This is a genomic window from Pleomorphomonas koreensis DSM 23070 (assembly GCF_000425185.1).
GTDB lineage: Bacteria > Pseudomonadota > Alphaproteobacteria > Rhizobiales > Pleomorphomonadaceae > Pleomorphomonas > Pleomorphomonas koreensis.
This window is the reverse complement of the sequence record NZ_AULH01000005.1, coordinates 281,844-337,502: the sequence shown is the minus strand read 5'-3', so window position 1 is coordinate 337,502 and position 55,659 is coordinate 281,844. Positions and strand designations below refer to the sequence as shown.

Genomic DNA, 55,659 nt, shown 5'->3' with positions numbered 1-55,659 from the left:
GGTCAAAAAAGCCGGGATCAAACGACTGAAATACCTTCTGAACGGCCGGATAGGTCGCCAGAAACACACGCTCGCTGGCGTTTGACCGGACGCTTGAGGTGAGAATACGCGTTGGTTCAGAGAGGAAGTCGTTGAAAGCGTTCTTTGCCTGCTTTCTCAGCTCTTTTCTGTCACACAGAAAGAGAACGCGCTTTACCCACCCAGCCCGAATAAGCAGATCCGTGAGAGCTATTGCGACGCGCGTCTTACCTGTGCCTGTAGCCTGAACAATCAGCGCTCTTCGATGCTTTTGCGAGAAACGTTCGGCGACGCGCTTTATGGCCTCAAGCTGATAAAGCCGGTTTACGATGTCCTCGTTGACCTGGATGCTGTCTAGCGGCTTCTTCTGCAGGCGTTGAAAATTTGCGAGATGCTGCAGGCTGTCTCTGGAATAGAAGCCGAATAACCGGCGTGGCGGGTAACCCTGCGCATCATCCCAGATCCAGATATCAAATCCATTCGTGTAAAAGATCACCGGACGGTGACCAAATTTCTTTTCCAGACTGTCTGCATAGAGCTTGGCTTGATGACGGCCGCGATCGGCATCCACGGCTGTCTTTTTGGCCTCAATCACGGCCAACGGATTACCATTCTCATCCCAGAGGACGTAGTCCGCGTACCCGATACCGCTCGTTGTCGGTTGATTGTCGAGCTCAATCTCTTTTCCGACCTGGGCAGAGCTTTTCAATCCTGCGCTGACATCCCAACCAGCGCTCGCCAACAGGCTATCAATAAGACGGGTTCGCGTCTCCGATTCACTGAAATTCAGCTCATCAGCAGATTTCTGTCCGGACTGCGCAATAGCTTTGAGGTCAGCAGCCTCCTTCTCCGCCGCGATTGCCTTTGAACGTGTCTCCTCAAGCTCCGAAAGTAGCGCATCCATCTGCGCTTCCTGGGCAGCGAGCTTCTCAAGAATCCTCCGACGGTCCCTCTCGTCGGTTTGATCGGGCGTCTGGGGCTGGGAAAAGGTACCTAGCTCTTCCGCACTCGCTCGCCCGTATTGCACGCAGAGCCAGCGTGCGAGGTCGTGGGCTTCCCTCAGGAGCCAGAGAGCGCCTTGAGAATGAACAGGTTCCCCATGAGCAGCCTTGTTCCCGTGGATTCGCAAAGCATGAAGTTTGTCGAGAACGACCTTCGGCGTAATCGCGATGAATGCATCGTTCTTGAGCAGATCGACGAAAGTCGGCTGTTCGGGTTTCGGCAGACGCAAATCCCGATAAATGTCCTTGGTCAGATTCTCTGCGAATAGACGCAGCTTCACAAGCGCGCTAGCAGGGTCAGCGTGAGCGTAGGATTCAGCAAATCCGCCGAGCCCAGCAAGCTCAGGCCAGTTAGGGCGGAGAATCTCAAAGTTGAGCGACTTCATGCAGTCGCCTCCGCTAATGCCGAGGCGAATTCGGACGCATTGCTGACCACCACGGGGATTTCCTGTGGCCGATCTACCTTGTCGGCAATATCCAATCGCAACCGCTTCTGAAAATAGTAGAGCAATGCCTTCCGAACGGGGACGGTCACGGTGCCCCCCACCATTTCGTAGTCCTGCTCAATAACCGCACGCTGGCTATCACTAAGGGCAGGATTTGCAGTCAGTACGACATCGAAAAACTCGTGCCACAAGCGGTCGGAACTAGCTGTCGCGAGGGCTTCTTCGACGTCGCCTGAATCAAGGCAGCGGGAAAGAATGAAGTCCTTGAACTTCCGGTCGATATGGCAGAACGCACGGACATGCCACCGCAGTCCGTCATGCCCAAAGGCATGCGGAGAAATCGACCTCCACTCGGGGTCAGGGCGCCTTGTGTTCATCGACTGGTATTTGATCTTGAGAGCCCGGCGGCTACGGATCGCGCCCACAAGCTTGCGAAGGACATCGACACGCACGCTTCGGTGGGGCACCGGCATCATGTCAAACGCCGGAACGGCAGCAAGCCAGCTGTCTTCAATAATTCCGGTTAACGGCTCTGTTTGCAGCTGCGCGAGATACATATCGGCGTGCGGTTCGAGAAAAACCGGCTTGAAATGCGGCGACGCCATGTACCTCTTTGCGCTCTTGTCATAGAGCAGGTTTCCGGGTGCCTTTTCTTCGTAAAGCGTGAGATCCTTTGAGGCTTGGGGAACGGACACGCCGAAGTGGTCGATAATATCAGCGCGATTAATCCCGCCTTCCCAGAAAAGGCGGAACTCGATGAACTCTAAGCGCTTTTCCACACCCCAACGCACGACTGTCTCCGATTTCCATATATAAACCTTATGGGTATAGTTTATATACACATAGTTCGGATGTCAAGCGCCTAATCGCGGCCGCGGCCAAAGCCCTTGCCGGTACGGCGTCGGCGGCCTTGCTTGGTGGCGAGGGAATTATCGTCATCGGATCGGGGCTTCACCCGCTCCGTTCTGTCGTCATCGCCTTCACCGCCCCCCACGGCTGCGCGCCGTGATGCCTCGTTGAATTCGCCTCGCATGAGCGTGCGGGCGTAATACTGAACTATGATAACGCCCATTCTTAGAACTTAGGGCTCCGCCCTCGGCGCAATTCGAAAGGCTTCCGCCCAGCTTCCTCCGCGCGTGGCGCGCTCCGTGCAGCCGGTTCCCCGCGAAGCCTCTCTCCGTTTGCACACCCAGTCTCGGCGACGGCCAGAAGGTCAGGCGCGGCGTTCCGCTTCGCTGACCTTCAGACGCGAGAATCAGAGACATGACAAACATATCCGACAGCAATCCCCGCATCTATGTCGCCTGCCTTGCCGCCTACAATAATGGCTATTTGCATGGGGCTTGGATCGACGCGGATCAGGATGCCGACGAGATCAGGGACGAGATTGCGGCTATGCTCGCACGGTCTCCCATCGAGCACGCAGAGGAATACGCCATCCACGACTATGAAGGTTTCGAGGGCGTTAGCGTCTCCGAATATGCCGGCATCGACAGTGTGGCACGTATGGGCGCTTTCATCGCAGAGCATGGCACACTTGGTGCGGGCTTGCTGGAGCAGTTCGTCGGCGGCATGGACCAAGCCGAAACCGCCTTGCAGGACTGTTATCATGGTCAGTTCGAGAGCCTCGCCGACTACTTGGAGGAATTGACCACCGAGAGCGTCACGATTCCCGAGGCGCTGCGCTACTATGTCGATTGGCAGGCGATGGCTCGCGACGCAGCTATGAGCGGTGACTTGTTCACCATAGAGACGGCACACGGCGAGGTGCATGTATTTTCCAGCAGATGAGAACATGACTGGCCAGTCCGTGCTCATACGGGCAGGCATCGCGAAATCACAGGCCATCGCCAAGCAGAGAACACCAAAAATGATCGGGTTAGCCGCTCAAGGTATCTGCTTTGAGCGGCTTCTATATTTCCTGTGATCCTTGAACCTCTCTTTGCCGGGCGCTGCCCAGCGTCCCGGCTTGGGGAGGTGACGCCATGCTCAGCATCGATTGGCGATCTCCGGCGGCATACGGGCACACAAAGCACATCCCTGCCGCTGGTTTCGCTTGGGAATACCTGCGCCGCAACGACGAATATCGCCGGGAGTTTCGTACCATGGCGTTGGCTGAAGGACCGAACGGCCGCGACCTGGAAACGTTCGCGGCTCGCTGGGGTTTGCGATTTCCCGTGCGATCCCGACGCGCCGCATGATCGGCAATCGCCGATCTGGAGTCCGCGCCTTCAACCGCAAGCCGTGATGTTGTCTCCGGTCGATCACAAGGACGACGACACCGAACCGATATTGACGTTGGCGCACCTCGACGGCCTCGACCTGCACCGCGCTGCCGATGGCTGGCACGGTATCTGGCAGGTGGATGGCGTCAAACATCAATTCTGGCTGCCCGAGGCGGTGCCGGACGCCGCCGCGTTTTACGCCGTCACGCTGCCGATGGATGCTTTTCTGGAGCTACGCGCTCACGCTGTCCGCCGTTTCTGGCGATCCCTCAATGGTCGCGCGCCCGGTCCCGATTTCCGGGCCGTTCCCGCCCAACTCCGGCAATGGCATATCCTGTCGCTGCGCGCGCTCGACGCCCGGCTGCGCGCCGAGAGCTATCGCACCATCGCGGAAGTCCTGCTCGGCTTTCGCGGCACGAAGGAGGATTTCGAGAGCGATCCGCGCAAGAACAAAGCCCGCCGCCTGGTCGCGCACGGCATCAAGATGATGCGCGGGGGCTATCGCCTTCTGCTCCACTATCCGATCAAGCCCGACAAGCGTTGATGGGCACGGCCATTGACCTCACGCCCTATTGGCTGCCGCCTGCTCCAGAATCTTCCGATAGCCTTCACGCGATAGCCATTGCGCGCGTTCGAGATGGCTTTGCCAGCAACGGCGGGTCAGCAGTTCCTCAGCGACCGGATCACGGTGCAGCACGATCCGCGCGACTTCCTTCCAGTCCGCGCCCTCGGCCTTCGCATCCAGCAAACGCAGATAGGTGACGTAATGCCGTTCGTCATAGACGGTTATGGTGTCGCCGGTCGGCGCTTCATCGTCCACATCTGGATCGAGTTGGACGGGAACCCGCATAGTCATTCCCCGTATCCGAGAGAGCTTTGTCTGCGGTGCGCCCCCGCAAACGATTCTCTCTGACTCTTGGTGATCGGGGAGTTAGTAACCGTCACGAAACGGCCCCATGGCCTTTAGCTCGGAAAGCCTGTTGTATACGCCACAGGCTCCCCGACCATAGGTCAAGGAGTTGGTGCCGTTCTGGCTGGCACCGGCCATTCGTGAGGGGTTACTACGCCCCAGAGCAGCGCGTCTGCTCCACTGCGATTCTTAACTGAACCGCGTGGGAATGTCTCTGGCTTTTCGGCGCAGCAGGCAATGAGCCGCTGAAATCCCTCATCTATTGGCCGCGCACCGCCCCCGAAGGGGGTGCCGCCAGCGCATAGGCGCAAATGCGGCACGCTACGCGCCGCCGATCCCTCGCCATGGTTCGCCACAGTCCGCTGCCGCCCCCGGCAGCCCAATCCAGACTGGAGGTGATCCATGCCCAACCCACTTGCGGGCCTGCCGCCGCGCCTGTTGCGCACCAAGGAAGCCGCGCGCTTCCTCGGCATATCCATCCGCACCCTTGAGAAGCATCGCACCTATGGCACCGGGCCGACCTATCGCAAAGTCGGCGGTCGCGTCCTCTACACCGTCCGCGATCTGGAAGACTGGAGCGCGGCGGGCGAGCGCAAATCCACCCGCGATAAAACCGCCGGCACCGTCTTTCCCGCGCGTCCGCTCACGCCCAAAGAACGAGGCGACTGCTAGATGCTGCGCGAGGACGATCACGACCCCGAGCAGCCGGCCGAGGACAGCGAGCGCAGCCGCCTAGACCCCTTCGTGGTCGCAACGGGCGACGCGCCGCCGCGCGACCAGCGCGATTTGATGGAACGGCCGTTTTTCTCGCTGGCGAAGACCCCGCGCACCAAGCCGATTCTCTACAAGGCCGCCGACATAGAGGTGCAGGTGTTCGGGATGCCCGAACACGGCATGGCGACCATTTGGGATGCCGATGTGCTGATATGGGCGGCCTCGCAGATCGTCGCGGCCGAGAACAACGGCCTCACCACGTCGCGCTTTGTCCGGTTTACGCCTTACCATCTGTTGCGCGCCATCGGGCGGCCGACCGGCAATCATCAATACCGGCTTCTGAAAGCCGCGCTGGCGCGGCTGCAATCGACCGTCATCGCCACCACCATCCGCAACGGCCCGCATTGGCGTCGCCGGCAATTCTCATGGATCAACGAGTGGGAGGAAATGACGACGCGCGCCGGCCGCGTCGAGGGCATGGAGTTCGTCCTGCCCGAATGGTTCTACAACAGCGTCATCGACCGTTCGCTGGTCCTGACCATCGACCCGGCCTATTTCCGGCTGACTGACGGCATCGAGCGATGGCTTTACCGCGTCGCCAGAAAGCACGCCGGGCACCAGCGCCACGGCTGGATTTTCGAGGTCGCGCATCTTCACCAGAAATCCGGCAGCCTCGCGCGGCCGTCCGACTTCGCGCTCGACCTGCGCCGGATCGCAGCCCGCCAGCAGCTCCCCGGCTACCTGCTCCAGACCGAGCGGGAAGACGGCCGCGAGCTGCTGCGCATCCGCCCCGAAAACCTGTCAACAGGCACTGTTGATAACCCTGTTAATGCCATCGGCAGATCAGGCGCACGGGGTATCGGCACATCAGGCGCACCACTATCGGCAGATCAGGCGCATGAACCGCAGCTAACGCTTTGGCCTAAAAAGCGGAATCCGACCGTTAACTTATCTAACAGAGAATCTAACTCTTTTTCTTTGACGCGCGCGCGGGCGAAGCGTGGTGCCGGTTCAGCCCGAAGGGGCGAGCCATGACGGCCGCGCCCAACGCGCTGCGTCCGCGCAGCCCCCAGCACATCACCGGAGACGAACAATGACCCGTCGCGCTCACCGCAGCGCGCACGGCCGTCCGCTGCCGGACGGGCCTGCGCCCTTCACCACATTGGTTGAGCTGACCTTCGAGAAACGCAAGGTCGAGCACTGGATACGCTTCGGCCGCAAGAGCTACGAGCAGATCATCGATCGTCGCCGGAGTGTCGTCGGCTTCGCGCCGGGCAGCGTCTTTGCCTTCGTGCGATGGGCGAAGGGCGAGCACGGCACTGTCGTTTCGCGCATCGACATTGTGCGCGCCATCGGCCGGGGCGAGCCGTTCCAGACATTGCCCTTCGTGCGCCCCGGCGGCGAAATCCTGTTGCGCCTCGATAGCTGGCCCAAGGTGCAGCGCGCGCTTGCCGCCATCGACGCCGTGGAATCGCTCGGCCTCGATCCGGCCGATGCCTCACCGGAGCATTGGCGACACGTCCACAACCGTTTGACCGCCAATCTGGAGGCGCACGCCTACACGCCCGAGCGACATGCCGTGTGGCTTCATCGCCGAAGGATCGACCCATGACGCGCCGCCGCACCCTTACGATCACGGCGCTGGTGGTGCTCGGCATCGCCGCCGCAAGCGCGGTCGAGACGCCGACGAAACTCATATGGAACGCCACCGCCAGCGCGCCAGTCGGCTTCTACACCGTCGAGCCGGCAGACCGGATCGACGTGCCCGAACTGGTCGCCGTGATGCCGCCCGAACCGCTCGCCGCCTTCATGGTCGAGCGCGGCTATATAGCGCGCGGCGTCCCGCTCTTGAAGCGCGTCTTGGGCCTGCCCCGACAGCGGGTTTGCCGCGCCGGCCGCACGATCACGGTTGACGGGATCGAGATGGGCGAGGCGCTGGAGCGCGACAGCCTCGGCCGCGATCTGCCCGTCTGGCAGGGCTGCCGCGTCATCGACGACGGCCAGCTTTTCCTCATGAATTGGGAAGTCCGCGACAGCCTCGACGGCCGGTATTTCGGACCCATCCCCGCAGCTTCCGTCATCGGCCGGGCGGTCCCGCTCTGGACCGATGAGGAAGGCGTCGGCCGCTACGAGTGGCGCGCGCCGACGCACTGAAATCACCCCCGAAAACCAACCGCAGGAGATTTCCCATGGCAGAGATAGGCACCTTCACCCGCACCGAAACCGGCTATGCGGGAGAGCTTCATTCGTTCGGCCTCCACGAAAAGCTGTTCATCGTCCCGGCCAAGCCGAGCCACGCGAAAAACGCGCCCGATTATTGCGTGCGCCTCGATAGCGAGGACGGCCCGGACGCCGGCCCGGCATGGAAAGACTCCAGCGAGAACGCTGGCGAGTTCGTGTCGATGCGCTTGGAGGGGCCAATCTTCCCGTTCCCGATCCGCGCCAAACTGTTCCAGTCCAACGACGATCCTTCGGTCTGGACCCTGCGTTGGAAGCACGCCCGGAAGATCGAGGATGAGGAATGAAGGCCGCACGCGTCCGGCCCGCCATCCGGTCAAAGATCGGCATCCCTTTGTTCGCGGAAAAGCCGTCTCATCCCTTCGTCCCGCTCGGCGACCAGACGACCGGCGCGCGCAGCGAAGGTCAGGGGCGGCCATCGGCCGGCGCTTGCGCCTTGCCCTTGACCGCAGCGAGCACGCTGGCAGGCTGGCGGCGAAGCGGAGACAGGCCGGCATGGCATTACGCCGTCCTGCTGCTGGCCGGGGCGCTTTCCGTCTGTATCGGATCGGGCGTCGCTGTCGCGCAATCCGTCCCGGTCGAGCGCCCGGCCGCCGCCCATCCCTATGCGGCGCACATCGCCGAGGCGTCGCAGCGTTTCGGCATCCCCGAGCACTGGATTCGCGCCGTGCTGCGCGCCGAAAGCGCGGGCGACGTGCGGGCGGTTTCGTCGGCCGGAGCGATGGGATTGATGCAGGTAATGCCCGACACATGGGCGGGCCTGCGCGTCCGCCATGGCCTCGGCCGCGATCCCTACGACCCGCGCGACAACATCCTCGCAGGCACGGCCTATCTGCGCGAGATGTTCGACCGCTACGGCAATGTCGGCGCGATGCTTGCGGCCTATAACGCCGGCCCCGGCCGCTACGACGAGCACCGCGCGACGGGCCGCCCCCTTCCCGCCGAGACACGCGCCTATGTCGCCGCGCTCGCCCCAATCCTTGGCGGCGCGGCTCCATCGGATGCGCCGTTGCAACCACCGGCACCGCCGCCCGACTGGCGCGAGGCACCACTATTCGTCATGCGCCTGGCCGACACGCAAGCTGCCGCCGCGCCGCCGTCCGAGGTGCAATCCGGCGACGGGCGCGCTGCCGTTCCAGCGCGCGACCCAGCCCGTGCGGAGCCGCAGGACGGCAGCATTATTTTCGTGGCGAGCGCCAGCGACGGGGGAACGCCATGAGGGCGGCGTTCCCGGGCTCGGCGGCGCTGGTTTCGACATCCGGTCGGGCAGGTTTGCGCCCGGCTGGATTCCCGGCAGGAGGGGCAGAAAAGACAGAAAGGGCGGAGGGCAAGATTAAAGAAGACGGCACCATATCGGGCCGCTTCTGGAAATTGTTGTTGTCTGCACACTGGTTAGGTCGCCGGTTCCGGCACCATGGTTTTGAGGGGCCGCGTGCCGCGATTTTGCGCAAAGCCTTGGCTTTGCTGGGTTTCGAGCGGCACCATAGGCGCAGATCGGCCGTTTTCCGGCGATTTGGGCCGGAGCCGCGCCCTTGAGCGCCGACGACGAAAACCGCTTCCGTCCGAAGCCCGGCCGCATCCGATCCGACACGCCGAAGGCTGGCAAGACCAAGAGCTTTTTCACGCAGGTCAGAAAGATCACCCGGCAGCATCAGGCGGCAGCCTCACGCGATCCTTCCATGCCATCATCCGCCCGCCCGTCATCGCCGGGCCGGTCCCGTGCCGTGGTCGCCAGCGGCAAGGGCGTGAAGCGCGGCCGGGGCGCGAGCTTCGTGCGTGCCCGCAATATCTCGGGCAACTGGCATCATCGCCAGCCGGGCAGTCGCCGCGTCATCGTCAAGCAGCGCAGCGTCCGGGCCGCGTGGAAGGGCGGTCGCGCCCGCGCGCATCTACGCTATGTCCAACGCGACGGCACGTCACGCGACGGCGAGCGCGGCCGGCTCTATTCGGCGACCGAGGACCGCGCCGATGGCGACGCCTTCCTTGATCGCGGCAAGGACGACCGCCACCAATTCAGATTCATCGTCTCGCCCGAGGACGGCGTGGAGCTGTCGGACCTCACGGCCTACACCCGCGATTTCATGAAGCAGGTGGAAGCCGACCTCGGCACCAAACTCGATTGGGTCGCCGTCAATCACTACAACACCGGCCATCCCCATGTGCATATCATCGTCAACGGCCGCGACGACACGGGCGGGGATCTAGTCATCAACGGCGACTATCTTTCCGCTGGCCTGCGCGAGCGGGCCAGCGAGCTTGCCAGTCTCGAACTCGGCCCCGTGACCGAGATCGAGCAGACCCGCAAGCTGTCGGCCGAGATCGACCAAGACCGTTTCACCCGGATCGACCGCGCCATGGCCGACGAAGCCGATGCCCGTTTCCTCGACCTTCGCCATGAACCGGCAGCGCCGAGGCGGCAGTTCGAGCGGACCCTGCGCCTTCGCCGTCTCGCCAAGCTGGAGAAGATGGGGCTGGCGACCGCGCACGCGCCCGGCGTTTGGGAATTGAGCAAGGACATGGAGCCGGCCCTGCGCGAGTTGGGCGAGCGTGGCGACATTATCCGCATCATGCAGAAGGCGCTCGGCGCGCACGGTGGCGAACGCGATCTCATGAGCTTTCAAATCCATGACGGAGCGCCCGAGACGCCCATCGTCGGCCGCGTCGTGGACAAGCACCTGTCCGACGAGCTAGGGGAGAACCTGACAATCGTGGTGGACGGGATCGACGGGCGGACGCACCACCTCGCCGGCATCGCGCCCGAGCGGCTGGAGGACGCCCGCATCGGTAGCGTCGTCCAGATCGGCCCGGCCGAGGTGACGGCCCGGCCGTCCGACCGCACCATCACGGCCATCGCGGAGGACGGCATCTATCGGCCGAGTCGTCATCTGGAGCAGGCCAAGTTTGAGGGGCGCGTTCCCGGCGGCGACTATGAGGGTTATGTCGATGCTCATGTCCGCCGGCTGGAGGCATTGCGCCGCGCCGGGATCGTCGAGCGGATCGACGCCGACCAATGGCGCATCCCCGACGATTTCGAGAGCCGGGCTGCCGCCTATGACGCCGGCCGCGACCGGCAGGCCAGCGTGCGCGTTCTTTCCCCGGTCGATCTGAACAAGCAGATCGGATCGGACGGCGCGACCTGGCTCGACCGGCGGCTGATCCATGGCGAGACCGCCGATCTTGTCCCGGCCGGCTTCGGCCAGCAGGTGCGCGAGGCGATGGAGCAGCGCCGCGAGCATCATATCGAACAGGGCGATGCCAGCCGAGCGCGGGACGGCCGCATCTTCTACCGGCGCAGCCTTCTCGCCACGCTGCGCGAGCGGGAGGTTGCCCGCGTCGGCCGGGAGATGGCCGAGGGCAAAGGGCTGCCGTTCCGTGCCGCTACGGATAGCGAGAACGTCAGCGGCAAGTTCACCGGCACCGTGCAGCTATCCAGTGGCAAGTTCGCCGTTGTTGAGAAATCCCACGAGTTTACGCTTGTCCCGTGGCGGCCGGTTATCGACCGCCAGCTCGGCCGCGAGGTCATGGGCGTCGTGCAGGGCGGATCGGTGTCATGGCAGATCGGCAAAACCAGAGGTCTTGGTTTGTGAATCAAACCCGCCTCGGTTGTATCGCAATCAAATTCTCCAGCGTTGACGACGAGGCACGCCGATGTCTATCCTTTCTCCACCTACGATGGAGAGGCTTGTGTTGGAGATTGTGGCACGTCGCTAGCCGTTCGCGCTGACAGTGAGCGGCTTCGTGCTTGTCGGTTTGAGTCCGTGATCGGATAAGCGATTGCGGATGCGGCAAGTTATTGCGACGCTTGCAAGGCTTCTCCAATGCAAAATCCAGAAAATACGCAGCGTATGCTGCACGCCTCGTTGCGGGGCGGACGCATCTATTCAGGCCAGTTCACCGCCTACCTAAACCGCCATTTTGCCATTCGATCCGCGCGATTGGCTTGGGCGCTAGTCGCCAACGTCATTTCAGCCAGTTCGACTTTTTCTTATCTGTCGGAGCACCATCATGCGGCGCTCTAGGACAGATGCCCGCCAAGAGTGGAAAACTCCCCTCGGGTTGCGAATCCCAATGGTGTCATTGATTCAGACTTTAGCTGTTGCTGAATTCTTGAACTTCCGTCACGCGGCTAAAGTGCTAGGCGTCGCACAATCCAGTGTCAGCGCACGAGTGAAAGCGCTAGAGGAAGACCTTGGCATCCTTCTTTTCGAGCGCCATGCTCGGGGCGTCCGACTAACGGAGGCCGGACGTCACTTCGTAGAGCGGATAGCGGCGGGAGTCGATCAACTCGACCATGCGGTGAAGACGGCTGGCATGGCGGCAGCCGGAGAAAGCGGCCGGATTCGCATCGGTATCCATGCCCTGATCTACGGCAGCTTCCTTGCCGATCTGATCGCGCAGTATCGGGAGGCTCATCCCGGCATCGAAGTGGAAATCACGGAGAGCACGGCTCGCGAAGCGGTCATGCAGCTTCGCGCCGACCGGCTGGACGTGGCGTTCGTCGCGGGCACGCCCGAACTCCCCGACTGCCATTCCCGTTGCATATGGACCGAACCGCTTGTGGTGGTGCTACCGGAGCGGCATCCGCTCGCCGGGCAATCGGTCGTCACATGGGCCGAACTTGCGGGCGAGACGTTTCTTGTTCGACATGGTGGCACTGGCCCGCAGGTTCATAATCATATCGTGCTACGTCATGCCGGGCGCTGGCCTACGCCGTCGATCCTGCGCTTCGACGTCGAGCGTGGCACTCTGCTGTCCATGGTCGGACAGGGGTTTGGCATCACCATCGTCGGCGAGGCTACGGCACGTCTGCCGACGACCGGCATCGTTTTCTTGCCCTTCGCCGATGAGCCGGAGCCTGTTGCCTTCTCGGCTGTCTGGTCGCCGTTCAATCGCAGCGCGACGTTGCGCAATCTGCTGACGCTTGCAAATGACATGGGGCGGCTGGTCCGAGCGAATTGACTTCCCCGCGATTCGACTTGATCCGCCAGAATAGCCGTTGGTGCAGGCGATGAAGATGCCGCAACCGTCCTATTTGCTGCCGATAGTATCCGGCAGCCCTCCGGCAGCCTCTTTCCGGTTGCCCGCCCCGATTTTGCCTACTCTCTTGATCGGCTCCATCTCTTTTGCCGACTGGAGCCTGCATTGCGCGGAGGCCGAATCCTTTGGGGTCAAATCGCCGTAGTCTTCACCATCGTTCTGGTGATGACGTGGGCGGCGACGCAATGGGTAGCGTTCCGCCTCGGCTTCCAGCCCCAGCTTGGCAATCCATGGTTCGAGCTGGCGAGCCTGCCGATCTACTACCCGCCGGCCTTCTTCTGGTGGTGGTTTTCATTCGACGCCTATGCGCCCGCGATCTTCGTCGAGGGCGGCATCATCGCCGTATCGGGCGGCTTTCTTGCCATCGCCGCCGCCATCCTCATGTCGATCATCCGGGCACGGGAGGCGCGCAACGTCGCCACCTACGGTTCAGCGCGATGGGCAGAGGACCGAGAAATCCGCGCGGCCGGATTGCTCGGCCCCGATGGCGTCCTGCTCGGCCGATACGGCCGGGACTATCTGCGCCATGACGGTCCCGAGCATGTCCTATGCTTCGCCCCGACGCGCAGCGGCAAAGGCGTCGGGCTGGTGGTGCCGACGCTGCTGACATGGCCGGCATCCGCTATCGTCCACGACATAAAAGGGGAAAACTGGACGCTGACAGCGGGCTTTCGCGCGAGGCATGGCCGGGTCTTGCTGTTCGATCCGACCAATGCCAGATCGTCCGCCTACAACCCGCTGCTGGAGGTCCGGCAAGGGGAATGGGAGGTCAGGGATGTGCAGAATATCGCGGATATTCTGGTCGATCCCGAAGGCAGTCTCGACAAGCGCAACCATTGGGAAAAGACCTCTCATTCGCTTCTGGTCGGCGCGATCCTGCATGTTCTCTATGCGGAGAAGGACAAGACGCTGGCGGGCGTCGCCAACTTCCTGTCCGATCCGCGCCGCCCGGTCGAGGCGACCTTGCGCGCCATGATGGATACGCCGCATCTCGGCGAGGCCGGTGTTCATCCCGTCATCGCATCGTCGGCCCGCGAGCTGTTGAACAAATCCGAGAATGAACGGTCGGGCGTATTGAGCACCGCCATGTCGTTTCTCGGCCTTTACCGCGATCCCGTGGTGGCGCGCGTCACCGCACGTTGCGACTGGCGCATTGCCGATCTGGTCGACAGCCGCCAGCCCGTCACGCTCTACCTTGTCGTGCCGCCATCCGACATAAACCGCACCAAGCCGCTTATCCGCCTGATCCTCAACCAGATCGGGAGGCGGTTGACCGAGGAATTGCACACCTCCGGCAAGCGCCATCGCCTCCTACTCATGTTGGACGAGTTTCCCGCCCTCGGCCGGCTCGACTTCTTCGAGAGCGCCCTGGCGTTCATGGCGGGCTACGGCCTCAAGGGCTTCCTGATCGCGCAGAGCCTCAATCAGATCGAGCGCGCCTATGGGCCGAACAACGCTATCCTCGACAACTGCCACGTCCGCGTCAGCTTCGCCACGAATGACGAGCGGACGGCCAAGCGGGTGAGCGACGCGCTCGGCACCGCGACCGAGCTGCGCGATTCCACAAACTACGCCGGCCATCGCCTTGCGCCATGGCTAGGGCATTTGATGGTGTCGCGGCAGGAGACGGCCCGGCCGCTACTCACGCCGGGCGAAATCATGCAGCTTCCGCCCACCGATGAAATCGTCATGGTCGCCGGCACGCCGCCGATCCGCGCCACCAAGGCCCGCTATTTCGAGGATGCGCGGTTTCAGGAACGCATCCTGACTCCGCCCGATCTGGTCGCCGCTCCGCTGGCGCCCAGCCCATCCGCCGATGACTGGTCCGGCCGCGTGGTCGCGGCGGAAAGCCGTTCCGCGCCGGCCGCCGCAGACGGGGCCGAGGGCGATCCGGCCAATGCCGGCATCCGCCGCGAGCCGGAATTGCCAAGCCAAGAGGAAATCGTCGCCCCGCCGCCATCGCCCGAACAGGAGTTCGAGTTTCTGGACGACGAGCCGGACGTTGACGCGGCCAAAGCCCGCGCCATGCGCCAGCGCATGAGGATGGTCGCGCGGCAGGTGGCATTGAACCCCGATGACGGAATCGAACTTTGAGGATACGCTCATGGCAACCAGAACCCGCCTGAATCTCTATTTCGACCCCGCGCTCATTCCGCAGATCGAGGCGATGGCGCTGCGCCGCAATGTCTCGAAATCCGCCATCGTGGAGGCGGCGGTCATGTCCTACCTGTCCGGCGATACCGACGACCAGCTTGAAGCTGCCATGTCGCGCCGCTTGGATAAACTCGGCCGCCAGATCGACACGCTCGACCTAGATCTCGCCGTCCTCGGCGAGACGGTCGCGCAGTTCATCCATTTCTGGATGACCCTCACGCCGCCGCTTACGGGAGCCGCACAATCCGCCGCCCGTGCGAAAGGGGCGGAGCGCTTCGAGGGATTTATGCAGACCCTCGGCCGGCGGTTGGCGACCGGTGACAGGTTCCTCAAAGAACTATCACGCGACGCAGAGTTGTTTCGCAGTGACCAACCACAACCTGAAATTGCCGATGCTAGCAAAAATCAGCTTTAGTCCGCGACCATGACAATTCGGCCGGGCCGCACTTCTTTGGAGGCAGCCCGGCCTTCTTTCATTACTGCTGATCCAGACCGAATGCGGGATGATGGATCAGTTCTCCTTGAGGCTCAATGCCATCGAACGGCAAAGCTTGGACTACTTCGGGAGGGCAGCCAGCTACACCCAGACCGGGGAAAGCCCGGAAGCCGAACCGGCTGTAATAGGCGGGGTCGCCTACCAGCGCCGTGCCCCTGCTTGACGCCCGCAGTCGGCGAACGGCTTCTCCCATCAGGGCCGACCCGATACCTTGACGATGCCTTGAAGGCAGAACGGCGAGCGGACCGATCAGACCCCATCCGTCTTGCGTCCCGACCCGTGCCGCTGAAGCGGCCAGATAGCCGATGACCTCGCCTTCATCCTCAGCGACCAGCGAGAGGATGAGCGCGTCATCGTCCCTCAGCTTGTCGACGATCTTGGCTTCAGTTCCTGTGGATTGAGCAAGCATCTTGAGAGCGTCGGTGACGACGCGGCGAATAGCCGGAATGTCACCGACCGTTTCGTTGCGGATCAGCATGTCGTTATTTCCTTAGCGATTGTCGAGTTGAGCGCGAACGGAGCGGCGGCCCCTATCGGAAATCCGGTAGGGGCTGGACGCTCTGGATTCGATCAGGCGCTTGCGTCGGAGTTTGGCAAAGACCTCTGGCGTGCAATCGGCCAAGACGTGACCGTCGCGCGTGAAGCAGAGCACGTCGATGATGCGGCCGTTGTCGGCCCGTTGATGGCGGATATAACCGCCTTGCGCCAGCACGTGTAAGACGCGCTGCTCGCTGCGTGAGATGTTCATGGATAAGCCTGTGTAGAGAAATCACCCGCGCAACATTCAACACCGGCAAAACTTGCCGTTGCGAACGATGCGGCTAGATGTCTCGATCAATCGAGACGATCAGCGGGTGGTCACAAGCTCCAACATCTACAATCCCTTGTCTGTATGGATTGGGCAGGTGCGATGTAACGTGTTGGCTGGAGCTTCGTCAACAGCGAGTCATCCGAGAGTGTCGGTTTTCGACCCATCCTATTTACCGCCGTTCGCAGCCGATCCCCGCACAGAGCTAGATACTTGTTGAACCGGCCGCATTTCGGCTTCTCTTAATCGACCCCGATCCGGGGATCGCCTGTCGCGCCCCATGAAGAAACGGGGCCGACATGATCACCAACCACCAAAAACCGGAAGCGATTGCGCGCGGCGCGCGCATGTTGCGCACCGCGCTCGGCCCCGCAATCGCCCGGTTGCTCGAAGACCCGGCCGTGGTCGAGGTGATGCTAAACCCGGACGGCCGCCTTTGGGTGGACCGGCTATCCGAAGGACTGTCCGACACGGGCGAGCGGCTGTCCGCCGCCGATGGCGAACGCATCGTTCGGCTAGTCGCGCATCATGTCGGCGCAGAGGTTCATGCCCGCAGCCCCCGCGTCTCGGCCGAGCTGCCCGAGAGCGGGGAGCGGTTCGAGGGCCTGTTGCCGCCCGTGGTCGCCGCGCCGGCCTTCGCCATCCGCAAGCCCGCCGTCGCGGTGTTCACGCTCGACGACTACGTGGCGGCGGGCACCATGTCTGCCGATCAGGCAGATACGCTGCGCGCCGCTGTCCAGTCCCGCGCCAATATCTTGGTGGCAGGCGGCACCTCGACCGGCAAGACCACGCTGACCAATGCGCTGCTCGCCGAGGTGGCGAAGACGGCGGATCGCGTCGTCATCATCGAGGATACGCGCGAGCCGCAATGCGCCGCGCCCAACCTTGTCGCTTTGCGGACGAAAGACGGCGTGGCGACGCTTTCCGATCTGGTCCGTTCCTCGCTGCGCCTGCGCCCCGACCGAATCCCCATCGGCGAGGTGCGCGGTTCCGAAGCCCTCGACCTTCTCAAAGCGTGGGGCACCGGCCATCCCGGCGGGATCGGAACCATCCATGCAGGCACCGGCATCGGCGCGCTTCGTCGTCTTGAACAGCTCATCCAGGAGGCTGTCGTCACGGTTCCGCGCGCCCTGATCGCGGAGACTATCGACCTTGTTGCCGTCCTTTCCGGGCGCGGTTCCGCGCGCCGGCTGGCCGAACTCGCCCGCGTCGAAGGTCTCGGCCCGGACGGCGACTACCGCATCACCACCGCAATCCAAACCAGCACAGGAGAATCTTCATGATCCGCATGATTTCGCGCGGCTATCGCGTCGCCGCGACCGCCGCATCCACCCTTGCCATCAGCTTCATGCTCGCCCCGGCCGCCCATGCATCCGGTTCGTCGATGCCGTGGGAAGCACCGCTCCAAAGCATCCTCCAGTCCATCGAGGGGCCGGTCGCCAAGATCATCGCCGTCATCATCATCATCGTGACCGGCCTGACTTTGGCCTTCGGCGATACAGGCGGCGGTTTTCGCAAGCTGATCCAGATCGTGTTCGGCCTGTCCATCGCCTTCGCGGCGTCGAGCTTCTTCCTGTCGTTCTTCTCGTTCGGCGGTGGGGCGCTCATCTGATGGCAGGCGGCCTTGAACAACTCGACGCGGTGCCGGGATTTTCAATCCCGGTCCACCGGGCGCTGACCGAACATATCCTGCTCGGCGGCGCACCGCGCTCCATCGCCATCATGAACGGAACGCTTGCCGGTGCTGTGGGCCTCGGCCTGCGCCTCTGGCTGGTCGGCATCGCCATATGGGCCATCGGCCATTTCGCGGCCGTATGGGCGGCGAAACGCGATCCCCAGTTCGTCGAGGTCGGGCGGAGGCATCTGCGCATCCCGGCTTTCCTGGCGGTGTGAGGGTGCGGCCATGATGAACCTTGCCGAATACCGCCGCACCGCCACCCGGCTCGCCGACTATCTGCCATGGGCGGCACTGGTCAGCTCCGGCGTCGTGTTGAACAAGGACGGGAGTTTTCAGAGGACGGCGAAGTTTCGCGGTCCCGATCTGGATTCCGCCGTCGCCGCCGAGCTGGTCGCTGTCGCCGGCCGCATCAACAACGCCGTGCGCCGTCTCGGCTCCGGCTGGAGCATCTTCGTCGAGGCGCAGCGCAGCGAAGCCGCGACCTATCCCGACAGCACCTTTCCCGATCCCGCATCGGCGCTGGTCGATGCGGAGCGCAAAGCCGGTTTCGAGGAAGCGGGCACGCATTTTGCATCCGGCTATTTCCTGACCTTCTTCTGGTTGCCACCTGCCGAGGAAGCGGCGCGGGCGGAAAGCTGGCTCTATGAGGGCCGCGAGCAATCCGGGGTAAACCCGTGGGAGCTGCTGCGCGGCTTTATCGACCGCACAGACCGCGTGCTGGCCTTGCTCGATGGCTTCATGCCGGAGTGCCGTTGGTTGGATGACGGCGCGACGCTCACCTATCTCCATTCCACCATCTCGACCAACCGGCATCGCGTGCGCGTGCCCGAAGTGCCCATGCACCTCGACACGCTGCTCGCCGACCAGCCGCTGACTGGCGGGCTGGAGCCGCGCCTAGGCGACGCGCATCTGCGCGTCCTGACCATCGTGGGATTCCCCACCGCGACGACACCGGGCCTGCTCGACGAAATGAACCGGCTGCCGTTCCCCTACAGGTGGAGCACGCGCGCGATCCTGCTCGACAAGACCGATGCGACCCGGCTGCTGACCCGCATCCGTCGCCAATGGTTCGCCAAGCGCAAGAGCGTCGCTGCGATTCTCAAAGAGGTGATGACCAACGAGGCGTCCGCGCTTGTGGACACCGACGCCGCCAACAAGGCGCTGGACGCCGACATGGCCTTGCAGGAGCTTGGGGCGGACGTGGCGGGCATGGCTTACGTGACGGCCACCGTCACCGTTTGGGATGCCGACCCGCGCATTGCCGACGAGAAGCTGCGCCTGGTCGAGAAGATCGTTCAGGGCCGCGACTTCACCGCCATGGCCGAGAGCGTCAACGCGGTTGACGCATGGCTCGGCAGCCTGCCCGGACACGCCTACGCGAATGTCCGCCAGCCGCCCATCAGCACTTTGAATCTCGCCCACATGATCCCGCTTTCGGCGGTGTGGGCGGGGCCAGAACGGGACGAGCATTTCGGTGCACCCCCTTTGCTCTTTGGAAAGACCGAAGGCTCAACCCCGTTCCGGCTAAGCCTCCATGTCGGCGACGTAGGCCACACCCTTGTCGTCGGACCCACGGGCGCGGGCAAGAGCGTGTTGCTCGCCCTCATGGCGCTCCAGTTCCGGCGCTATGCGGGCAGCCAAGTCTTCGCCTTCGACTTCGGCGGCAGCATCCGCGCCGCCGCGCTCGCCATGGGCGGGGATTGGCACGATTTGGGCGGTGGCCTGACGGAAGGGGACGAGGCGTCCGTCTCGCTCCAGCCGCTTGCCCGCATCCACGACACCTATGAACGCGCATGGGCAGCGGACTGGATCGCCGCCATCCTCATGCGCGAGGGGCTGGCGATCACTCCCGAGGTGAAGGAACACCTTTGGACGGCGCTGACTTCGCTCGCCTCCGCGCCGGTCGAGGAACGCACCATCACCGGCCTTGCGGTCCTGCTGCAATCCAACGATCTGAAACAGGCGCTCCGGCCGTTCTGCGTCGGCGGGGCCTATGGACGGCTGCTCGACGCCGAAGCCGAACATCTCGGATCGGCCGATGTGCAGGCGTTCGAGATCGAGGGCCTTGTCGGGACCGGCGCGGCCCCGGCCGTGCTCGCCTACCTGTTCCATCGTATCGGCGACCGGCTCGACGGGCGACCGACGCTGCTCATCATAGATGAAGGCTGGCTTGCGCTGGACGACGAGGGATTCGCCGGCCAGCTCCGCGAATGGCTGAAAACGCTGCGCAAGAAAAACGCATCGGTCATCTTCGCCACGCAAAGCCTGTCCGACATCGACGGCAGCAACATCGCGCCCGCGATTATCGAGAGCTGCCCGACGCGGCTCCTGCTGCCGAACGAGCGGGCCATCGAGCCGCAGATCACGGCCATCTATCGCCGCTTCGGCCTCAATGACAGGCAGATCGAAATCCTCGCACGGGCCACGCCCAAGCGGGATTATTACTGCCAAAGACGCAGGGGCAATCGCCTGTTCGAGCTTGGCCTGTCCGAAGTCGGCCTCGCGCTCTGCGCCGCATCCTCCAAATCCGACCAGACCGAAATCGCGCGCATCCATGCCGAGCACGGCCGCGACGGTTTCCTCGCCGGCTGGCTGCGCCATCGCGGCGTCGATTGGGCGGCCGACCTGATCCCGAACCTCACCAATCTTGCCGACCGGCCGGAATCCGCCGCGTCGGCCCGGCTCGATACCCACCCTACACAGGAGATTCTTCCATGACCTATCCCAAGATCGTCGGGGCCTCGGCCCTCGCGCTGGCGCTCGCCGTGCCTGTCGCGCTTTCGCCCATGCTGGCAAGCCCGGCCCATGCGCAATTCGGTTTCGGCCGGATCGTCTATGACCCGACCAACTATGCGCAAAACCTGCTTACCGCTGCGCGCACGCTGGAGCAGATCAACAACCAGATTCAGAGCCTCCAGAACGAGGCGCAGATGCTCATCAATCAGGCCCGCAACCTTGCGAGCCTGCCGTATTCGTCGCTCCAGCAGCTCCAGCAGAGCGTCCAGCGCACGCAGCAGCTTCTCGGGCAGGCACAGAACATCGCCTTCGAGGTCGGCCAGATCGACCAAGCGTTCCAGAAGCAATATGGCAATGTTTCGCTTTCGGCGACTGACGCCCAACTGGTCGCCGATGCGCGCAGCCGGTGGGAAAAAACGGTCGGCGGGTTGCAGGACGCGATGCGCGTGCAGGCGGGAGCGGTCGGCAATATCGACACCAACCGCGCCGAGATGGCCGCGCTTGTCGGCCAGAGTCAGGGCGCGACCGGGGCATTGCAGGCGACGCAGGCCGGCAACCAGCTTCTCGCCCTCCAGTCGCAACAGCTTTCCGACCTGATCGCGGTCATCTCGGCGAACGGCCGCGCCGACGCGCTGACCGAGGCCGAGCGCGCGACTGCCGCCGAACAGGGCCGCATCCAGCGTGAGCGGTTCCTGACACCCGGCACCGGCTACCAGCCGGGCAACGCGCAGATGTTCAACAACGGCAACAACTGACCGGGAGGCTCGCCATGGACGGCAAGATGCTGGCGCGGCTTGCGGCCGTTGTGTTCATCGCTATCGCCGTCACGGCGACAGCAATCGACATGGCGCGGAAGGATGAACCTTCCGCGCCGCTCCCGGCCTCGGCCCTCCAGCCGCCGCCCGATCCCCTGCGCGACAGCCTGCGCCGTTGCCAGCAGCTCGGCGAGGCAGCGGCAAGTGACGCCGGCTGCCTCGCCGCATGGGCGCAATCCCGCGACCGCTTCCTCGGCCGTGACCGCAGCGAGGCGCGCTGACCATGGGCAACACGGGCGTCATCGACAATTTCCTTGGAGTCTTCACCTCCTACATCGACAGCGGTTTTGGTCTGCTCGGCGGCGAGGTCGCCTTCATCGCCACCACCCTGATCGTCATAGACGTGACGCTCGCCGCGCTCTTTTGGGCATGGGGCGCGGATGACGACATTATCGCGCGGCTGGTCAAAAAGACGCTGTTCATCGGCGTCTTCGCCTACATCATTTCCAACTGGAACAACCTCGCACGGATCGTCTTCGAGAGCTTCGCCGGCCTCGGCCTCATGGCGTCGGGCACCGGCTTTTCCGTCACCAATCTGATGCGGCCCGGCCGCGTGGCGCAGACCGGCCTCGACGCCGGCCGCCCGCTGCTCGATTCCATTTCCGACCTGATGGGCTGGATCGCCTTCTTCGAGAACTTCATCCAGATCGCGTGCCTGCTGTTCGCATGGGCGCTGGTGGTGCTGGCCTTCTTCATCCTCGCCATCCAGCTTTTCGTGACCCTTATCGAGTTCAAGCTAACCACGCTTGCCGGCTTCGTGCTGATCCCCTTCGGCCTGTTCGGCAAGACCGCCTTCATGGCCGAGAAGGTGCTCGGCAACGTGGTGTCGTCCGGCATCAAGGTTCTGGTGCTCGCCGTCATCATCGGCATCGGCAGCACCTTGTTTTCGCAATTCACGGCCGGTTTCGGCGGGGCAACCCCGACCATCGACGACGCCATGGCGATTGTGCTGGCAGCCCTGTCGCTGCTCGGCCTCGGGATATTCGGTCCCGGCATCGCCAACGGCATCGTCTCGGGCGGCCCGCAGCTCGGCGCGGGCGCAGCCGTGGGAACCGGCCTCGCTGCCGGCGGCATGGTGCTTGCCGGCGGCGCGGCGGCCGGTGGCGGGGCCATGCTTGCTGCGAAGGGCGGCGCTGCTGCCCTGTCCGGTGGAGCCGCGGCCGTTCGCGGTGGCGCGACCGCCGCGGGCGCGGCGACCGCTGCCTATAGCCTTGGCTCGCTCGGCCAGACCGTGGCGGCAGGCGTTGCTTCCGGCCTTGGCGGTGTTGCACGCGCCGCAGGCTCGGCCGCTATCTCGCCGCTCAAACGTGCAGCCACCAGCGCAACATCCCAAGCGAGCGAAAGCGTCAAGTCCAGCTTCTCCGCTGGCGCAAAGGCCGGCTTCGGCGTGACGGGCGGCAGCTCCACTATGGGCACGGTCGGCGGCGCAAGCGCCGATCCCGTAGCCGCGCCATCCGGCGCGGCCGGGAACCCTCCCGCGTGGGCGCAGCGGATGCAGCGCCGGCAAGCCATGAACCACGGCACCACCATGACAGCCCATGCCGTCCGCTCCGGCGACAGCCACGGCTCCGGTTCCTCCATCAACCTTTCCGAAAGTGACCGCTCATGAGCATCTTCAAACGACCAGCCACCCACTACGGCAAATCACCCGAACCCGAGACGCCTTATCAGAAGGCCGCGCAGGCTTGGGACGAGCGCATCGGCTCGGCCCGCGTGCAGGCGATGAACTGGAGGCTCATGGCCTTCGGCTCCCTGATCCTTTCGGCGGGCTTCGCCTCGGCGCTGGTGTGGCAGTCCGCACGCGGGACCGTGGTGCCGTGGGTGGTGCAGGTCGATAATCTCGGGCAGGCGCAGACCGTCGCGCCTGCCAACGCCGATTATCGCCCGACCGACCCGCAGATTGCTTTCCATCTCGGCCGGTTCATCGAGCAGGTGCGCGCGATCCCGGCCGACGCGATCATTGTCCGCCAGAACTGGCTTCGCGCCTATGAATGGACCACGGATCGCGGCGCGGCGGCGCTCAACGACTACGCCCGCGCCAATGATCCTTTTGCCAAGGTCGGCCGCCAGCAAGTCGCCGTCGAGGTGTCTAGCGTCATCCGGGCGTCCCCCAACAGCTTCCGCGTCGCGTGGACCGAACGCCATTTCGAGAACGGCCAGCTTTCCAGCACGGAGCGATGGACGGCCATCCTCACCATCGTCATCCAGCCGCCGCGCGACGCCGAGCGTCTGCGCGCCAACCCGTTAGGAATCTACGTCAATGCAATTTCGTGGTCGCGGGAGATGAGCCAATGAGGACGATCACCCGCACTCCGACAATCGCGGCCGTGCTGCTTTCGGCCACCATGCTCGCAGGCTGCGCCACCAACCGGACGCCGCAATTCAGCTATGACGATAGCGTGCCGCCGCTGCCGACCTTGCAGGCGGCAGCAGCCGACAACACTCCCCGGCAGTTGCATGTGCCCCCGGCATGGACCGTCGCACGCGGCGGCACGGCTGCCGGCACGCCGACCGGCCGCGTCGAGAACGCCAATGCAGCCGCTCGCGTCGAACCGCGCCGCGAAGGTTACTACAACGCCATCCAGATATATCCATGGTCGGAAGGTGCGCTCTATCAGGTCTATGCCGCAGTTGGGCAGATCACGACGATCGCGCTGGAGCCGGGCGAAAGCCTGACAGGCGCGGGGCCGATTGCGGCGGGCGACACCGCCCGCTGGATCATCGGCGACACCGAGAGCGGTAGCGGTGCAAATCGCCGTGTCCATATCCTTGTGAAGCCGACACGACCGGACATTTCCACCAACCTTGTCGTCACCACCGACCGGCGCACCTACATGATCGAGCTGCGCGCGCGGGAATCGCTCTACATGCCGGCCGTGGCATGGGCTTATCCCGCCCCGCCGGCAGGCCAGCGCCAGACCGTTCCGACAGCACCGATCATTCCGGCCGAAGCCGCGAGGAACTACCGCTACGCATTGCAGGTGCAGGGCGATAGCCCGCCATGGCGGCCGGTTTCCGTCTTCGATGACGGCCGGCGCGTCTATGTCGTCTTCCCGGCCGGGATCGTGCAGGGCGAAATGCCGCCGATTTTCGTGCTCGGCACGAATGGCGAACCGCAGATCGTCAACAGCCGGGTCCACCAGAACGTCCTGATCGTGGACCGCCTGTTCGGCGCGGCCGAGCTGCGCCTTGGCAGCGGCAACCGCCAGCAGGTCGTCAGGATCGTTCGCATCAACCCGACGCAGGCCGCCGCCGCACAGCCCGCCAGCGCGACCGGAGATTCCCCGTCATGACAGACAACACCATCACCGACACCGCCGCGCCCACGCGGCTGCGTGCCGAACCGCCGCGCGTCACCCGCCTGTCGCGCAAGATGCTGGCAGGCGTCGGCGCGGTCGCGCTTCTCGGCATATGCGGCGCACTGATCTACGCGCTCCAGACCCGCGATGCAGGGCCGGGAGGCGAAGAACTCTATTCGACCGAGAACCGGCCCACGGCGGACGGCCTTGCCAGTTTGCCGCGCGACTATACCGGGCCAGTGCTCGGCCCCGCGCTGCCGGGCGACCTCGGCCGCCCCATCCTTGATGCGCAGAACCGGGGCCAGCCCGTCGCCACGCCGGCCATGGCGACGCCTGCCGTCGATCCTGCCGAGGAACGCCGTAGGGCCGAGGAAGAAGCCGCGCGCTTGAGCAACGTGTTCTTCCAGTCCGGCCCGCGCACGGGAGCGCCGGCAGGGACGGCCATGCCCGGCCTTGCCGGTCTTGGCCTCGGCGGACAGCCCGCGACGCAGGATCGGCACGCGGCGTTCCTCAATGGACCCGTGGACCGGCAGACGGTTTCGCCGGATCGTGTCGCGCCGCCGGCATCGCCCTATATCCTTCAAGCCGGGGCCGTGATCCCGGCCGCGCTCATCACCGGCATCCGTTCCGACCTTCCGGGCCAGATCACAGCCCAAGTGACCGAGAACGTCTATGACAGCCCGACCGGCTCGCTGCTCCTGATCCCGCAGGGAACGCGCATCATCGGCCAATATGATGACGGCGTGACCTTCGGCCAGCGCCGCGTGTTGTTGGTGTGGAACCGACTGATCCTGCCGGGCGGCCGATCCATTGTCCTTGAACGCCTGCCGGGCGCGGATGCCAGCGGCTATGGCGGGCTTGAGGATGGCGTTGATTATCATTGGTGGGATCTGATGAAGGCCGCAGGCCTGTCCACGCTGCTCGGCATTGGCGCGGAACTGGCGACCGATGACGAAGACCGCTTGATCCGCGCCATCCGCGACGGGGCGCAGGATACCGTCAATCAGGCAGGCCAGCAGATCGTCCAGCGCCAGTTGCAGGTAGCACCCACGCTCACCATTCGGCCCGGCTTCCCGGTCAGGATCATCGTCACCCGCGACCTTGTGTTCGAGCTGGCAGGAGGTTGACCATGGCAAAGTTGAAACTCGGCCCGCTCCCCGACGACAAGCCCGTGAAAGTCACGGTGGAGTTGCCCGCGCCGCTTCACCGCGATCTGGCCGCCTATGCCGAAGTGCTGGCCCGCGAGAGCGGCCAGCCCGCCGCCGATCCCGTCAAGCTCATCGTGCCGATGGTTCAACGCTTCATCGCCACGGATCGCGGTTTCGCCAAGGCACGGCGAGCCGCACGCTAGGATCGCTTGGCGGCAGGGGTGCCGCCAGCGCATCACCGCAAATGCGGCACGCTACAGGCCGCCGACTGCCCTCCATGGTTCGCTTAATTCCGGGGCCTTGAGCGCCCCGGAATCCACCGGAACCAAGGAGGACTCCATGTGCCCAGAGCGCCGTCGCGCCCGCAAAGGGCGACCGCGACAGTCGATCCCCGAGCCACTTCCCGACGATCTGTTCGACTATGCGGACGGTCCAGCGCCGGACGACCGGGCGCGAGCCGGCGACGCGCCGCTTCTCGGTCCGGATGGGCAGATCATGCGCGTCACCGACGACTGGCTAGAGGATATTCCCGTCACCGAGGCCGAGATCGACGTGTTCGAGCGTTGGTTTGGCGATGTGTTCGATGACCTTCTGAACCCGAGAAAGCCGGATGATGGCTTGCAATTCCTATCACAAACTGATAGGAAAAAGACTTGAGTGGGCATCGTGATCCGGGCCTCGACACGCTTCTGGACCTCGACGGACAGATGCTCTTTGTCGATCCCGAGGGCGGCTATTGGGTGAAGTTCGTCGCCACCCGCGTTCCGGTCTCGCCGGAAAAGCCGCACGGTCTCGATTACTCGCTAACGCTTCACGGGCCTTCGGGCGAACGGCTGATCGGCTTCGACAACGCCCATCCGGTCGGCCGGGGCAGACGCGGCGAGCCGATGGACCATCGGCATCGCCTCCAGACCGTGAAGCCCTACGCCTACGAGGATGCGGCCACGTTGCTGGCCGACTTTTGGCAGGCGGTGGACGCGGTGTTGAAGGAGCGAGGTGCCCTATGACCACATTGAAAGTCGGGATTGCCGACTATGAAGAGATGAAGGCCCGCACTATGCGGATCGCCAAGGGCGAGGAAAAACCCGCACCCGACGATCCGAAGGTGTGGTTCACTTCGACTGAATCCTTCGCAAAGGTGCTGTCGGCCGGGAACCGTAAGCTGCTGCGCATCATCGCCGAGAAAGCCCCGGCGTCGCTGGAGGAACTGGCGGAAATCACCGGCCGGGCCGGCTCCAATCTCTCACGCACCCTCAAAACGATGGAGAGCTACGGCCTTGTGCGGTTTGAGCCGGGCCACGGTCGCAAGCTCGCGCCCAAGGTGGTGCATGACCGCGTGGAACTGGCGTTGCCCCTGATCGACCGTCCGAAGCCGAGGAAGGCCATAGGAGATCGGCCATGAACATGCACAGCCCAACCATAACCGCCCGCGCCGCCCTCTATCTGCGCGTTTCGACCGCCCGGCAGGCCGAGCATGACATTTCCATCCCTGACCAGAAGCGGCAGGGCGAAGCTTATTGCGAGCAACGCGGCTACCAGCTCGTTGAGACTTATGTCGAGCCGGGTGCAACCGCCACCAACGACAAGCGCCCCGAGTTCCAGCGCATGATCGAGGCCGGCACTTCGAAGCCCGCGCCTTTCGATATTGTCGTGGTGCACAGCTTCTCGCGCTTCTTCCGCGATCACTTCGAGATGGAGTTCTACGTCAGGAAACTGGCGAAGAACGGCGTCAAGCTGGTGTCCATCACGCAGGAGATGGGCGACGATCCCATGCACCAGATGATGCGGCAGATCATGGCGCTGTTCGACGAATACCAGTCGAAGGAGAACGCCAAGCACGTCCTGCGCGCCATGAACGAGAACGCCCGGCAAGGCTTCTGGAATGGCGCACGGCCGCCTATCGGCTATCGCATCGTTGCGGCCGAACAGCGGGGATCGAAGATCAAGAAGAAGCTGGAGATCGATCCGTTGCACGCCGATACCGTGCGGCTGATCTATCGCCTGTTTCTTGAAGGCGACGGCACGTCCGGCGCGATGGGCGTCAAAGCCATCGCCACCTATCTCAACGAGCGCCGTTTCTTCACCCGCGACGGCGGGCGCTGGGGGCTGGCGCAAATCCACGCCATCCTGACCCGCACCACCTATATCGGCGAGCACAGGTTCAACACGCGCTCGCACAAGGACCGGGAGAAGAAGCCGGAAAGCGAGGTCGCCATCATGGCGGTGCCGCCCCTGATCGAGCGCGAGATTTACGATGCGGTGCAAGCCCGCCTCAAATCCCGCAATCCCATGGTGACGCCTGCGCGCATCTCCAGCGGCCCCACACTGCTGACCGGCATTTGCTTCTGCGCCAAGTGCGGAGGTGCGATGACGTTGCGCACCGGCCAAGGCAGCACGGGCGCGACATACCGCTATTACACCTGCTCGACCAAGGCGCGGCAGGGCAAGACTGGCTGCAAGGGCCGCACGATCCCGATGGACAAGCTGGACCATCTTGTCGCCGATCATATCGGGGATCGGCTGCTCCAGCCCAAGCGACTGGAAACTGTCCTCGCCAGCGTCATTGACCGGCGGCAGGAGCGCGCCGAGCGCCGCCGCGAACATCTTGCCGAACTGCATCGGCGAATCACGGAGGCCGACCAGCGGCTCGGCCGTCTCTTTGACGCCATCGAAGCGGGCATGGTGGACAAGGACGACGCCATGGCGAAAGAGCGCATGGTGAGCCTAAAGGCATTGCGGGATCAGGCCGCCGCCGACGCCGAGCGCACCCAGCTCGCGCTCGACAGTTCAGGCAATCAGGGCGTCAGCCCCGATATGCTCAAGGGCTTCGCCCGCAAAGCCCGCGAACGGATACGACTCGATGATGGCGGCTACCGACGCGACCATCTGCGCGCTCTGGCGCAGCGCGTCGAGGTCGCCGACGACGAGGTTCGCATCATGGGATCGAAGTCGGAATTGCTGCGAACGCTGGTCGCCGCTTCCAGCGTAGAACCGGCGGCGTTCGGCGTTCATAGTTCTGTTCTGAAATGGCGCACCCGACAGGATTCGAACCTGTGACCTCTGCCTTCGGAGCAATTTGTCCTGGCTATCCGAAATGCACGCTAGGACACGCCATGATACTACAACGCTTTGAAACGTATGGACAATCCGGTTTTTCCCGCCGAAATCCATATCCGACACTTCGCTCCGACTTTCATCCGGCTGCTTCCGTGGTGCTTCCGCGGAAACAGCCCGCTCTCCAGGGGGAAATCGCGTAATGGCCAAGCTCACGAAACGAGTCGTGGATGCTGCCGTAGCCCGCGAGAAGGACTACTTCATCTGGGACGACGAACTTCCCGGCTTCGGCCTTCGCATCTTCGCGTCCGGTAAACGCAGCTACCTTATCCAATACCGCGCCGCAGGTCGAACCCGCCGCTTCACAATCGGCCTTCATGGCGTGTGGACGGCGGAGACAGCCCGGCAGGAAGCTAAGGTGCAACTCGGTCGCGTCGCACAGGGTGATAACCCCTCCGAGGAACGCCTGCTGGATCATCAGGCGATCACCGTCAAAGAACTGTGCGCGATGTATCTCAAGGACCTCGAAGCCGGTCTCATTCTCGGAAAGGGAGGCCGACCGAAAAAGGCAACGACCATCGTCAGCGATACCGGTCGCATTCATCGACACATCATTCCGCTGATCGGCACGCGCCGGGTAAAGGATCTCGTCAAAGCCGACATGACCAAGGTGTTGAAGGACATCATGGCGGGCAAGACGGCAGTGTCGGTGAAGACCAAGAAGCTGCGCGGCAAGTCCGTCGTGACAGGCGGCGCCGGTACGGCCACGCGGACGCTCGGACTCGTCGGCGGCATTTTCACCTACGCCATGGAGGCAGGGATCATCACGGCCAATCCCGTGCACGGCATCCGCAAGCCCAAGGACAATGTCCGCGACCGTCGTCTCACCGAGGCGGAGTACCGCACGCTCGGCGAGATTCTGCGCGAAGCGGCCGAAACCCCGAAATATGGGATAACGGTCGAGATCATCCGACAGATCGCGCTCACCGGCTGCCGCCGAAGCGAGATGATCGGTCTCAAGTGGACCGAGGCGGACACTGACGCGAGCTGCATGCGTCTGGAGGATAGTAAGGAAGGCGCCTCCATCCGTCCTATCGGCCTCGCCGTGGTCGAGTATCTAGAGGAACGCCGCAAGACCGCGACGGGCAGCTATGTCTTCCCCGGCCAGGGCGAGGACAACGCCTTTGGCGGATTCCCCAATCACTGGCGGCAGATTTTCCGGGACTCGCCGCTGGCAGATGTAACGCCGCACGTCCTGCGTCACAGCTTCGCCAGCATCGCAAACGATCTCGGCTTCACCGAGGTCACCATCGCCGCGCTGGTCGGTCACTCAAAGGGGACCGTCACGAGCAAATACATCCATTCGCTCGACACCGCCCTCATCATGGCCGCCGACACTATCTCCGGCTACGTTCAGGGGCTGCTCGATGGGGTCAAGTTCAAGCAGACCGCCTACGCTCTAGATCGGAATTCCCGAAAGGCCGCACTTTCTCACTTCCTCAAGAAGGCGGTGGAAGACCCCAGCGGGGACAGACAAGATTTGCCCTTGGCCGCTTAGGCGATTTGACGAGTTGATGGGATAGCGAGCTGGACTCTCCGTCGGGCTCGCTTCCCGCTTTCTGTCGCGGCTAGGCATAGGCCCGGCATAACCTGCCATTCTCCATAAGGACAACTCGTGCCTCTGGACTCACCACCATATGTCGATTAGTCTCGACATATGGAATCAGATGCCGCCATCCTTGCGTTCGCCGCGCTCGCGCAACCGACCCGCCTCGACGTGTTCCGCCTGCTGGCGGAGCACGAACCGGACGGATTAGCTGCAGGCGACATCGCCCGCCGGTTGGACGTCCCGCACAACACCATGTCGACGCATCTTGCGACGCTGACGCGCGCCGGCCTGATCGAGGCCGAGCGGCACAGCCGCTCGATCATCTATCGGGCAAGGCTCGAGGCTGTGCATGCGCTCACCAGCTTCCTCGTCAAGGACTGCTGCGGCGGCCGCCCCCAGATCTGCGCGCCGCTGATCGCCGATCTGTCCCCCTGCTGCCCACCGCAAATCCTCGCCGACAAGGAGGCCGCCCATGACTGACCGCATCTACAATGTCCTGTTCCTCTGCACGGGGAATTCGGCCCGCTCGATCCTGGCCGAGAGCATTCTGGCCAAGGACGGCGCTGGTCGCTTCCATGCCTTCTCGGCCGGGAGCATGCCCAAGGGCGCGGTCAACCCGTTCGCCCTGAAGGTGCTCGGAAGCTTCGACTATCCGACCGAAGGCTTCCGCTCGAAGAGCTGGGAGGAGTTCGCCCAACCCGGCGCACCTGTCATGGATTTCGTCTTCACCGTCTGCGACAACGCCGCCGGCGAAGCCTGCCCGGTCTGGCCCGGCCAGCCGATGACCGCGCATTGGGGCATCGAAGATCCCGCTGCCGTCGTCGGACGGGACATCGAAAAGGAAAAGGCGTTCGTCGCCGCCTTCCGCTACATGCGAAACCGGATTTCCGTCTTGACGGCTCTGCCGGTGGCCAGCCTCGACAAGGCTGCGCTTGGCACCAAGCTGCGCGAGATCGGCCGCAGCGAAGGCGCAACCTCGCCGCGCCCTGACGTTGCGTGAGGCCGATCATGGACGTCATCATCTACCACAACCCCGAGTGCGGCACGTCGCGCAATACGCTGGGTCTGATCCGCAATTCCGGCGTCGAGCCGCATGTCATCGAATATCTCAAGACGCCGCCGAGCCGCACGATGCTTGAGCAGCTCATCGCGCGCATGGAAATCTCCGTTCGCGCGCTGCTGCGCGAGAAGGGCACGCCTTATGCCGAGCTTGGCCTGGACGACCCGGCGCTGAGCGACGCGCAAGTTCTCGACGCCATGATGGCGCATCCCATTCTCATCAATCGTCCGATCGTAGTCACGCCGGAAGGGGTGAGGCTGTGCCGGCCGTCCGAGGACGTGCTGGACCTGCTGCCGCCGCAGCGCGGGGCATTCGTCAAGGAAGACGGCGAGCGGGTGATCGACGAACACGGCCGCCGCGTCGCGACGGCCTGAGGAAAGTCCATGTCCACCTTTGAACGCTATCTCACCCTCTGGGTCGCCCTGTGCATCGTCGTGGGCATTGGCCTCGGCCATCTGATGCCGAGCGTCTTCCATGCCATCGGCGCGGCCGAGATCGCCAAGGTCAATCTGCCGGTCGCGGCGCTGATCTGGCTTATGATCGTGCCGATGCTGGTCAAGATCGACTTCGCCGCTCTCGGCCAGGTCAAGGAACACTGGCGCGGCATTGGCGTCACGCTGTTCGTCAACTGGGCGGTCAAGCCCTTCTCGATGGCGGCGCTCGGGTGGCTATTCATCGGCTATCTGTTCCGGCCCTACCTGCCGGCGGACCAGATCGACTCCTATATCGCCGGCCTCATCATCCTCGCCGCCGCGCCTTGCACGGCCATGGTCTTCGTCTGGTCGAACCTCACCAAAGGCGAGCCGCATTTCACGCTGTCGCAAGTCGCGCTCAACGACACCATCATGGTGTTCGCCTTCGCGCCCGTCGTCGGCTTGCTGCTCGGCCTGTCGGCCATCACCGTGCCATGGGACACGCTGGTCCTGTCCGTCGCGCTGTATATCGTCGTGCCGGTGATCGCCGCGCAGATACTGCGACGCCGGCTACTCGCCACTGGCGGCGAGCCGGCGCTGAAGCGCTTTCTTGACCGCCTTCAGCCACTGTCGCTGGTGGCGCTGCTCGCCACGCTCGTCCTGCTCTTCGGCTTCCAGGGCGAACAGATCCTCGCCCAGCCGCTGGTGATCGCGCTGCTCGCCGTGCCGATCCTGATCCAGGTCTATTTCAACTCCGGCCTTGCCTATCTCCTCAACCGGCTGACTGGCGAGCAGCATTGCGTCGCCGGGCCGTCGGCGCTGATCGGGGCATCTAACTTCTTCGAGCTCGCCGTCGCCGCCGCCATCAGTCTATTCGGCTTTCAGTCCGGTGCGGCGCTCGCCACCGTGGTCGGCGTGCTGATCGAGGTGCCCGTGATGCTCTCCGTCGTCTGGATCGTGAACCGCTCGAAAGGCTGGTACGAGCGCGGCGAAAAGCCCCGGGGCGTGGCTGAGGCGAAGCGCTGATGCTGCGCGATCTTTCCAACGTCGATGGTGCATGCCTGGACGTGCCGACAATCGACCGTCTTCGGGCAGCGCCCTCGACCCATCCGCCGCGCATCCTCCTGCTCTACGGCTCGCTGCGCGAGCGCTCCTACAGCCGGTTTCTCACCCTGGAGGCAGAGCGCCTGCTGAAACACTTCGGCGCGGAAACGCGCATCTTCGACCCGCATGGCCTGCCGTTGCCGGACGGCGCCGACGTCAACCATCCGAAGGTCAAGGAATTGCGGGAACTCTCGCTCTGGTCAGAAGGTCAGGTCTGGACGAGTCCGGAACGGCACGGCGCGATGAGCGGGGTGATGAAGGCGCAGATCGATTGGATTCCGCTCTCGGTCGGTGCAGTGCGGCCGACCCAAGGGCGCACGCTCGCCGTCATGCAGGTGTCCGGAGGCTCGCAAAGCTTTAATGCCGTCAATCAGATGCGGGTGCTGGGCCGCTGGATGCGCATGGTGACGATCCCCAACCAGTCCTCCGTCGCCAAAGCCTTTCAGGAGTTCGACGAAGCAGGTCGGATGAAACCGTCATCCTATTATGATCGGGTGGTCGACGTGATGGAGGAACTGGTGAAGTTCACGCTGCTGACACGCGATGTCTCTTCCTACCTGACCGACCGCTATTCCGAGCGCAAGGAGAGCGGTGAGGCTCTGATGCGGCGGGTCAATCTGACGGCAGCGACCTGAGTATTCGGAACAACGCCAATCGTATCTCATCGTTGGCGAGAGTGACCAATCAACGAGACCGCCTGAATGGATCAAAGCCCCCAGCAGCCAAAGGCCAGCGCCGCCGAAGTTTTCCGCGTCTTCCTGAAGCTGGGGCTCACCTCCTTCGGCGGTCCGATCGCGCATCTGGGTTATTTCCGGGACGAGCTGGTGACGCGTCGAAAATGGCTGAGCGAAAGCGCTTATGCCGATCTGGTCGCGCTATGTCAGTTCCTGCCCGGCCCGGCCTCCAGCCAGGTCGGCTTTGCGCTTGGTTTGACGCGCGCGGGATGGCTCGGGGCATTTGCGGCCTTCCTCGCCTTCACCTTACCATCGGCTCTGATCCTTCTCGCGCTCGCCATGACGGCAACGCGGCTGGAAAGCCCGCTTGCCCTTGGCGTCCTGCATGGTCTCAAGATCGTCGCCGTCGCCATCGTGGCGCAGGCGGTGTGGGGCATGGCAAGAAATCTCTGCCCCGACAAGGAGCGCGCCACGATCGCGGTCGCGGCTGTGCTTCTGCTCGCGTGGGCACCGGGTGCCATCGGAATGATGGGCGCCATTCTCCTCGGCGCAATCGCCGGGTTGGTCCTCAGCAAGGGACAGGTCACGACCGGCGCGCATCTGCCGGTCCCGGTTTCGCGGAAAGCCGGACTGACGGCCTTTGCGCTGTTTGCCGTCTTACTGATTGGCCTGCCGCTCTTGGCCGCACAGGCGCAAGGATGGGCGCTGGCCGACAGCTTCTATCGTGCTGGCTCTCTGGTCTTCGGTGGTGGGCATGTCGTGCTGCCGCTCTTGCAGGCCGAAACCGTCACGCCGGGATGGGTGTCCGACGACGCCTTCCTTGCGGGCTATGGCGCGGCGCAGGCCGTGCCGGGACCGCTCTTCACCTTCGCCGCCTGGCTCGGGGCGGTCATGGGACCGGCGCCGAACGGCGTTGCCGGTGCGGCGATCGCTCTTGTCTCACTCTTCCTGCCGGGCTTCCTCATCCTGATCGGGGCGCTCCCCTTCTGGGATCGGTTGCGCCGCACGACATGGGCGCAGTCGGCCATGCAAGGCGCCAATGCCGCTGTCGTCGGCATCCTCGGCGCGGCGTTGTATTCGCCTGTCTTCACCAGCGCGATCGGCGGCATGCCGGACTTCGCGCTGGCTCTGGTTTGCTTTGTGGCACTGATGGCCTGGAAAGCCCCACCATGGGTTGTCGTATTGCTCGCAGCAGGGGGCGGAGCTGCGCTTGACTCCGTGATGTGAGGGGGTTTCGGTCACGCGCGCCATGTTCGGGCTCCGATGCGCGCGAGCTGGCGCCCAAGGGGTTACGCGCGCGAGACTTCTTTTATCCCTACGGTCACATCGATGATCTCGGGGTCAAGTCGCGTGACCTTCACTGAGGCGTCGCGCTGTCCTCCCACCGAACGGCCCGCAGAAACTCGTCACGCGACAATGCACAGAGAGCAAACTCACCACGCCGGAAAGGGCCGCCCAACCGAGAGGCGACGCCCTGACCGGCGAGGTAAAAGATGTAGGGACCTGCATTGAAGAAGACGTGGGCGCTTGCGCGCTTCCACTTCTCGATGAACTGTTTGCTCGGTCCCATCCAGCGCATGACCGCGAATTCCTTGCCGTCGAGGTTTACGACGCGCGAGCCGAAATCGAGCGACATGCTGAAGTAGGTTCCGAGAAAGGAGCTTTCGCTGTGGATGTGGACCAGCCAAAACATCCGATGCCCTTGCCGATAGAAGGCCTCGCGCGCGTTGCGTTCGTCCTCACTGATCGAGGAATGCTGCAACTCGAGCACGGTCGCGCGAGAGGTGCCGCTGCCGACCAGCACATCGGCGCGATGCAGTTCGCCGGTCATCGGATCGCGCAGGGCGATCTCGCGGCACGACATATCGAAAAGTTCTTTCCAGCCGAGGTGCCAAGGCCCTTCAGGCTCGCTCCACGGATCGCAGTCTCCGGCCTTGTGCCGCCAGTGGGGCGTGTTTTCGACGGGCATCACCGCGGTCAGCAGACCGCCGCAGTCACGGCAGGTGGTGCGCTCGCCCTTGGCGAGCGGCGCACGCTTCTGATCACCGACGCAAGCATAGAGCATGTCTAATTTTCCCCTCTAGCGTCAGCGGGCGGCCACCGCAGTTTTCCGCGACCAACGCGCAAGGCTTCGACCAGCCTGGTGTTGCCCGGCAGCCTTCCTGAGAAGAGGCTGGGCTTTGGGTCCACCGCCGGCTTCTTGAAGGGCGCGACCCGCCGGTAGTCAGGCGTTTCGAGCCAAGTTCGTCCGTCCCCCTCGTCCGTGACGATTCGATAAAGGCCCGCGGGCGGGGCCGCCGCGATGTCGAGCAGACGCTTATAGCGTTCGACCGACCATTTCTGGATTCCGCCGCTGAGAGCTTCGGTGCGAAAGCGCGCCCAAAGCGCTGCAGTGTCGGGCGTGGGCCAGTCGCCGGCATCAGTGTAGGCCGTAATCTCGTCGGATTCGAGCCAGGCCCGCATCTCCGCGGGCGTCACGAAGATCGGCTCGGCGTCCTGAATGGCCGCGATGGCCGCGCGCCGGGACGGAAGCCCCGCCCGGATCAACATCGCCATCATGAACTGCGGGACGCCGGTTTCGACCGCCGCCGCTGCGCCGCCCGCCACCGTCTCCGGTGACCAGCCGAGCGACATGCGGCGGGTGCGGACGGCTTCCAGCGCCCAGACCAAGCGATAGGTGAAAGCCTCTTCGACCGCCCGCATGTTCTGCGGTCCGATCTTCTCGACCGCGTCGCCTGAGATCCAGGCGCGCAGGATGACTTTCCAATTGGCCGGCAGCGCGTTCTTCTTGTCGGGGATGAAGGGCCGCATGAACAGCAACCGTTCTCCCAGGCCACCAAGGGCGTCGGCGAGCTCGTCGACGTCGCCGCTCAGCGCCGCATCGTCGGCGCGATCGAGCAGCTGGGCCAGTTCATCAGCCATGGTGTCGATAGAAAGGCCGGCTTCAAGTCCAACCCCCATTGCGAAATGTCCGCGCCGCGCCTGCGGCGTGGTCGACTTCCAGATCAGCGCGGCGCGGGCCTCGAACACCTTCTTGTGCAGGGGCGCGACCTCCTCTTCTTCGTGGGCGATTTGCCGGGCCCAGAGCGACCCCTTGAGAGCTTCGTCCAGCAACTTTGGAAGGTCGGCACGATCGGCGTCCAGCGCTTCGATCAGGCCGAACACGGTCGCATCGAGGCGCTCGACGAGCTGCGACAACGGCTCTTCGTCGATGGTCTCCTCTTCGTCGCCCTCGTCGGTTTCGTCATCCTCATCCGCGTCGGGAACGGAGTCGTACTCGCCAGCGGCGGCCAGACGTTCGGCTACCTCGGCCTCTTCGGTCGGCGATCTCCAGGCCTCCCGGGCATTTGCTAGATATTCCCACGCATCGTCACGGTCGAGCACGCCCTCGCGCGACAGGCGCTCAAGGATCTCGGCGACGATCTGGATAAGGCCGCTCTTTAGGGTTCGGGCCTTGGCGGAGGCGACCAGCTTCCTCCATTCCTTCTTTCGCCAGTCGGTCTTGTCGAACATGACATGGACGATCAGGCCTTCGACGTCGACGAAAGCGCGCCCGGCGCGCCCCGCGACATTGGCGAATTCCTCACCCTTGATCTTCTCACCAGCGCGGTAGAGCGCGGGTACGAGCAGGACCGCAGCGTTGAGATTAAGCCCTTGGGAAAGCGTCGGCGAAGCGACGATGACTTTCAGCACGCCCTCGGACAGAAGGACTTCCAGCTCGCGCAGGAACGGACTCGGCAGGCGGCCATGATGGATGGCGACGCCGGCCTTCAGGCTGGCGACGGCCGGATGGTCTTCACCCAGCCATTCCTTGCCGACCTCCAACGCGCGCGCGATCGGCGCCTCATCCTCCAGCAAAGAATCGAGATAGCCGCGCCTGCAGAGGTCAACGACCTGCTTGCCGTAGCTTTCGACCCAGTTGGCCTGGGTCGAGAAGATCAGGGTGCGCTTGCCCTGGCCGGCGAATTCCCAGGCCGCGAAGAGGGCGAGATGCGAATTCTTGCGCGGATAGGGGTTCTTCTCCCGGCCGCGCGCGGGCTTCTCCTCGACAAACTTGTCGAGGAATGGACCGTCGTCATCGAGGTCGAGCCGAAGCAGCGCATCCTTGCCGCGCCAGGTCAGTGCGCCGAAACGCTGGCGCGTGGGGCGCCAGTCGGAGCGCACGGGCTCGCCGGGTTCATCAGAGCGAATCCACGCGGTAAGATCGTTGAGTTCGTCGCCGCTCGGCAGGATAGCCGAAAGACAGACGATCCGGCGTTCGGCCGCGTCCGCGCGTCGCAGCAGGCGTTGCACGAGTGTCTCGTAACGAATCTCGCGCTCGCTTGGCCCGATCATGTGACCTTCATCGAGAACGATCAGGCCGACGTCATCGATCAGCGACGGATCACTTCGCAGCGCGAAGTCGAGCTTTTCCGGCGTGGCAATAATGATCTCGCGGGTGCGCAGCGCGTCCTCGTCGCCCACCGATAGCCCGCTGGCGCCATACAGCGAGGAAACGCTGAATCCGAGCGGGGCGAAGGTCTTGCGGAAGGACCGTTCGGTCTGAGCCGACAAGGCGCGAAGCGGGGTGACGATCAGCACCCGGCGAGCCGAAGACAGGGTCATCAATGCGGCGATTTCCGCAACGCGCGTCTTCCCTGCGCTCGTGGGGAGCGCCACGACCAGGTCGTCGGTGACATCGGTCGACCGCTGCGCGGCCTCGCGCTGAGAAGGCCATAGCTCCACTTCGGAGGTTTTGCGCGCGTACAGCGAACCGATGAACAGCCGCCGGAGGTCGGGGTATCGCTCCTCCGTTCCCGCAGGCGGCTCGGTCGGTAGGTTCTGGTGCAGCGCGTGCTGCCAGAGATCGTCGATCAGGTGGCGGCAGAGATTCGAGATCCACCACAGCGGGACGTTCTCGGCATTGTCGGCCAGGCTGACGGCGGTGGCAAGCAGATCCCGCGCAGTGTCAATCGGCTCATCCTCGCCCGTCTCCAGGGCGAAATCGAAAAAGGCCAAGGCTCGGCAGATCGTCGTATTCAGGATGGTCGACAGCACATCGTCGATATCGGGCTCGTCGCCGCCCAGCGTTTCGGCCATCTGCTCATCGCTGTGGGCCTCATTGCCAAGCCAGTCGCGAACAAAGCCGCGCAACTGATCGAGATCGCGCAGGATGAGGTGACGGATCGCCGTTTCGCCAGGCGCGGCGTTGAGATCTTCGGCCAGCTCGTTGAACAGCGAATAGGCGACAGCCGAATAACCCGCGAGGTGATAGGCTGCGGCAGCTATGGTGCGGCGAAAGCCGCGCTCCGGCGCCTCGGGATCGCCGTTGCGCACCAAGGCTTCAAAGGCGTTGGCGGCCCGCTCGAACGCCTTGTCCGTCAGGTCCGATGCACCGGTCTGGGCGCGCAGCGCCATGGCGCCCCGAAGCAGCGCGAAACCATGTTCGGCAAGGTCGGTTTCAATAGTCGCGCCCAACGGCGGCGCGTTCTGCGGCAACACGCCGGCTTCCCGCATCAGCGACCAGGCCGCGCCACGATAGAGCAGCCGGCCGAGAATGCCGTCGACGGTCGCGGTTGCGAGAAAAGCCGTTAGCTCGTCAGGCGTCTCCAAGGTCTTCCGCCCCCTGGTACATGGCCGCGATGAAGTCCTGGTGGTCTTCGACGTGGATGTTCACGACGTAGTGGTCCCGATTGGTCCCGGCAGCGTCGAGGTCTTCCCTCAGCGAGGCATGGGGGCCGTTGCCCGACACGGTGAAAAGCATGTGGTCGATGCGATCGGCGCGCAGCGACTTCACGCCCACCTCGTCGCGAAGATCACGGCCCAACGCGTTTTCGGCGGGATCATTGCTCTCGAGCAGGCGGTTGGCGACGAACAGCAGCGAGTCCGGCGTGCAGCGGCCACTGTCGCGGTCGAGCACCTTGCGGGCGCTGTTCACCGTGGATTTCCCGAGCTTCTTGTTGCTCTTGGCTTCCCCCTTCAGAAGCCACAATTTCTCGTCCTTGCCGCCATAGCCGGCGCCGATGAAATCATCGCCGCGCATGGCCATGTTGCGGCCGTCCTTGTAGCGAAGCCGGCGCACGGGGACGCGCAGGCCGATATCTTCCTCCACCAGCTCGGTCGCGAGAATCTCCCCCAGGTCTCCGGAGCGGCCCTTGGCCGTCTGAGGCATCGCCTCGCTCAGAATCTTGGCGGCAACCGTGTAGCCGAGGCGCTCGACATCCTCGGCGATACGCTCGAGACGATCATAGTGGGAACGAATGGTCTCGGCGAGGTCGCCGCTGATCTCGTCGCGGCCGCCATCCTTCTCGACATAGGTCCAGTAGTGTTTGCGCTTGTCTTTTTCCTTGGTGGATTCGCACCACCGCTCATACAGCCCCATGCTTCCCCCCACTTCTTTATTTTGCTGCGCGATTTACCCGGTCGGCGATGTCTGCGCATCGCTCGATCAGCCTCTCAAAGGGCTCGGCGTCCTTAAGTAGCAGCCCGTCTTCCACCATATGTTCGTAATCCGAGGCCAGCGCCGTGCGCGCCTCGCCGCTCGGCACGAGCCGCAACAATCCGTTGACGGCGGCCTCATAGTCGACGGGCGCGCCGTCCGCCGCCTTCTCCGCGAAGAACATGCTTTTGTGCCGTGCTACCGCCAGGGCGAGATCTCGATCAGCCGCGGCCGCGTCGGCAATCCCGGCGTCATCCAGGCGGACCACGTCATGCCAATGGCGAGCGAACCGCTCCCCGCGAAGCCGTTCCTGCAAGCAGAAGACGTGGATCGCGGTTGCCTTTTCCCAAAAGGTCCGCTCGGCGTGCATCACGCGCGGCGACGCCGCGGGGAACGTCACGCCCTCGACCAGGCCCGTCGCATCGCAGACCACATCACGCACGCTGGCCGGTTCGCCGGTCGAGCGGGCGCCGAATTCCAGCATGACGCTTGGCGCGACATAACCGGAGCCGGTAGAGGTCGCTTCATAGTCGATGAAGAGTTTCTCGCCGTCGACCCGGGTCGCGGCCGACACGCCCTGCGCTCCAATGGCGTCGATGAGCAGGGGCTGCACCGTGCCCGAAATCCACTCCGGCAGGCGGTGGCGCACCGCTTTCGACCAGCGCTTCTCTTCGCTGCGCGTTGCCGGCAGGGCCTCGCCATTGTCGCCCACCAGATCGGGCGCGATCGCTCGGATGTCGTAGGTCAGATCGACATCTTCCGAGAAGCGCTGAATGACGCCGTAGGCTTTTGAAAGCGATGTCCCGCCCTTGAAAACGAGATGGTCGCCGAGCGCGGAGCCGAAAACGGTTTGAAGGGCCCAGACGACCCAAACGTCCTTCTCGAGCAGATGGGCGGGCCGCCCTGAACGATCGGCGGCCACGCCCAGCGCGTCACGACGGTCCGCCGCCGACAGGGACAGAAAGGGATCAGCCATGGGCCGCCTTGCCGACGCTTCGGGCAAGCCAGGTCGGAAACTGCGGCGCGGCGGCCACCAGTTCGCCGAACGCCGACGGTGGGAGCTTTCGTTTCAGAGCCTTCAGCGCCGATTCCGCTTTCTCCGGCCCAAGCCAGGCTAGAGCGCGAACCGCTTGGCCTGAGGGGCGATCGGCGAGCGCAAGCTGCCAGCGTGGCGCATGGCGCAATTCCACGAGCTGCTTGCCCAAGGTCATAGTGCGGCTCCGGCCCGACGTCAGATAAACAGAGCGAACCGGCACCTGCGTCGTCAGCCCCAGCGCATTTGCGGCAGCCGCGCCGTTCGGCACGATGACTTCCCCGCGCTGCACCGCCAGCGCCTCGATGGCCTGTTCCACCGAAGGCGCGCGTGCTCCAAACCGGCTCTTGATCGGACGCAGATACACGCCGCGCCCGGCACGGATCAGATGCCCTCGTTCTGCAAGACGCGACAAAGCCTGGTCCACCCCAGCGCGGCTGCCGAGGTGGAGAAGGCTCTTTGCCGCCAGCGGCGTTCCTTCCGGCAGCGTCTCGGCGAGCGCCAGGATCTGTTCGGTCAGACGTTGCACCATCATTCTCCTGTCAGAAATATATGCGAGTTTCTGACATTTTTCAACGGCCACAAAGCTTTCAAACTCAACCCAACCGTCCTTCGTAGCTCCGGTCGCCACGAGGGATCGATTGAAGGGGGAAAGCCTTCCCCTGCGGCCGAGCCACGGTCTCGGCCGACCCCTTCTGCGGGGACACCCCGCAACGCCCCGAGAGTGAGAGTGCGGACGGATCTTCCGTGACGGGTTGAGGGCTGGGAGAGAGGCTCCCGGCGCCCGTCGTGGAGTTTATCCCGATGGCCAGAATGGATCGCGCCGCGCGTCGTACCGGCGACCGCACCAATTTCTATGACGACATCACCAACAAGATCATCGCCGAGCTGGAGGATGGTCGGCTTCCCTGGGTCCAGCCTTGGGGCACGGCCGCGGCCAAGGCGCCGCTCGCCATGCCGAGGAACGCGGCGACCTCGCGCCAGTATTCCGGCATCAACGTCCTGATCCTCTGGGGCGCCGTCATCCAGCACGGTTTTCCTTCCCAGCAGTGGCTCACCTTTCGCCAGGCGCTCTCGCTCGGCGGGAACGTCCGGAAGGGCGAGCATGGCACGACCGTCGTCTACGCCGACCGCTTTGTGCCTGACGATGAAAAGCGCCGCGCGCGCGAGGCCGGCGAAGAGGCGACCGCCATTCCATTTCTGAAGCGGTTCACGGTCTTCAATGCGGCGCAGTGCGAGGGGCTGCCCGAGAATCTTGCCGTCGAAGCGCCGCCCCCGGCGTCGGGCATGATCGAGCCAAGGGTCGAGGCGCTGATCCGGGCAACGGGAATCGACTTCCGCATCGGCGGGAGCCGTGCCTTCTACGTTCCCGCCCACAACTATGTGCAGGTGCCGCCGCCCCAGGCCTATTTCGAGCCGATCAATTGGCACCGGACCGCGCTGCATGAACTCGGCCACGCCACAGGCCATGCTTCCCGCCTCGGACGTGATTTCTCCGGCGCGTTCGGAACGAAAAAGTACGCGTTCGAGGAATTGGTGGCCGAGATGAACGCCGCCTTTTGCTGCGCCTCACTCGGCATCGTCCCGACCGTCCGCCACGCCGATTATATAGGCTCCTGGCTCGAGGTTCTGCGCGAGGACAATCGCGCCATCGTGCGCGCCGCAAGTCAGGCGAGCAAGGCCGCCGACTGGCTGCTCGCACACCTTCCCGAAGCGGACGCCGGAGATCGCCTCGAGGCGAGCATTCCCGATTGCGACAGGAGGGCGGCATGATCCTCCTGACCGACGAACTGCGTAAGCCGCTACTCGCCAATGGCCGCCGGCGCGATACCGACCATGTGCCGCTCGTAAAATTCTTCAACCCGCTGGGTGAAGGCGTCTGGCTCGCCACCGAACTGGACGAGGATGGCGACACGTTCTTCGGGCTGGCCGATCTCGGTAACCCTGAGCTTGGCTCCTTCTCGCTGCAGGAGATGTCGTCGCTCCGCCTGCCGTTCGGCATGGGGATCGAACGGGACATCCTCTTCACGGGGGATTTCCCGCTCTCCGTTTGGGTGGAAGCCGCGCGGCAGGCCGGCAGCATCCGGGCGGCAGAGCGCATTCTCTATCAGGCCGCTCGGTCACGGCACGGCGGCCATTGACGCGCAAATACGTGAAGGCGTGAAGTCGGCTTTGAGGCTTTGCGCTTCCACGCGGCGATAGGCTTTCCTGAAGCGTTCGCGGTTCGGGGTGAGAGAGTAAGAGGGGGAAGGGGATTTTCGTGACGGGTTGGAGGCCGAGAGAGAGGCTTTCGGCCGCCCGTCGCGGAGTACATCCCGATGGCTACTGCCGTTCAGAAGATCACCTTGTCGTCCTCACGCGACATCCCCTTCAACAAGCTGGTGCTGAGTCAGTCCAACGTCCGGCGCGTGAAAGCCGGCGTCTCCATCGACGAACTGGCGGAGTCCATCGTCCGCCGCGGCCTCATCCAGAGCATCCATGTCCGTCCCGTGGTGAACGCCGAAGGTGCGGAGACCGGCATGTTCGAAGTCCCCGCCGGCGGCCGCCGCTACCGCGCCCTCGAATTGCTCGTGAAGCAGAAGCGCCTCGCCAAAACCGCACCGGTCCCCTGCGTCGTCTCTGACTCCAAGGCCGATGTGTTGATCGACGAGGTGTCGTTGGCCGAGAATATCGAGCGTGCGCCGTTGCATCCGCTCGATCAGTTCCGCGCCTTCCAAGCCATGCGCGACAAGGGCATGACCGACGAGGCCATCGCGGCCGCCTTCTTCGTCCCGCTCCAGGTGGTGAAGCAGCGCCTGCGGCTCGTCACCGTCTCGCCCGCGCTCCTCGACGTCTATGCCGAAGACGGCATGACCCTCGAACAGCTCATGGCCTTCTCGATCTCGGAAGACCACGCGCGTCAGGAGCAGGTGTGGGAAGCGATCAGCCATAGCTGGTCGAAGGAACCCTATCAGATCCGCCGCATGCTGACCGAGACCACGGTCCGCGCCTCCGACAAGCGCGCGGTCTTCGTCAGTATCGACGCCTACCAGGCCGCAGGCGGCTGCATCCTGCGCGACCTGTTCCAGGACGACGACGGCGGCTGGCTGCAGGACCCCGTTCTGCTCGATCGACTCGTCGCCGAGAAGCTCAAGACCTGCGCCGACGAGATCGCCGCTGAGGGCTGGAAATGGGTCGATGTGGCCATGAGCTTTCCCTACGGCCACGATCATGGCCTTCGCGAACTTTCTGGCACGATCGTCGATCTGACCGAAGAGGAGCGCGCAACCCGCGAAGCCTTGCGAGCCGAGTATGATCGGATCGAGGAGGAATATTCCGAGGCCGACGAGCTGCCCGACGACATCGATCAGCGCCTTGGCGAGATCGAGCAGGCACTGGAAGCCTTCGAACGGCGGCCCGTCACCTACGATCCGGCCGATATCCGCATCGCCGGCGTTTTCGTCAGTCTCGACAGCGACGGCTCGCTGCTGGTCGAGCGCGGCTATGTGCGGCCTGAGGACGAGGCGCCGGTCGAGTCCGACGGCGATGACGATCAGACCGACGCCGATGGCAGCAATGCGCCCGCTGTCCAGCGCGCGGTCATCACCATCGGAGGCCAGCCCGCCGAGCCCGAGGAGGACGACGACGACAGCCTCAAACCCTTGCCCGAACGCCTCGTGATCGAGCTGACGGCCCATCGCACGGTGGCGCTGCGCAATGCGGTGGCGGAAAATCCGCAGGTCGCCATGACCATGTTGCTGCACAAGCTGGTCAGCGACACCTTCCGCCACACCGCGCCAACGGGCTGCCTCGAGGCCAGTGTCCGGCACATCTTCTTTCCGGCTCAATCCGACGAGTTGAAGGAGAGCGACTCCGCCCGCGCGGTCAACGAGCGGCATGAACGCTGGGGCGATCACGTCCCGGCCGACGACGAGGCGCTGTGGGCCTGGCTGACCCATCTCGACGATGGATCACGTATGGACCTGCTGGCCCTGTGTGTCAGCTACGGCGTCAACGCGCTCTTCGAGCGGCCGAATCCGCATTCAGGTTCGGGCGTGAGCCGCCATGGCCTCGACGTGCGAATGGCGCAGGCGGACCGGCTCGCTCGCGAAACCGGCCTCGACATGGTCGCGGCGGGCTGGCGGCCGACCGTGGGCAACTATCTCGGCCGTGTCACCAAGCCGCGTATCCTCGAAGCCGTTCGCGAAGGCGCCGGCGAGAGGGCCGCGCAGCTCATCGACCACCTGAAGAAGGGCGACATGGCCAAGGAAGCCGAGCGCCTGCTGGCCGACACCGGCTGGTTGCCCGAGCCGTTGCGGCTCGCCTCGCTCGACGGCGAACAGGCCAACGATGCCGGGGAGCAGACGGACGGCGGCGATGACACGGCGCTGCCGGACTTCCTCGCCGAGGATGGCGAGGAGGACGATGGCGCCGATGCCGAGGACGAGGAAGCCGGCCTGGTCGCAGCCGAGTGAACACGACAACGGGGAGCGGTCTCGGCCGCTCCCCGTATTTCTTCAAGGAGATCATCATGCCCGTTATCAACGCGCTGACGACGCGCCGCGTCGTGTTCCAGTATCTCGTCCCCGTCCATGTCGAGGTGGAGGACGGCCTTGTCACCCGCGTCACCGTGATCGACGAAACCCCGGTGCGCGATCCCGCCGTCGTCGAAGGGGACGCGACCTATCTGGCCGCGGCGGTCATTGCCTCCGACGACGGTCAGGCGTGGCCCTCCTGGTCCTTCGGCTACTGACGGGATCGGCTTCAGCACCGGCGATGAGAGGGAGAGTTTGGGCCGGTCTGCCGTGACGGGATAGCAGGTGGAGGAGAGGCCTCCGTCGCCCGTCGCGGAGTATTCCCGATGACCCATGCCAGTACTGCCCCCTTTGTCTCGATCGGTCAGATCCTCGCGGAGAAGGTGCTGCCGCCACTTCACCGCGCGCAGAAACTCCCGCTACGCGTCTCCTGCCTCGGCACGATCAGCTATGCCGGGGCCACCGACGCCGACTGCCGTGACCGGACCATTCCGCTCGGCGACGCGGCGTCCCCTGAAGACGCCATGACCTTTGCCGCCATGCGCGTCGCGCGCAACGACATCCTTATCGGCCCGGATGACACGCTTCATTTCCGGCCACGGTTGATCGTCGTGCAGGATAACGCGCTGGGCCTGGTCCTCGCCGGTGACATCCGCGCCGGCGTCATCCTCTGGCAGCACCCCGTCGCCAGCGACCGCGAAGCCTGCCGCATCGTCGCCGAAGCGAGCCGGATTCGGGGCCTGGCCTTCGCCGCCTCCGGACGCGGCGATCACGGATCGGCGCGCGACCTTCGCTACCAAGCCTCCCGCCTTGAAGCGCGTCTGGTCGATCCGCTGTGGCGCGAAATCGCCACCGATCTTCTCCGGCTGCCGCAGGCGGCCTGACCCCGCCCCATTCCTTCAATCAGCCCGGCCTCGCGCCGGGCTTTGTCGTTTCAGGAGCCTGCCATGGCCGACTTTTTCACACATTTTTCCTGCATGCTCGACGTCGGCACCCCCGACAATGCCGCGCGGGCACTCGACCTCTACAACACGCTCTCCGAAGAGGGCGCGTCGGAGGAGCCCCCGTCCGATGGCTTCCTGCTCTCGATCCAGCCCGAGCATGGCGGGAGCAAGCTCTGGATGCGCGACGACGTCACCGGCGATCCCGAACGCCTGATCCAGTTCGTGAAGCGCTGCGCCGCCGAGTTCACACTGACCGGGCGCTGGGGCTTCCAATACGCCAACACCTGCTCAAGACCGCGCGTCGACGCCTTCGGCGGTGGCGCGCATGTGCTCGACCTCGCCACCGGCGAGACGGTGGCCTGGACCTACACCAGCGGCTGGCTCGCCGACGTGCTCGACGGAGGCGATCCCGATGCCTGAGGTCATCGAAACCACCGTCTATCGGCTCGGCGAACTCTCCGAACCGGCCAAGGAGACAGCGCGATCATGGTATCGCGAGAACGGCGTCGAGCACGATTGGTTCGAGTGCGTCTATGACGATTTCGTCCGCATCGGGGAGCTGCTCGGCCTGTCCTTCAAGACCCGGCCGGTCCGGCTCTATGGTGGCGGCAACCGTCAGGAGCCTCGCATCTGGTTTTCCGGTTTCTGGAGCCAGGGCGACGGCGCCTGTTTCGAGGCCTATTATCGCTATCGCAAGGGCGCGCCGAAGGCGCTGTGCGATTACGCCCCTCAGGACGAGACCCTGCATCGCATCGCCGACGCGCTGCAAGCCGTGCAACAGCGCAATTTCTTCCAGCTCCGCGCCGAAACCACGCATCACGGGCGCTACTACCATGAATACTGCATGTCGGTTTCCGTGGAGCGCGACAGTCCGACCTGGCAGCCCCTGACCGACGGCGCGGAAGACGCCGTCACCGAGGCGCTGCGCGATCTCGCCCGGTGGCTCTATCGCCAGCTCGAACGCGAGTATGAGCATCTGACCTCCGACGAGGCGATCGACGAATCCATCGCCGCCAACGACTACACCTTCACCGAGGCCGGTCGCCGGTTCGGTTGATACCCAAAGCGCCCAGCCTTCGCGGTTGGGCGCTTTTTTCATGTCAGCCATTGCGAGTCCCTTGAGAGGAAGAGGGCGGCCGGAACGGGGCGAGTCCGGGCGGTTGAGAGAGAGCGCCGCGCGGGCTTCCCGTATCCGCTCTCCCGAGGCATTTCCCATGACCCTGGCTTTGACATCAGCGGCGGCCGACGCCGCCGCATCCCCTCCTGTCGTTCCCGTTCCTGCAGCAGAGGTCGCCGCGTTCGGCGCGGCCCTGCGTCTTCTGACCCACCTCGAGCGAGGCGAGCGCATCGACGCCGCTGCGCTACGCAGCGCGATGGAAGCAGCGTTCGGCGCGTCGGACACGACCGGCGCCTGGATCTGGAAGACGGCCTATGACGCCTGCGAGGCTGCGACCGTCCTCTTCCTTCAGAAATACGGCAAGGCGCTTTTCCGCAAAGCCGCTTCTCCGGCTGCACGGCTTTCCGCCATCACGAAAATCACCGGCCTCCTGCCGACGCACACGCGCCGCTCCGAGGAAAGTCAGGCATTGCAGCAATTTTCGACGCCGACGCCGCTTGGGCTCGCCGCCGTGACCGCGGCCGCCATTGCGCCGGGCGACCTCGTGCTTGAGCCGTCGGCCGGCACCGGGCTGCTCGCAATCCTCGCCCAGATCAGCGGCGGCGAACTTCTCCTCAACGAGCTGTCCGACGCCCGCGCCAATCTGCTCGCCGCTCTCTTCCCAGCCATCGCCGTCTCGCGTTTCGACGCGGCCCAGATCGACGATCATCTCCCGCCGACCCACGCGCCCGCCGTCGTCATCATGAACCCGCCGTTCTCGGCCATGGCCCATGTCTCCGGCCGCATGAGTGATGCCGCCTATCGGCATGTCGCCTCGGCCCTGGCGCGTCTCGCCGACGGCGGCCGGCTGGTCGCCATCACCGGCGCGAACTTCGGGCCCGAAATCCCGGCCTGGACCGACGCTTTCAGGCGGCTCCAGAAGTGTGGCCGCGTCGTCTTCACCGCAGCGATCGACGGCTCGGTCTACGCTCGGCACGGCACGACGATCGAGACCCGGCTGACCGTCATCGACAAGCTCCCGGCTGACGATCCGGCCGTCTTCCCGGCCTCTGCGGGCGTTGCGCCCGATGTCGCGACTCTGCTCGGCTGGGTCGAGGCTCAGGTCCCCTCACGCCTCGCTGCCGCTACGCCGTCAGCCCCGCCTGCCGGTCCGGCCGCTCCACCGCGCATTGTGCGCGGCTATCTCGCGCGCGCCTCGGCGGCTCGCCCAGCCGCGTCGCTCGCCATTGAGCCGGAGGGGGCCGAACTCGCCTATGAGACCGTCGACTGGACGCCGCCCGAGGGCGCGCGTCTCACCGAGGCGATCTACGAAGAATACGGGTTGCAGTCGATCCGCATCCCCGGCGCACAGGCGCATCCGACCAAGCTCGTGCAGTCGGCGGCCATGGCCAGCATCGCGCCGCCCAAGCCGAGCTACCGGCCGATGCTGCCGGCGAACATCTGCGATCTCCTGTCCGACGCCCAGCTCGAAACCGTCATCTTCGCCGGCGAAGCCCATTCCGACTTCCTCGCCGGATCATGGACGGTCGATGAGACCTTCGATCTGGTGAAGGCTGCTCCCCCCGACGCCGAAAACGCCTTGCGCTTCCGGCGCGGCTACATGCTCGGCGACGGGACCGGCGCCGGTAAGGGCCGCCAATCAGCGGGCATCATCCTCGACAACTGGCTGCGCGGCCGCCGCAAGGCGGTCTGGGTCTCGAAATCCGACAAGCTGATCGAGGACGCGCAGCGCGACTGGTCAGCGCTCGGCATGGAACGGCTGCTGGTCACGCCCCTCTCGCGCTTCCCGCAGGGCAAGCCCATCACCCTGTCGGAAGGCATCCTATTTACGACCTACGCCACGCTACGCTCCGACGACCGCGGCGAGAAGGTTTCGCGCGTCCGGCAGATCGTCGATTGGTTGGGCTCCGATTTCGATGGAGCCATCATCTTCGACGAGGCGCACGCCATGCAGAACGCCGCTGGCGGCAAGGGAGAACGCGGCGATGTCGCCGCCTCGCAGCAGGGCCGCGCAGGCTTGCGCCTCCAGCACGCCTTGCCGAACGCGCGCGTGACCTATGTCTCCGCCACCGGCGCCACCACGGTCCACAACCTCGCCTATGCGCAGCGCCTCGGCCTCTGGGGCGGCGAGGACTTCCCCTTCGCCACCCGCGCCGAATTCGTCGAAGCCATCGAGGACGGCGGCGTGGCGGCCATGGAGGTGCTCGCGCGCGATCTGCGTTCGCTCGGGCTCTACACCGCCCGGTCGCTCTCCTATGACGGCGTCGAATACGAGCTGATCGAACACCAGCTCACCGGCGAACAGCGCGGCATCTACGACGCCTACGCCGGAGCCTTCGCGGTCATCCATAACAATCTCGATGCGGCGATGCAGGCCGCCAACATCACCGGCAGCGACGGCACGCTGAACAAGCAGGCCAAGTCCGCCGCTCGCTCGGCATTCGAGTCCGCCAAGCAGCGCTTCTTCGGCCATCTGCTCACGTCGATGAAGACGCCGACGCTGATCCGTTCGATCGAAGGCGATCTCGATGCGGGCCATGCTGCCGTGATTCAGATCGTCTCGACCGGCGAAGCCTTGATGGAACGTCGGCTGGCGGAGATTCCGACCGATGAATGGAACGACGTGCGCGTGGACATCACGCCGCGGGAATACGTCCTGGACTATCTCGCCCATTCCTTCCCGGTGCAGCTCTACGAGCCCTTCACCGACTCGGAGGGCAATCTGTCGTCGCGTCCCGTCTATCGGGATGGCCAGCCTGTCGAGAGCAGGGAAGCCGTCGCCCGTCGCAACGATCTGATCGAACGGCTCGCATCGCTCCCGCCAGTCCCTGGCGCGCTCGACCAGATCGTGCAGCGTTTCGGAACGGAGACGGTCGCGGAGGTGACGGGCCGATCGCGGCGCATCGTGCGCAAGGGCCATCGCCTCGTCGTCGAGAACCGCGCGCCATCGGCGAACCTCGCCGAGACCAGCGCCTTCATGGACGATCAGAAGCGCATCCTCGTCTTCTCGGACGCGGGCGGCACCGGGCGTAGCTATCACGCCGCACTCTCCGCGCGGAATCAGCGCCTGCGCGTTCACTATCTATTGGAACCGGGCTGGAAGGCGGACGCCGCCATTCAGGGCCTCGGTCGCACCAACCGCACCAACCAGGCGCAGCCACCGCTGTTCCGACCGATCGCCACGGATGTGCAAGCGGAGAAGCGCTTCCTCTCCACTATCGCCCGCCGCCTCGACACGCTGGGCGCGATCACGCGCGGCCAGCGCCAGACCGGCGGACAGGGCCTGTTCCGGCCCGAGGACAATCTGGAATCGACCTACGCGCGCGATGCCCTTCGCCAGCTCTATCTCCAGATCGTGCGGGGCAAGGTCGAGGGCTGCTCGCTCCAGCGTTTCGAGGACGCCACCGGCCTGAAACTGATGGATGCCAACGGCATCAAGGATGAGTTGCCGCCGATTACGACCTTCCTCAACCGGCTGCTCGCCCTCACCATCGAGCTGCAAGGCATCCTGTTCACCGCCTTCGAACTTCTGCTCGAGGCGAAGGTGGCGGGCGCGATCGCCAGTGGTGTCTATGACATCGGACTGGAGACGCTGACGGCGGAGAGCTTCGTCGTCACCAAGCGGACCACCATCTACACCCATCCCGCGACGGGGGCGGAAGCGCGTCTTCTCAGCCTTGTCGAGCGCCGCCGCAATCGGCCGACGTCGACGGAGAGCGCGCTGGCTTGGCTGGACGATCCGCATGCCCGGCTGCTCGTGAATGAGCGCTCTGGCCGAGCCGCCGTACAGATTCCGGCGCCGTCGCTCATGCTCGATGATGGCGAGATTGAAAGCCGCGTGCGGCTGATCCGGCCGATGGAGCAGCATCACGCCTCGCTGAAAATGATGGCCGACAGCCACTGGCGGGAGGTCGATCGCGAGGCCTTCGCCGCCATCTGGCAGCGCGAGGTGTCGGAGGTCCCGACTTTCGCCGAGAGCACGATCCATATGGTCAGCGGCCTGTTGCTGCCCGTCTGGAAGCGCCTGCCCAACGAGTCGACGCGCGTCTATCGCCTTCAGACCGATGACGGCGAGCGCATCATCGGCCGACGCGTCTCACCGGCCTGGGCCGCCAACGCTGCCTCGACCGGCGCGACCAACCTCGGCGTGGAGGACGCCTATGCGGCCCTGATCGACGGCCGCACCATTCTCGACCTTGCCGAAGGCCTTCAGCTTCGCCGTGCCCGTGTCATGGGCGCGAACCGCATCGAACTCTCCGGATTCACGGACGCGATGCGCGACCGGCTGCGGAGCTACGGGCTGTATAGCGAGATCATCTCGTGGAAGCTGCGCTTCTTCGTGCCCGTCGACGCTACCGGCCCGACCATCCTCGGAAAGCTGCTCGACACCTATCCGCTGTCGCGCATCTCCGAGCGGGAGGCGGCATGATGGCACGGATCGACGCCTCCGATCTGGCGCACCGTCTCGGCCGGCAGGCCGAGGCGGTCTGCCGCCACTACCTTTCCAACGGTCGCCGTCAGGGCGGCTATTGGCAGGTTGGCGACGTTCGCAACGCCAAGGGCCGCTCGATGTTCGTGCGGCTCCGCGATACGCCGAAGGGCCCAGCGGGCAAATGGAACGATGCGGCCACGGACGAGCATGGCGACCTGCTCGACGTGATCCGGGAATCGCTCGGCCTCATCGACTTCACCGATGTCGTCGAAGAAGCGCGCAGCTTCCTCAGCATGCCGCAACCCGAACCACGACCGGCGCCATCACGACAGGGCAGAGCGCCAGCCCCATCGGGATCGTCTGAGGCGGCGCGCCGCCTCTTCGCCATGTCGCAGCCGATCGCGGGCACCATCGTGGAAACGTATCTCCGTAAACGCGGGATTACGGCTTTGCACGGAACCGGCAGCCTGCGCTTTCATCCGAGATGCTATTACCGGCCCGAGGATGACGGCCCGACCGAAACCTGGCCGGCGATGATCGCCGCGGTCACCGATCTGGGCGGCACGATCACCGGAGCCCATCGTACCTGGCTCTCGCCCGACGGCTCCGACAAGGCGCCGATCGACACGCAGCGCAAGGCAATGGGCGATCTGCTCGGTCATGCCGTCCGCATCGGCGTGCCCGGCGATGTGATGGCGGCCGGCGAAGGCATCGAAACCATGCTGTCGTTGCGTCAGGTCATGCCCGACATGGCGATCGCGCCCGCGCTCTCGGCGGCGCACCTTGCCGCCATCCTGTTCCCGTTGACGCTTCGCAGGCTCTACATCGTCCGCGACAACGATCCGGCAGGAGACGGCGCGCGGGACAATCTGATCGAACGCGCCAATGCGGCGGGGATCGAAGCGATCGTGCTTTCGCCGGTGCTCGGGGACTGCAACGAAGATCTGCGCCTGCTTGGACTCGATGCGCTCCGGTCGGGAATCCGCGTGCAGCTCGCCCCCCAGGACGTCGCTCGCTTCATGGCGATCGCAGCATAGCCGGTATCTGAAAGCGAGGCGGCCCGGCGCCGCCTTGCTCCCTGGCTGCTGGACCCGTCAGAGGGATCACGCCTCGGCCTTCGAGAGGGCGATCGGCCGTCAGCCGGGCCGGATCGGCAATGGCTGCGGCCGACGATTTTCCGGCGGCGCATGTCCACCCCACGCGGCAGGCCGCGCGGGGACCCCGAACCCGCGCCTTTCCATCGCGAAACAAAATCGGCGGCCTACGCGATCCTCCGCTGACGCTTCGGCCCTGCGCCTTGCTCCGGGTGCAGGTCCGACCCGCCCGACGGCTTCGTCGCCATGAAGGCCGCGACGGTCGCGGTCCAACCGACGGAGCATCCCATGAACGAGCACGACGACTTCGAACCGCACCACGACTCGTCTCCCACCAACGACATGCTGCAGGAACTCCAGCTCTACGGCTACCGCCCCTCCGAGGACGAACCCGATCCCCGCCCGGTTCCGGAAGACCGCGTCATCGAAGGAGCCGTCGCAGACATCTTCGACGCCCTCATCGCCACCCTGGCCGACACCAGCCTCGATCACGACCTCAACGAACTGCTCTGGTCGACCGTCAATATGTTCCACCGCGCCGTCAGCCGCGTCGAAGATACGCTCGACGACAACGAACAGGGCCAGAAGCGCCTCCAGCGCGAACAGGACGGATCCGAGGTCAAGTCGCTGCAGCTCGAGAACCTGATCGACATGGGCAAGAGCCTGATCGAACGCCGCGACAGCCTGGAAGTCTTCCGCGAAAGCGCCGCCGAGCATTACCTTCGCGTCACCGGCTCGCCGTGGTCGCCCCGGACCGGATCACGGGTCAACCATCGCCATCTCACCGCCGCGATGATCGACAGCCGCGACTTCCTCGCCGCCAAGCGACGCGCGGAAACCGAGCTGCTGGTTCCGGCCGGGCCGAAGATCGCCTTCTCCGGCGGCGACACCACCGACCACCAGGCCATCTGGACCAAGCTCGACCAGATCCACGCCAAGCACCCCGACATGGTGCTGATGCACGGCGGTACGCCCAAAGGCGCCGAGAAGATCGCCGCCCGCTGGGCCGACAGCCGCAAAGTGCCGCAGATCGCCTTCAAGCCCGACTGGACGAAGCACGGCAAGGCCGCGCCCTTCAAGCGCAACGATCAGATGCTGACCGTCATGCCGATCGGCGTCGTGATCTTCCCCGGAACGGGCATTCAGGACAATCTCGCCGACAAGGCCCGCAAGCTGGGTATTCCGGTCTATCGGTTCGGATCGGGCGGCGCGTAAGCGCCGCCCTCGGCTGTTGCCTCCAACCGACGTCGACGTGCCCGAAGGTCGGAACTCCGCCATGCCTCGTGTAAATCAATGCAAATCAGGCGCAGCAACCGGGTTGGATATTTCTGATATCTTGGCATCTTGGCGCGATGCCGGACCTTCTACCATTCCCAGATGACTTCGCGCCGGACCTTCATCTCTCCGAGACGTTCCGGCGAAACGCCATGTCTCAACTCGACTGCGCCGTCTGGGCGGCCAAGAAATCCATCGATAGCCTAGCCCTTCACTCGATCGCCATCGCCACCGAGTTGTTGCTCAAATCTCATCTGCTCCGCACCGCAAGCACCGACGCCTGGAACCGTGCGCAGATCGGTCACAATCTCGATCGGGCAGCCCGATACGCCGAACGCGCCGGTCTGAACCTGCCATCCCGACTCGCGCTCGTTGTCGATCAGCTTCATCCGTATTTTCAGCGCGGCGGATTTCAGCGCGGCGGTCCGCGAGCCTGGCCGGCGGGATTTGCGGATGATGCCTGCGACATTGTGCGTGAACTCGCTCAAACGGTCTTTGATCATGCACGTCAGGACGCCCACGGCTCCTGAAGCGAAAACGACCACACCCCATTGCGCTGATCCTTGGTCCGGCCGCGGGCCTGACGCCATCAACCCGTAAAGGGTCGGACTACGCGAGACGCGTGCCGCCGCTCCGGCTGCGCCTGCGCGGTGATTGCGGCCCACGGCCGGACACTTCGGGCGCCTGTCAGCGGGGGATGGTCCTCCGCTCAAAGCCGGAGCAATGTCCTTCCCCGACGCCCACGCCTACGCCTTCAGCCTCGCCACCACCTTGATGGCCGTCATCGTCATCTTCCGAGCCGGCGACGGCACTCTCTCGGTCACAACCGCCAACGAGTTCGACGGCGATGAAACCGAGATCGTCAGTGAGATCGATCCGTTCGCCCCATGACGGGGCGACGGCCGTCCGGCCAAAGCGGATACCGATAGGTTTCCGTTCCCGACGGCGCTATTCCCTGCTAGAATAGAGCAGCGCCGTGGTGGTGGTGGAGGCGCGACCGTCAGACCATTCTCACGGAGAAACCACCATGATCTTCCTTGGCATTCTTCTCAGTTTCGCCGCCATTGGCTTCCTCTGCTGGCTGCTCTTAACGCTTGCCGTCTATGCGCTCCCGTTCTTCGTAGGCGTGAGCCTCGGCATGTGGGCGTATGGCACGGGCGCCGGATGGCTCGGCGCGATCATCGTCGGCTTCGTC

58 protein-coding genes and 1 pseudogene (2 of these 59 running past the window's edge) are annotated in these 55,659 nt (G+C 64.5%); 49 read left to right on the top strand and 10 right to left on the bottom strand.

Annotated elements, in window-relative coordinates; all coding sequences use genetic code 11:
• Both H512_RS0103390 and H512_RS0103385 read right to left on the bottom strand, forming a co-directional pair.
• Positions 1-1,405, bottom strand: the 5' portion of a protein-coding gene (locus H512_RS0103390) for a DEAD/DEAH box helicase family protein (protein ID WP_026782269.1). Its footprint begins 1,988 nt before the window's first position; the window shows 1,405 of its 3,393 coding nt (coding positions 1-1,405); it begins with the start codon at positions 1,403-1,405; its stop codon lies beyond the left edge, outside the window.
• On the bottom strand, positions 1,402-2,256 hold the full coding sequence (locus H512_RS0103385) for a BrxR family helix-turn-helix transcriptional regulator (protein ID WP_026782268.1): 855 nt from the start codon (positions 2,254-2,256) through the stop codon (positions 1,402-1,404). The genes H512_RS0103390 and H512_RS0103385 overlap by 4 nt, the downstream gene beginning before the upstream one ends.
• Positions 2,257-2,728: 472 nt before the next feature.
• On the opposite strand from H512_RS0103385, the gene H512_RS0103380 reads away from it, so the two are divergent.
• The 3 genes from H512_RS0103380 to H512_RS0103375 all read left to right on the top strand — a co-directional run bounded on the left by H512_RS0103380 (position 2,729) and on the right by H512_RS0103375 (position 4,234).
• On the top strand, positions 2,729-3,256 hold the full coding sequence (locus tag H512_RS0103380; RefSeq protein WP_026782267.1) for an antirestriction protein ArdA: 528 nt from the start codon (positions 2,729-2,731) through the stop codon (positions 3,254-3,256).
• Positions 3,257-3,450: 194 nt separating this feature from the next.
• A complete protein-coding gene (locus H512_RS26185; protein WP_084798272.1) occupies positions 3,451-3,666 on the top strand; it encodes a transcriptional regulator domain-containing protein in 216 nt (71 codons plus the stop codon).
• A gap of 46 nt (positions 3,667-3,712) precedes the next feature.
• Entirely contained in the window at positions 3,713-4,234 is a 522-nt protein-coding gene (locus H512_RS0103375) for a DUF2285 domain-containing protein (protein WP_026782266.1), read from the top strand.
• An 18-nt stretch (positions 4,235-4,252) separates the two neighbouring features.
• Here the strand turns inward: H512_RS0103375 and H512_RS0103370 are convergent, their stop codons facing one another.
• The gene (locus tag H512_RS0103370) at positions 4,253-4,540 is read right to left on the bottom strand and encodes a DNA -binding domain-containing protein (protein WP_026782265.1); all 288 of its coding nucleotides are present in this window, start codon (positions 4,538-4,540) and stop codon (positions 4,253-4,255) included.
• A gap of 462 nt (positions 4,541-5,002) precedes the next feature.
• On the opposite strand from H512_RS0103370, the gene H512_RS0103365 reads away from it, so the two are divergent.
• The 11 genes and pseudogenes from H512_RS0103365 to H512_RS0103315 all read left to right on the top strand — a co-directional run bounded on the left by H512_RS0103365 (position 5,003) and on the right by H512_RS0103315 (position 15,158).
• Positions 5,003-5,272 (top strand): helix-turn-helix transcriptional regulator, encoded by a 270-nt coding sequence (locus H512_RS0103365; protein WP_026782264.1) that lies wholly within the window; start codon positions 5,003-5,005, stop codon positions 5,270-5,272.
• A complete protein-coding gene (locus H512_RS0103360) occupies positions 5,273-6,349 on the top strand; it encodes a replication initiator protein A (RefSeq protein WP_026782263.1) in 1,077 nt (358 codons plus the stop codon).
• 58 nt (positions 6,350-6,407) lie between these two features.
• On the top strand, positions 6,408-6,926 hold the full coding sequence (locus H512_RS0103355; RefSeq protein WP_026782262.1) for a DUF2840 domain-containing protein: 519 nt from the start codon (positions 6,408-6,410) through the stop codon (positions 6,924-6,926).
• Entirely contained in the window at positions 6,923-7,468 is a 546-nt protein-coding gene (locus H512_RS0103350; RefSeq protein ID WP_026782261.1) for a S26 family signal peptidase, read from the top strand. Before H512_RS0103355 ends, H512_RS0103350 begins: the two co-directional genes overlap by 4 nt.
• 35 nt (positions 7,469-7,503) lie before the next feature.
• Entirely contained in the window at positions 7,504-7,839 is a 336-nt protein-coding gene (locus H512_RS0103345) for a DUF736 domain-containing protein (protein ID WP_026782260.1), read from the top strand.
• Positions 7,836-8,771, top strand: a complete 936-nt coding sequence (locus H512_RS0103340) for a lytic transglycosylase domain-containing protein (protein ID WP_053239514.1) — start codon at positions 7,836-7,838, stop codon at positions 8,769-8,771. Before H512_RS0103345 ends, H512_RS0103340 begins: the two co-directional genes overlap by 4 nt.
• 460 nt (positions 8,772-9,231) lie before the next feature.
• Positions 9,232-9,738 (top strand): annotated as a pseudogene (locus H512_RS27850) (relaxase/mobilization nuclease domain-containing protein); the annotation flags it as partial.
• Positions 9,739-9,906: 168 nt separating this feature from the next.
• On the top strand, positions 9,907-11,139 hold the full coding sequence (locus H512_RS27845) for a DUF3363 domain-containing protein (protein ID WP_281170315.1): 1,233 nt from the start codon (positions 9,907-9,909) through the stop codon (positions 11,137-11,139).
• Between the two features lie 481 nt (positions 11,140-11,620).
• Positions 11,621-12,511 (top strand): LysR family transcriptional regulator, encoded by an 891-nt coding sequence (locus tag H512_RS22350; RefSeq protein WP_036789758.1) that lies wholly within the window; start codon positions 11,621-11,623, stop codon positions 12,509-12,511.
• Between the two features lie 183 nt (positions 12,512-12,694).
• Positions 12,695-14,683 (top strand): conjugal transfer protein TraG, encoded by a 1,989-nt coding sequence (locus tag H512_RS0103320; RefSeq protein WP_026782257.1) that lies wholly within the window; start codon positions 12,695-12,697, stop codon positions 14,681-14,683.
• A gap of 10 nt (positions 14,684-14,693) precedes the next feature.
• Positions 14,694-15,158 (top strand): ribbon-helix-helix domain-containing protein, encoded by a 465-nt coding sequence (locus H512_RS0103315; RefSeq protein ID WP_026782256.1) that lies wholly within the window; start codon positions 14,694-14,696, stop codon positions 15,156-15,158.
• A 61-nt stretch (positions 15,159-15,219) separates the two neighbouring features.
• Here H512_RS0103315 and H512_RS0103310 read toward each other — a convergent pair whose 3' ends face one another.
• Both H512_RS0103310 and H512_RS0103305 read right to left on the bottom strand, forming a co-directional pair.
• On the bottom strand, positions 15,220-15,717 hold the full coding sequence (locus tag H512_RS0103310) for a GNAT family N-acetyltransferase (protein WP_026782255.1): 498 nt from the start codon (positions 15,715-15,717) through the stop codon (positions 15,220-15,222).
• 12 nt (positions 15,718-15,729) lie between these two features.
• Positions 15,730-15,987 (bottom strand): YjhX family toxin, encoded by a 258-nt coding sequence (locus tag H512_RS0103305; protein ID WP_026782254.1) that lies wholly within the window; start codon positions 15,985-15,987, stop codon positions 15,730-15,732.
• 359 nt (positions 15,988-16,346) lie between these two features.
• Here H512_RS0103305 and trbB point away from each other — a divergent pair, with 359 nt between their 5' ends.
• The 22 genes from trbB (at position 16,347) to chrA (ending at position 34,864) form a co-directional block, all read left to right on the top strand.
• On the top strand, positions 16,347-17,330 hold the full coding sequence (trbB, locus tag H512_RS0103300) for a P-type conjugative transfer ATPase TrbB (RefSeq protein WP_026782253.1): 984 nt from the start codon (positions 16,347-16,349) through the stop codon (positions 17,328-17,330).
• On the top strand, positions 17,327-17,659 hold the full coding sequence (locus H512_RS0103295) for a TrbC/VirB2 family type IV secretion system protein (RefSeq protein ID WP_026782252.1): 333 nt from the start codon (positions 17,327-17,329) through the stop codon (positions 17,657-17,659). Before trbB ends, H512_RS0103295 begins: the two co-directional genes overlap by 4 nt.
• Complete coding sequence (locus H512_RS0103290; RefSeq protein ID WP_026782251.1) at positions 17,659-17,940, top strand: VirB3 family type IV secretion system protein; 282 nt, start codon at positions 17,659-17,661, stop codon at positions 17,938-17,940. The genes H512_RS0103295 and H512_RS0103290 overlap by 1 nt, the downstream gene beginning before the upstream one ends.
• 10 nt (positions 17,941-17,950) lie before the next feature.
• Entirely contained in the window at positions 17,951-20,443 is a 2,493-nt protein-coding gene (gene trbE, locus H512_RS0103285) for a conjugal transfer protein TrbE (RefSeq protein ID WP_026782250.1), read from the top strand.
• Positions 20,440-21,216 carry a P-type conjugative transfer protein TrbJ gene (trbJ, locus tag H512_RS0103280; protein WP_026782249.1) on the top strand — a complete coding sequence of 259 codons (777 nt, stop codon included), beginning with the start codon at positions 20,440-20,442 and terminating at the stop codon, positions 21,214-21,216. Before trbE ends, trbJ begins: the two co-directional genes overlap by 4 nt.
• A 14-nt stretch (positions 21,217-21,230) precedes the next feature.
• Positions 21,231-21,497 (top strand): putative entry exclusion protein TrbK-alt, encoded by a 267-nt coding sequence (gene trbK-alt, locus H512_RS0103275; RefSeq protein ID WP_026782248.1) that lies wholly within the window; start codon positions 21,231-21,233, stop codon positions 21,495-21,497.
• Positions 21,498-21,499: 2 nt separating this feature from the next.
• The gene (gene trbL / locus H512_RS0103270; protein ID WP_026782247.1) at positions 21,500-22,885 is read left to right on the top strand and encodes a P-type conjugative transfer protein TrbL; all 1,386 of its coding nucleotides are present in this window, start codon (positions 21,500-21,502) and stop codon (positions 22,883-22,885) included.
• A complete protein-coding gene (gene trbF / locus H512_RS0103265) occupies positions 22,882-23,571 on the top strand; it encodes a conjugal transfer protein TrbF (RefSeq protein ID WP_026782246.1) in 690 nt (229 codons plus the stop codon). Before trbL ends, trbF begins: the two co-directional genes overlap by 4 nt.
• Complete coding sequence (gene trbG, locus H512_RS0103260; RefSeq protein WP_026782245.1) at positions 23,568-24,569, top strand: P-type conjugative transfer protein TrbG; 1,002 nt, start codon at positions 23,568-23,570, stop codon at positions 24,567-24,569. The genes trbF and trbG overlap by 4 nt, the downstream gene beginning before the upstream one ends.
• Complete coding sequence (locus H512_RS0103255; protein WP_026782244.1) at positions 24,566-25,702, top strand: TraB/TrbI/VirB10 family type IV secretion system protein; 1,137 nt, start codon at positions 24,566-24,568, stop codon at positions 25,700-25,702. The genes trbG and H512_RS0103255 overlap by 4 nt, the downstream gene beginning before the upstream one ends.
• A 2-nt stretch (positions 25,703-25,704) precedes the next feature.
• Positions 25,705-25,926, top strand: coding sequence for a DUF2274 domain-containing protein (locus tag H512_RS0103250; protein WP_026782243.1), 222 nt, complete (start codon positions 25,705-25,707; stop codon positions 25,924-25,926).
• A 136-nt stretch (positions 25,927-26,062) separates the two neighbouring features.
• On the top strand, positions 26,063-26,380 hold the full coding sequence (locus H512_RS0103245; protein WP_026782242.1) for a hypothetical protein: 318 nt from the start codon (positions 26,063-26,065) through the stop codon (positions 26,378-26,380).
• A complete protein-coding gene (locus H512_RS0103240) occupies positions 26,377-26,730 on the top strand; it encodes a toxin-antitoxin system TumE family protein (protein ID WP_026782241.1) in 354 nt (117 codons plus the stop codon). The genes H512_RS0103245 and H512_RS0103240 overlap by 4 nt, the downstream gene beginning before the upstream one ends.
• The gene (locus H512_RS0103235) at positions 26,727-27,125 is read left to right on the top strand and encodes an HVO_A0114 family putative DNA-binding protein (protein WP_026782240.1); all 399 of its coding nucleotides are present in this window, start codon (positions 26,727-26,729) and stop codon (positions 27,123-27,125) included. The genes H512_RS0103240 and H512_RS0103235 overlap by 4 nt, the downstream gene beginning before the upstream one ends.
• Positions 27,122-28,780, top strand: a complete 1,659-nt coding sequence (locus tag H512_RS0103230) for a recombinase family protein (protein WP_026782239.1) — start codon at positions 27,122-27,124, stop codon at positions 28,778-28,780. Before H512_RS0103235 ends, H512_RS0103230 begins: the two co-directional genes overlap by 4 nt.
• Before the next feature lie 199 nt (positions 28,781-28,979).
• The gene (locus H512_RS0103225; RefSeq protein WP_012561414.1) at positions 28,980-30,335 is read left to right on the top strand and encodes a tyrosine-type recombinase/integrase; all 1,356 of its coding nucleotides are present in this window, start codon (positions 28,980-28,982) and stop codon (positions 30,333-30,335) included.
• Positions 30,336-30,494: 159 nt separating this feature from the next.
• Entirely contained in the window at positions 30,495-30,866 is a 372-nt protein-coding gene (locus H512_RS0103220) for an ArsR/SmtB family transcription factor (protein ID WP_012561413.1), read from the top strand.
• Positions 30,859-31,386, top strand: a complete 528-nt coding sequence (locus tag H512_RS0103215) for an arsenate reductase ArsC (RefSeq protein ID WP_012561412.1) — start codon at positions 30,859-30,861, stop codon at positions 31,384-31,386. The genes H512_RS0103220 and H512_RS0103215 overlap by 8 nt, the downstream gene beginning before the upstream one ends.
• 8 nt (positions 31,387-31,394) lie before the next feature.
• The gene (gene arsC, locus H512_RS0103210) at positions 31,395-31,820 is read left to right on the top strand and encodes an arsenate reductase (glutaredoxin) (RefSeq protein ID WP_012561411.1); all 426 of its coding nucleotides are present in this window, start codon (positions 31,395-31,397) and stop codon (positions 31,818-31,820) included.
• Positions 31,821-31,829: 9 nt separating this feature from the next.
• On the top strand, positions 31,830-32,885 hold the full coding sequence (gene arsB, locus H512_RS0103205) for an ACR3 family arsenite efflux transporter (protein WP_012561410.1): 1,056 nt from the start codon (positions 31,830-31,832) through the stop codon (positions 32,883-32,885).
• On the top strand, positions 32,885-33,598 hold the full coding sequence (gene arsH / locus H512_RS0103200; RefSeq protein ID WP_012561409.1) for an arsenical resistance protein ArsH: 714 nt from the start codon (positions 32,885-32,887) through the stop codon (positions 33,596-33,598). The genes arsB and arsH overlap by 1 nt, the downstream gene beginning before the upstream one ends.
• Before the next feature lie 66 nt (positions 33,599-33,664).
• Entirely contained in the window at positions 33,665-34,864 is a 1,200-nt protein-coding gene (gene chrA / locus H512_RS0103195; protein ID WP_012561408.1) for a chromate efflux transporter, read from the top strand.
• A 130-nt stretch (positions 34,865-34,994) separates the two neighbouring features.
• Here the strand turns inward: chrA and H512_RS0103190 are convergent, their stop codons facing one another.
• Genes H512_RS0103190 through H512_RS0103170 form a run of 5 tightly spaced genes read right to left on the bottom strand, consistent with a single transcriptional unit; the run spans position 34,995 to position 41,617 of the window.
• Entirely contained in the window at positions 34,995-35,702 is a 708-nt protein-coding gene (locus tag H512_RS0103190; RefSeq protein ID WP_012561407.1) for a competence protein CoiA, read from the bottom strand.
• Positions 35,703-35,704: 2 nt separating this feature from the next.
• Positions 35,705-39,229: a DEAD/DEAH box helicase gene (locus H512_RS0103185; protein ID WP_012561406.1), complete on the bottom strand. Its 3,525-nt coding sequence runs from the start codon at positions 39,227-39,229 to the stop codon at positions 35,705-35,707.
• Entirely contained in the window at positions 39,216-39,998 is a 783-nt protein-coding gene (locus tag H512_RS0103180; RefSeq protein WP_012561405.1) for a HamA C-terminal domain-containing protein, read from the bottom strand. The genes H512_RS0103185 and H512_RS0103180 overlap by 14 nt, the downstream gene beginning before the upstream one ends.
• Positions 39,999-40,014: 16 nt before the next feature.
• Positions 40,015-41,031, bottom strand: a complete 1,017-nt coding sequence (locus tag H512_RS0103175) for a nucleotidyl transferase AbiEii/AbiGii toxin family protein (RefSeq protein WP_012561404.1) — start codon at positions 41,029-41,031, stop codon at positions 40,015-40,017.
• The gene (locus H512_RS0103170; RefSeq protein WP_026782238.1) at positions 41,024-41,617 is read right to left on the bottom strand and encodes a DUF6088 family protein; all 594 of its coding nucleotides are present in this window, start codon (positions 41,615-41,617) and stop codon (positions 41,024-41,026) included. Before H512_RS0103170 ends, H512_RS0103175 begins: the two co-directional genes overlap by 8 nt.
• A gap of 275 nt (positions 41,618-41,892) precedes the next feature.
• Between H512_RS0103170 and H512_RS0103165 the strand changes: the two genes are divergently transcribed.
• From H512_RS0103165 to H512_RS0103105, 13 genes are all read left to right on the top strand, one after another.
• Positions 41,893-42,861, top strand: coding sequence for an ArdC family protein (locus H512_RS0103165; protein ID WP_012561402.1), 969 nt, complete (start codon positions 41,893-41,895; stop codon positions 42,859-42,861).
• Positions 42,858-43,229, top strand: a complete 372-nt coding sequence (locus tag H512_RS0103160) for a DUF2958 domain-containing protein (RefSeq protein ID WP_012561401.1) — start codon at positions 42,858-42,860, stop codon at positions 43,227-43,229. Before H512_RS0103165 ends, H512_RS0103160 begins: the two co-directional genes overlap by 4 nt.
• Positions 43,230-43,406: 177 nt before the next feature.
• Entirely contained in the window at positions 43,407-45,542 is a 2,136-nt protein-coding gene (locus H512_RS0103155; protein WP_012561400.1) for a ParB/RepB/Spo0J family partition protein, read from the top strand.
• Positions 45,543-45,598: 56 nt separating this feature from the next.
• A complete protein-coding gene (locus H512_RS0103150) occupies positions 45,599-45,820 on the top strand; it encodes a hypothetical protein (RefSeq protein ID WP_012561399.1) in 222 nt (73 codons plus the stop codon).
• A gap of 108 nt (positions 45,821-45,928) precedes the next feature.
• The gene (locus H512_RS0103145) at positions 45,929-46,486 is read left to right on the top strand and encodes a hypothetical protein (RefSeq protein ID WP_012561398.1); all 558 of its coding nucleotides are present in this window, start codon (positions 45,929-45,931) and stop codon (positions 46,484-46,486) included.
• 63 nt (positions 46,487-46,549) lie between these two features.
• The gene (locus H512_RS0103140) at positions 46,550-46,966 is read left to right on the top strand and encodes a hypothetical protein (RefSeq protein WP_012561397.1); all 417 of its coding nucleotides are present in this window, start codon (positions 46,550-46,552) and stop codon (positions 46,964-46,966) included.
• The gene (locus tag H512_RS0103135; RefSeq protein WP_012561396.1) at positions 46,959-47,603 is read left to right on the top strand and encodes a hypothetical protein; all 645 of its coding nucleotides are present in this window, start codon (positions 46,959-46,961) and stop codon (positions 47,601-47,603) included. Before H512_RS0103140 ends, H512_RS0103135 begins: the two co-directional genes overlap by 8 nt.
• Positions 47,604-47,760: 157 nt before the next feature.
• Positions 47,761-52,092 carry a bifunctional class I SAM-dependent methyltransferase/DEAD/DEAH box helicase gene (locus H512_RS0103130; RefSeq protein ID WP_012561395.1) on the top strand — a complete coding sequence of 1,444 codons (4,332 nt, stop codon included), beginning with the start codon at positions 47,761-47,763 and terminating at the stop codon, positions 52,090-52,092.
• Positions 52,092-53,132: a DUF7146 domain-containing protein gene (locus tag H512_RS0103125; protein WP_012561394.1), complete on the top strand. Its 1,041-nt coding sequence runs from the start codon at positions 52,092-52,094 to the stop codon at positions 53,130-53,132. The genes H512_RS0103130 and H512_RS0103125 overlap by 1 nt, the downstream gene beginning before the upstream one ends.
• Before the next feature lie 345 nt (positions 53,133-53,477).
• Positions 53,478-54,404 carry a DUF2493 domain-containing protein gene (locus H512_RS0103120; protein WP_012561392.1) on the top strand — a complete coding sequence of 309 codons (927 nt, stop codon included), beginning with the start codon at positions 53,478-53,480 and terminating at the stop codon, positions 54,402-54,404.
• Between the two features lie 212 nt (positions 54,405-54,616).
• The gene (locus tag H512_RS26835) at positions 54,617-54,994 is read left to right on the top strand and encodes a hypothetical protein (protein ID WP_151202186.1); all 378 of its coding nucleotides are present in this window, start codon (positions 54,617-54,619) and stop codon (positions 54,992-54,994) included.
• A 193-nt stretch (positions 54,995-55,187) separates the two neighbouring features.
• Complete coding sequence (locus tag H512_RS27300; protein WP_012561390.1) at positions 55,188-55,355, top strand: hypothetical protein; 168 nt, start codon at positions 55,188-55,190, stop codon at positions 55,353-55,355.
• A gap of 136 nt (positions 55,356-55,491) precedes the next feature.
• Positions 55,492-55,659, top strand: partial view of a hypothetical protein gene (locus H512_RS0103105; RefSeq protein WP_012561389.1) — the 5' end (the start) only. 273 nt of this gene lie beyond the right edge of the window; 168 of the gene's 441 nt are visible here — the first part of the coding sequence; its start codon is at positions 55,492-55,494; the stop codon falls past the right edge of the window.

Excerpts from the sequence above, each read along its gene's own strand:
- arsC (WP_012561411.1), top strand. The coding sequence starts at position 31,395 with ATGGACGTCATCATCTACCACAACCCCGAGTGCGGCACGTCGCGCAAT.
- H512_RS0103180 (WP_012561405.1), bottom strand. The coding sequence starts at position 39,998 with ATGGGGCTGTATGAGCGGTGGTGCGAATCCACCAAGGAAAAAGACAAG.
- H512_RS0103340 (WP_053239514.1), top strand. The coding sequence starts at position 7,836 with ATGAAGGCCGCACGCGTCCGGCCCGCCATCCGGTCAAAGATCGGCATC.
- H512_RS0103165 (WP_012561402.1), top strand. The coding sequence starts at position 41,893 with ATGGCCAGAATGGATCGCGCCGCGCGTCGTACCGGCGACCGCACCAAT.
- H512_RS0103235 (WP_026782240.1), top strand. The coding sequence starts at position 26,727 with ATGACCACATTGAAAGTCGGGATTGCCGACTATGAAGAGATGAAGGCC.
- H512_RS0103305 (WP_026782254.1), bottom strand. The coding sequence starts at position 15,987 with ATGAACATCTCACGCAGCGAGCAGCGCGTCTTACACGTGCTGGCGCAA.
- H512_RS0103155 (WP_012561400.1), top strand. The coding sequence starts at position 43,407 with ATGGCTACTGCCGTTCAGAAGATCACCTTGTCGTCCTCACGCGACATC.
- arsH (WP_012561409.1), top strand. The coding sequence starts at position 32,885 with ATGCTGCGCGATCTTTCCAACGTCGATGGTGCATGCCTGGACGTGCCG.
- H512_RS0103225 (WP_012561414.1), top strand. The coding sequence starts at position 28,980 with ATGGCCAAGCTCACGAAACGAGTCGTGGATGCTGCCGTAGCCCGCGAG.
- trbK-alt (WP_026782248.1), top strand. The coding sequence starts at position 21,231 with ATGGACGGCAAGATGCTGGCGCGGCTTGCGGCCGTTGTGTTCATCGCT.
- H512_RS0103140 (WP_012561397.1), top strand. The coding sequence starts at position 46,550 with ATGGCCGACTTTTTCACACATTTTTCCTGCATGCTCGACGTCGGCACC.
- H512_RS0103150 (WP_012561399.1), top strand. The coding sequence starts at position 45,599 with ATGCCCGTTATCAACGCGCTGACGACGCGCCGCGTCGTGTTCCAGTAT.
- trbL (WP_026782247.1), top strand. The coding sequence starts at position 21,500 with ATGGGCAACACGGGCGTCATCGACAATTTCCTTGGAGTCTTCACCTCC.
- H512_RS0103355 (WP_026782262.1), top strand. The coding sequence starts at position 6,408 with ATGACCCGTCGCGCTCACCGCAGCGCGCACGGCCGTCCGCTGCCGGAC.
- H512_RS0103315 (WP_026782256.1), top strand. The coding sequence starts at position 14,694 with ATGGCAACCAGAACCCGCCTGAATCTCTATTTCGACCCCGCGCTCATT.
- H512_RS26185 (WP_084798272.1), top strand. The coding sequence starts at position 3,451 with ATGCTCAGCATCGATTGGCGATCTCCGGCGGCATACGGGCACACAAAG.
- trbF (WP_026782246.1), top strand. The coding sequence starts at position 22,882 with ATGAGCATCTTCAAACGACCAGCCACCCACTACGGCAAATCACCCGAA.
- H512_RS22350 (WP_036789758.1), top strand. The coding sequence starts at position 11,621 with ATGGTGTCATTGATTCAGACTTTAGCTGTTGCTGAATTCTTGAACTTC.
- H512_RS0103125 (WP_012561394.1), top strand. The coding sequence starts at position 52,092 with ATGGCACGGATCGACGCCTCCGATCTGGCGCACCGTCTCGGCCGGCAG.
- H512_RS0103220 (WP_012561413.1), top strand. The coding sequence starts at position 30,495 with ATGGAATCAGATGCCGCCATCCTTGCGTTCGCCGCGCTCGCGCAACCG.
- H512_RS0103215 (WP_012561412.1), top strand. The coding sequence starts at position 30,859 with ATGACTGACCGCATCTACAATGTCCTGTTCCTCTGCACGGGGAATTCG.
- H512_RS0103360 (WP_026782263.1), top strand. The coding sequence starts at position 5,273 with ATGCTGCGCGAGGACGATCACGACCCCGAGCAGCCGGCCGAGGACAGC.
- H512_RS0103380 (WP_026782267.1), top strand. The coding sequence starts at position 2,729 with ATGACAAACATATCCGACAGCAATCCCCGCATCTATGTCGCCTGCCTT.
- H512_RS0103145 (WP_012561398.1), top strand. The coding sequence starts at position 45,929 with ATGACCCATGCCAGTACTGCCCCCTTTGTCTCGATCGGTCAGATCCTC.
- H512_RS0103250 (WP_026782243.1), top strand. The coding sequence starts at position 25,705 with ATGGCAAAGTTGAAACTCGGCCCGCTCCCCGACGACAAGCCCGTGAAA.
- H512_RS0103290 (WP_026782251.1), top strand. The coding sequence starts at position 17,659 with ATGGCAGGCGGCCTTGAACAACTCGACGCGGTGCCGGGATTTTCAATC.
- H512_RS0103345 (WP_026782260.1), top strand. The coding sequence starts at position 7,504 with ATGGCAGAGATAGGCACCTTCACCCGCACCGAAACCGGCTATGCGGGA.
- H512_RS27845 (WP_281170315.1), top strand. The coding sequence starts at position 9,907 with ATGGCCGACGAAGCCGATGCCCGTTTCCTCGACCTTCGCCATGAACCG.
- H512_RS0103310 (WP_026782255.1), bottom strand. The coding sequence starts at position 15,717 with ATGCTGATCCGCAACGAAACGGTCGGTGACATTCCGGCTATTCGCCGC.
- H512_RS0103135 (WP_012561396.1), top strand. The coding sequence starts at position 46,959 with ATGCCTGAGGTCATCGAAACCACCGTCTATCGGCTCGGCGAACTCTCC.
- H512_RS26835 (WP_151202186.1), top strand. The coding sequence starts at position 54,617 with ATGTCTCAACTCGACTGCGCCGTCTGGGCGGCCAAGAAATCCATCGAT.
- arsB (WP_012561410.1), top strand. The coding sequence starts at position 31,830 with ATGTCCACCTTTGAACGCTATCTCACCCTCTGGGTCGCCCTGTGCATC.
- H512_RS0103375 (WP_026782266.1), top strand. The coding sequence starts at position 3,713 with ATGTTGTCTCCGGTCGATCACAAGGACGACGACACCGAACCGATATTG.
- chrA (WP_012561408.1), top strand. The coding sequence starts at position 33,665 with ATGGATCAAAGCCCCCAGCAGCCAAAGGCCAGCGCCGCCGAAGTTTTC.
- H512_RS0103245 (WP_026782242.1), top strand. The coding sequence starts at position 26,063 with ATGTGCCCAGAGCGCCGTCGCGCCCGCAAAGGGCGACCGCGACAGTCG.
- H512_RS0103370 (WP_026782265.1), bottom strand. The coding sequence starts at position 4,540 with ATGCGGGTTCCCGTCCAACTCGATCCAGATGTGGACGATGAAGCGCCG.
- H512_RS0103190 (WP_012561407.1), bottom strand. The coding sequence starts at position 35,702 with ATGCTCTATGCTTGCGTCGGTGATCAGAAGCGTGCGCCGCTCGCCAAG.
- H512_RS0103175 (WP_012561404.1), bottom strand. The coding sequence starts at position 41,031 with ATGGCTGATCCCTTTCTGTCCCTGTCGGCGGCGGACCGTCGTGACGCG.
- H512_RS0103255 (WP_026782244.1), top strand. The coding sequence starts at position 24,566 with ATGACAGACAACACCATCACCGACACCGCCGCGCCCACGCGGCTGCGT.
- trbJ (WP_026782249.1), top strand. The coding sequence starts at position 20,440 with ATGACCTATCCCAAGATCGTCGGGGCCTCGGCCCTCGCGCTGGCGCTC.
- trbG (WP_026782245.1), top strand. The coding sequence starts at position 23,568 with ATGAGGACGATCACCCGCACTCCGACAATCGCGGCCGTGCTGCTTTCG.
- H512_RS27300 (WP_012561390.1), top strand. The coding sequence starts at position 55,188 with ATGTCCTTCCCCGACGCCCACGCCTACGCCTTCAGCCTCGCCACCACC.
- trbB (WP_026782253.1), top strand. The coding sequence starts at position 16,347 with ATGATCACCAACCACCAAAAACCGGAAGCGATTGCGCGCGGCGCGCGC.
- H512_RS0103230 (WP_026782239.1), top strand. The coding sequence starts at position 27,122 with ATGAACATGCACAGCCCAACCATAACCGCCCGCGCCGCCCTCTATCTG.
- H512_RS0103120 (WP_012561392.1), top strand. The coding sequence starts at position 53,478 with ATGAACGAGCACGACGACTTCGAACCGCACCACGACTCGTCTCCCACC.
- H512_RS0103295 (WP_026782252.1), top strand. The coding sequence starts at position 17,327 with ATGATCCGCATGATTTCGCGCGGCTATCGCGTCGCCGCGACCGCCGCA.
- H512_RS0103365 (WP_026782264.1), top strand. The coding sequence starts at position 5,003 with ATGCCCAACCCACTTGCGGGCCTGCCGCCGCGCCTGTTGCGCACCAAG.
- trbE (WP_026782250.1), top strand. The coding sequence starts at position 17,951 with ATGATGAACCTTGCCGAATACCGCCGCACCGCCACCCGGCTCGCCGAC.
- H512_RS0103160 (WP_012561401.1), top strand. The coding sequence starts at position 42,858 with ATGATCCTCCTGACCGACGAACTGCGTAAGCCGCTACTCGCCAATGGC.
- H512_RS0103350 (WP_026782261.1), top strand. The coding sequence starts at position 6,923 with ATGACGCGCCGCCGCACCCTTACGATCACGGCGCTGGTGGTGCTCGGC.
- H512_RS0103130 (WP_012561395.1), top strand. The coding sequence starts at position 47,761 with ATGACCCTGGCTTTGACATCAGCGGCGGCCGACGCCGCCGCATCCCCT.